Origin of the sequence: Anoxybacillus sp. UARK-01 (assembly GCF_002075365.1) — a bacterium.
Taxonomy (GTDB): Bacteria; Bacillota; Bacilli; order Bacillales; family Anoxybacillaceae; genus Anoxybacteroides; species Anoxybacteroides rupiense.
Genome location: NZ_NASY01000042.1, coordinates 230686 through 288356, shown reverse-complemented (window position 1 = coordinate 288356; position 57671 = coordinate 230686). Strand labels below are relative to the sequence as shown.

Annotated in this window: 49 protein-coding genes and 2 other annotated features (1 of these 51 running past the window's edge); of the genes, 5 read left to right on the top strand and 44 right to left on the bottom strand. The window is 45.3% G+C overall.

Annotated elements, in window-relative coordinates:
- The 18 genes from mreD to B6A27_RS10975 all read right to left on the bottom strand — a co-directional run.
- Positions 1-215, bottom strand: partial view of a rod shape-determining protein MreD gene (gene mreD / locus B6A27_RS11060; RefSeq protein ID WP_044742909.1) — the 5' portion only. The gene continues 304 nt to the left of window position 1, outside the view; only the first 215 of its 519 coding nucleotides appear in the window; its start codon is at positions 213-215; its stop codon lies beyond the left edge, outside the window.
- Positions 212-1078 carry a rod shape-determining protein MreC gene (gene mreC, locus B6A27_RS11055; RefSeq protein WP_080862139.1) on the bottom strand — a complete coding sequence of 289 codons (867 nt, stop codon included), beginning with the start codon at positions 1076-1078 and terminating at the stop codon, positions 212-214. Before mreC ends, mreD begins: the two co-directional genes overlap by 4 nt.
- A gap of 18 nt (positions 1079-1096) precedes the next feature.
- Positions 1097-2119, bottom strand: a complete 1023-nt coding sequence (locus B6A27_RS11050) for a rod shape-determining protein (RefSeq protein ID WP_044742911.1) — start codon at positions 2117-2119, stop codon at positions 1097-1099.
- 142 nt (positions 2120-2261) lie between these two features.
- On the bottom strand, positions 2262-2942 hold the full coding sequence (radC, locus tag B6A27_RS11045) for a RadC family protein (RefSeq protein WP_066146189.1): 681 nt from the start codon (positions 2940-2942) through the stop codon (positions 2262-2264).
- A gap of 6 nt (positions 2943-2948) precedes the next feature.
- Positions 2949-3530: a Maf family protein gene (locus B6A27_RS11040; RefSeq protein WP_080862138.1), complete on the bottom strand. Its 582-nt coding sequence runs from the start codon at positions 3528-3530 to the stop codon at positions 2949-2951.
- 312 nt (positions 3531-3842) lie between these two features.
- Positions 3843-4733 carry a hypothetical protein gene (locus B6A27_RS11035; RefSeq protein ID WP_080862137.1) on the bottom strand — a complete coding sequence of 297 codons (891 nt, stop codon included), beginning with the start codon at positions 4731-4733 and terminating at the stop codon, positions 3843-3845.
- A 110-nt stretch (positions 4734-4843) separates the two neighbouring features.
- Positions 4844-5329: a type II secretion system protein gene (locus B6A27_RS11030; protein WP_236631834.1), complete on the bottom strand. Its 486-nt coding sequence runs from the start codon at positions 5327-5329 to the stop codon at positions 4844-4846.
- Positions 5316-6083 (bottom strand): type II secretion system protein GspM, encoded by a 768-nt coding sequence (gene gspM, locus B6A27_RS11025; RefSeq protein ID WP_080862136.1) that lies wholly within the window; start codon positions 6081-6083, stop codon positions 5316-5318. The genes B6A27_RS11030 and gspM overlap by 14 nt, the downstream gene beginning before the upstream one ends.
- A complete protein-coding gene (locus tag B6A27_RS11020; RefSeq protein WP_080862135.1) occupies positions 6080-6703 on the bottom strand; it encodes a PilN domain-containing protein in 624 nt (207 codons plus the stop codon). The genes gspM and B6A27_RS11020 overlap by 4 nt, the downstream gene beginning before the upstream one ends.
- Positions 6687-7655: a type IV pilus biogenesis protein PilM gene (gene pilM, locus B6A27_RS11015; RefSeq protein ID WP_080862134.1), complete on the bottom strand. Its 969-nt coding sequence runs from the start codon at positions 7653-7655 to the stop codon at positions 6687-6689. The genes B6A27_RS11020 and pilM overlap by 17 nt, the downstream gene beginning before the upstream one ends.
- 17 nt (positions 7656-7672) lie before the next feature.
- Positions 7673-8422, bottom strand: a complete 750-nt coding sequence (locus B6A27_RS11010) for a prepilin peptidase (protein ID WP_369824167.1) — start codon at positions 8420-8422, stop codon at positions 7673-7675.
- A gap of 36 nt (positions 8423-8458) precedes the next feature.
- Complete coding sequence (locus B6A27_RS11005) at positions 8459-8980, bottom strand: prepilin-type N-terminal cleavage/methylation domain-containing protein (RefSeq protein WP_080862133.1); 522 nt, start codon at positions 8978-8980, stop codon at positions 8459-8461.
- 88 nt (positions 8981-9068) lie between these two features.
- Entirely contained in the window at positions 9069-10280 is a 1212-nt protein-coding gene (locus B6A27_RS11000) for a type II secretion system F family protein (protein ID WP_080862132.1), read from the bottom strand.
- A 1-nt stretch (position 10281) separates the two neighbouring features.
- On the bottom strand, positions 10282-11325 hold the full coding sequence (locus tag B6A27_RS10995; protein WP_044742922.1) for a type IV pilus twitching motility protein PilT: 1044 nt from the start codon (positions 11323-11325) through the stop codon (positions 10282-10284).
- An 11-nt stretch (positions 11326-11336) separates the two neighbouring features.
- The gene (locus tag B6A27_RS10990) at positions 11337-13001 is read right to left on the bottom strand and encodes a GspE/PulE family protein (RefSeq protein WP_080862131.1); all 1665 of its coding nucleotides are present in this window, start codon (positions 12999-13001) and stop codon (positions 11337-11339) included.
- An 11-nt stretch (positions 13002-13012) separates the two neighbouring features.
- The gene (locus B6A27_RS10985) at positions 13013-14332 is read right to left on the bottom strand and encodes a VanW family protein (protein WP_080862130.1); all 1320 of its coding nucleotides are present in this window, start codon (positions 14330-14332) and stop codon (positions 13013-13015) included.
- A 19-nt stretch (positions 14333-14351) separates the two neighbouring features.
- Positions 14352-15119, bottom strand: coding sequence for a PRC-barrel domain-containing protein (locus B6A27_RS10980; protein WP_080862129.1), 768 nt, complete (start codon positions 15117-15119; stop codon positions 14352-14354).
- A gap of 22 nt (positions 15120-15141) precedes the next feature.
- On the bottom strand, positions 15142-16734 hold the full coding sequence (locus B6A27_RS10975) for a hypothetical protein (RefSeq protein WP_080862128.1): 1593 nt from the start codon (positions 16732-16734) through the stop codon (positions 15142-15144).
- Between the two features lie 114 nt (positions 16735-16848).
- On the opposite strand from B6A27_RS10975, the gene B6A27_RS10970 reads away from it, so the two are divergent.
- Genes B6A27_RS10970 through B6A27_RS10960 form a run of 3 tightly spaced genes read left to right on the top strand, consistent with a single transcriptional unit; the run spans position 16849 to position 19663 of the window.
- Entirely contained in the window at positions 16849-17457 is a 609-nt protein-coding gene (locus B6A27_RS10970; RefSeq protein WP_080862127.1) for a type IV pilus modification PilV family protein, read from the top strand.
- The gene (locus B6A27_RS10965) at positions 17441-18016 is read left to right on the top strand and encodes a PulJ/GspJ family protein (protein ID WP_044742928.1); all 576 of its coding nucleotides are present in this window, start codon (positions 17441-17443) and stop codon (positions 18014-18016) included. The genes B6A27_RS10970 and B6A27_RS10965 overlap by 17 nt, the downstream gene beginning before the upstream one ends.
- 15 nt (positions 18017-18031) lie before the next feature.
- Complete coding sequence (locus B6A27_RS10960) at positions 18032-19663, top strand: hypothetical protein (protein ID WP_080862126.1); 1632 nt, start codon at positions 18032-18034, stop codon at positions 19661-19663.
- A gap of 11 nt (positions 19664-19674) precedes the next feature.
- Here the strand turns inward: B6A27_RS10960 and B6A27_RS10955 are convergent, their stop codons facing one another.
- The 4 genes from B6A27_RS10955 to B6A27_RS10940 form a co-directional block, all read right to left on the bottom strand.
- Entirely contained in the window at positions 19675-20523 is an 849-nt protein-coding gene (locus B6A27_RS10955; protein WP_080862125.1) for an ankyrin repeat domain-containing protein, read from the bottom strand.
- Between the two features lie 18 nt (positions 20524-20541).
- Positions 20542-23958: an Ig-like domain-containing protein gene (locus tag B6A27_RS10950; RefSeq protein WP_080862124.1), complete on the bottom strand. Its 3417-nt coding sequence runs from the start codon at positions 23956-23958 to the stop codon at positions 20542-20544.
- A 63-nt stretch (positions 23959-24021) separates the two neighbouring features.
- Positions 24022-25317, bottom strand: a complete 1296-nt coding sequence (locus B6A27_RS10945) for a bifunctional folylpolyglutamate synthase/dihydrofolate synthase (protein ID WP_080862123.1) — start codon at positions 25315-25317, stop codon at positions 24022-24024.
- 213 nt (positions 25318-25530) lie between these two features.
- Positions 25531-28173, bottom strand: a complete 2643-nt coding sequence (locus B6A27_RS10940; RefSeq protein WP_080862122.1) for a valine--tRNA ligase — start codon at positions 28171-28173, stop codon at positions 25531-25533.
- A gap of 52 nt (positions 28174-28225) precedes the next feature.
- Positions 28226-28464: a binding site (T-box leader), on the bottom strand.
- Between the two features lie 154 nt (positions 28465-28618).
- Here B6A27_RS10940 and B6A27_RS10935 point away from each other — a divergent pair.
- Positions 28619-28807: a hypothetical protein gene (locus B6A27_RS10935; RefSeq protein WP_044742934.1), complete on the top strand. Its 189-nt coding sequence runs from the start codon at positions 28619-28621 to the stop codon at positions 28805-28807.
- On the opposite strand, the gene ysxE is transcribed toward B6A27_RS10935, so the two are convergent.
- The 8 genes from ysxE to hemA all read right to left on the bottom strand — a co-directional run bounded on the left by ysxE (position 28754) and on the right by hemA (position 37278).
- Positions 28754-29809: a spore coat protein YsxE gene (gene ysxE, locus B6A27_RS10930; protein ID WP_201722559.1), complete on the bottom strand. Its 1056-nt coding sequence runs from the start codon at positions 29807-29809 to the stop codon at positions 28754-28756. The genes B6A27_RS10935 and ysxE overlap by 54 nt on opposite strands.
- A gap of 83 nt (positions 29810-29892) precedes the next feature.
- Positions 29893-30936 carry a stage VI sporulation protein D gene (gene spoVID, locus B6A27_RS10925; RefSeq protein ID WP_080862121.1) on the bottom strand — a complete coding sequence of 348 codons (1044 nt, stop codon included), beginning with the start codon at positions 30934-30936 and terminating at the stop codon, positions 29893-29895.
- 132 nt (positions 30937-31068) lie between these two features.
- The gene (gene hemL, locus B6A27_RS10920; protein ID WP_080862120.1) at positions 31069-32364 is read right to left on the bottom strand and encodes a glutamate-1-semialdehyde 2,1-aminomutase; all 1296 of its coding nucleotides are present in this window, start codon (positions 32362-32364) and stop codon (positions 31069-31071) included.
- Between the two features lie 13 nt (positions 32365-32377).
- Positions 32378-33355, bottom strand: a complete 978-nt coding sequence (gene hemB / locus B6A27_RS10915; RefSeq protein WP_080862119.1) for a porphobilinogen synthase — start codon at positions 33353-33355, stop codon at positions 32378-32380.
- A gap of 18 nt (positions 33356-33373) precedes the next feature.
- Complete coding sequence (locus B6A27_RS10910; RefSeq protein WP_080862118.1) at positions 33374-34141, bottom strand: uroporphyrinogen-III synthase; 768 nt, start codon at positions 34139-34141, stop codon at positions 33374-33376.
- Entirely contained in the window at positions 34138-35073 is a 936-nt protein-coding gene (hemC, locus tag B6A27_RS10905) for a hydroxymethylbilane synthase (RefSeq protein ID WP_044742940.1), read from the bottom strand. The genes B6A27_RS10910 and hemC overlap by 4 nt, the downstream gene beginning before the upstream one ends.
- A 14-nt stretch (positions 35074-35087) precedes the next feature.
- Positions 35088-35921, bottom strand: coding sequence for a cytochrome C assembly family protein (locus B6A27_RS10900; protein ID WP_080862117.1), 834 nt, complete (start codon positions 35919-35921; stop codon positions 35088-35090).
- A gap of 16 nt (positions 35922-35937) precedes the next feature.
- Complete coding sequence (hemA, locus tag B6A27_RS10895; RefSeq protein ID WP_044742942.1) at positions 35938-37278, bottom strand: glutamyl-tRNA reductase; 1341 nt, start codon at positions 37276-37278, stop codon at positions 35938-35940.
- A gap of 679 nt (positions 37279-37957) precedes the next feature.
- Here hemA and B6A27_RS10890 point away from each other — a divergent pair.
- Positions 37958-38443, top strand: a complete 486-nt coding sequence (locus tag B6A27_RS10890; protein ID WP_080862116.1) for a LiaI-LiaF-like domain-containing protein — start codon at positions 37958-37960, stop codon at positions 38441-38443.
- Positions 38444-38577: 134 nt separating this feature from the next.
- Here the strand turns inward: B6A27_RS10890 and yihA are convergent, their stop codons facing one another.
- From yihA to ilvE, 14 genes are all read right to left on the bottom strand, one after another.
- Positions 38578-39159: a ribosome biogenesis GTP-binding protein YihA/YsxC gene (gene yihA / locus B6A27_RS10885; RefSeq protein ID WP_080862115.1), complete on the bottom strand. Its 582-nt coding sequence runs from the start codon at positions 39157-39159 to the stop codon at positions 38578-38580.
- Complete coding sequence (gene lon / locus B6A27_RS10880) at positions 39156-41480, bottom strand: endopeptidase La (protein WP_066146263.1); 2325 nt, start codon at positions 41478-41480, stop codon at positions 39156-39158. Before lon ends, yihA begins: the two co-directional genes overlap by 4 nt.
- Positions 41481-42106: 626 nt before the next feature.
- The gene (lonB, locus tag B6A27_RS10875; RefSeq protein WP_044742947.1) at positions 42107-43768 is read right to left on the bottom strand and encodes an ATP-dependent protease LonB; all 1662 of its coding nucleotides are present in this window, start codon (positions 43766-43768) and stop codon (positions 42107-42109) included.
- Positions 43769-44170: 402 nt separating this feature from the next.
- On the bottom strand, positions 44171-45436 hold the full coding sequence (gene clpX, locus B6A27_RS10870; protein ID WP_080862114.1) for an ATP-dependent protease ATP-binding subunit ClpX: 1266 nt from the start codon (positions 45434-45436) through the stop codon (positions 44171-44173).
- A gap of 267 nt (positions 45437-45703) precedes the next feature.
- On the bottom strand, positions 45704-46990 hold the full coding sequence (tig, locus tag B6A27_RS10865) for a trigger factor (protein ID WP_080862113.1): 1287 nt from the start codon (positions 46988-46990) through the stop codon (positions 45704-45706).
- Positions 46991-47127: 137 nt separating this feature from the next.
- Positions 47128-48099, bottom strand: coding sequence for a tetratricopeptide repeat protein (locus tag B6A27_RS10860; protein WP_044742950.1), 972 nt, complete (start codon positions 48097-48099; stop codon positions 47128-47130).
- An 89-nt stretch (positions 48100-48188) separates the two neighbouring features.
- Positions 48189-48779 carry a 3-isopropylmalate dehydratase small subunit gene (gene leuD, locus B6A27_RS10855; protein ID WP_080862112.1) on the bottom strand — a complete coding sequence of 197 codons (591 nt, stop codon included), beginning with the start codon at positions 48777-48779 and terminating at the stop codon, positions 48189-48191.
- 9 nt (positions 48780-48788) lie between these two features.
- Positions 48789-50213 carry a 3-isopropylmalate dehydratase large subunit gene (gene leuC, locus B6A27_RS10850; RefSeq protein ID WP_080862111.1) on the bottom strand — a complete coding sequence of 475 codons (1425 nt, stop codon included), beginning with the start codon at positions 50211-50213 and terminating at the stop codon, positions 48789-48791.
- Positions 50214-50380: 167 nt separating this feature from the next.
- Positions 50381-51496 carry a 3-isopropylmalate dehydrogenase gene (gene leuB, locus B6A27_RS10845; protein ID WP_066146278.1) on the bottom strand — a complete coding sequence of 372 codons (1116 nt, stop codon included), beginning with the start codon at positions 51494-51496 and terminating at the stop codon, positions 50381-50383.
- Between the two features lie 24 nt (positions 51497-51520).
- On the bottom strand, positions 51521-53071 hold the full coding sequence (locus B6A27_RS10840; protein ID WP_080862110.1) for a 2-isopropylmalate synthase: 1551 nt from the start codon (positions 53069-53071) through the stop codon (positions 51521-51523).
- Complete coding sequence (ilvC, locus tag B6A27_RS10835) at positions 53058-54083, bottom strand: ketol-acid reductoisomerase (RefSeq protein WP_080862109.1); 1026 nt, start codon at positions 54081-54083, stop codon at positions 53058-53060. The genes B6A27_RS10840 and ilvC overlap by 14 nt, the downstream gene beginning before the upstream one ends.
- 19 nt (positions 54084-54102) lie before the next feature.
- Entirely contained in the window at positions 54103-54621 is a 519-nt protein-coding gene (gene ilvN / locus B6A27_RS10830; protein ID WP_066146285.1) for an acetolactate synthase small subunit, read from the bottom strand.
- The gene (gene ilvB, locus B6A27_RS10825) at positions 54600-56333 is read right to left on the bottom strand and encodes an acetolactate synthase large subunit (RefSeq protein ID WP_080862108.1); all 1734 of its coding nucleotides are present in this window, start codon (positions 56331-56333) and stop codon (positions 54600-54602) included. Before ilvB ends, ilvN begins: the two co-directional genes overlap by 22 nt.
- Before the next feature lie 78 nt (positions 56334-56411).
- Positions 56412-56677 (bottom strand) — a binding site (T-box leader).
- A 29-nt stretch (positions 56678-56706) separates the two neighbouring features.
- Positions 56707-57606 (bottom strand): branched-chain-amino-acid transaminase, encoded by a 900-nt coding sequence (gene ilvE, locus B6A27_RS10820; protein WP_044742958.1) that lies wholly within the window; start codon positions 57604-57606, stop codon positions 56707-56709.
- Positions 57607-57671: the final 65 nt, after the last annotated feature.

The window sequence follows — 57671 nt, the reverse complement described above, 5'->3', positions numbered from 1 at the left end:
GTATAAACAACATCATACAGCAGTCCGAAGATAAAACCATAAATCATTCCATAAGTTCGCGTGACATACACGGTAATCAATAAAATAAAAACAAACAGAAAACGGGGAGCAAATAAATAATCTTGATACCATTCATTTTTCGGCCATAAATCGACTAAAATGCTTTCGCTCATAAAAATCACAATGGCGAGAAAAGGAAGAAACAGCTTTTTCACTTTGCTTCCTCCTCTTCTTGCGCAGCGTCTATTTTTCGTTTGACGACAATGACATCGTCAATATCATAAAAGTTTGCAGCCGGTTTGACATACACCATTTTGGTTAAACCGTATTGGTCCGGCACGACCTCTTCCACTTCGCCGATCGGGAGACCTTCTGGAAAAATGCCGCCAAGCCCTGATGTCATGACCAATTGCTTTTTCTCAATTTTCGCATCAAATGGCACTTGTTTTAAAAGCAAGGACTTGCGTTTTTCATCATAGCCTTCAATCAAGCCGAACACACTTTCATTCTTCGTTTGGACGTAAGCGGAAATAAAGTTTTTCCGATCAATAGAGCTTAAAAGTTGAACGGTAGCTGTAAATTGTGCAGCATGCTGGACTTTTCCGATCAATCCTCCAGGCGTAATGACAGCCATATCCTTTTTCACGCCTTGCTGCTCGCCCTTATTGATAATAATTGTTTCCTGCCAGCGCTCAGGATTCCGCCCGATAACGGTCGCGTGAATGGCAACAAAATCACGCAAGCTTTCTTTTTTCTTTAAGATCGCACGAAGCTCCTCGTTTTCCTTCTTTAAAGTTTGAACTTCTGCTTCCAGCATCACATATTCTTCAAGCCGCTCTTTGAGTATCTTGTTTTCCTTGTATGTATTCTTGATGTCTTGAACATTCTCAAAGAAGCCCGCAACGAGCTGTGCGGGCTTATGGAACAAAAGCTGGACAAAACCGGTTGTATCTTTTACGAATTGCTCAGACCATGTCAACTCTTTCCGGTCTTTCAAGGAAAAACCAATCAATGCCACGAGAAAAATAATGCTGACAAGCAATAAAATCAGTCGTTTGTTTAAAAAGAATTGTGGCATGATTTACACCTCTTGCAATTAGCGATGGCTTTTCGCTTTGTTTTTAAATAGATGAATATGGTCTAACGCTTTTCCTGTTCCGATCGCAACACAATCAAGCGGATTTTCCGCTACAATCACAGGCATCTCCGTTTCCTTGCTGATGACTTTATCAAGATTGCGCAGCAAGGCTCCGCCCCCTGTCAGCACAATTCCGCGGTCCATAATATCAGCAGCCAGCTCCGGCGGCGTTTTCTCCAATGTATTTTTCACCGAATCCACAATGGCATAGACCGTGTCGCGTAGCGCTTCCGCAATTTCTTCCGCGCTGATTTCAATCGTTTTTGGCAATCCTGTTAGCAAATCACGCCCACGGATTTCCATCGTGCCAATTCCTTCTGGGGTTCCGGCGGACCCTATTTCGACTTTAATCGCTTCCGCCGTCCGCTCCCCGATCATGAGATTGTATGTTTTGCGGATATATTGGATAATCGACTCATCCATCTCGTCTCCAGCAATTCGGATCGATTGGCTCGTAACGATCCCGCCGAGAGAAATGACCGCAACCTCTGTTGTACCGCCGCCAATGTCGACGACCATGCTTCCAGTCGGCTCCCATACCGGCAAGTTGGCGCCGATCGCTGCGGCAAATGGCTCTTCAATAGTATACGCATCACGTGCCCCAGCTTGACGCGTGGCATCAATCACCGCCCGCTCCTCAACAGCTGTGATGCCGTAGGGCACACATACCATCACATAAGGTTTTCCAGCCAAAAATCCTTTATTTTTGGTTGCTTGGTTAATGTAGTATTTCATCATAATCGCGGTCGTTTCATAATCAGCGATGACTCCGTCCTTCATTGGACGCAAAGCGACAACGTTGCCCGGAGTCCGGCCGATCATGTTTTTCGCTTCATTTCCGACTGCCACAATTTGTTTTGTGTCCTTTTGCAATGCAACGACTGACGGTTCTCTGACAACAATGCCTTTTCCTTTCACATATACAAGAGTATTGGCTGTTCCTAAGTCGATTCCAAGATCTCTTGTTCCTAATCCAAACATAATTTGTATCTTCCTTTCTGAAACGAAATGCTAATTTTTATACTCATTTTTCGATTTTATTCGTCATTCCAAATTTGTACAGCATGGCGAGGAAAAACTCATAACTGTTATTATAACTCATTCGACAAAAAAAGAGAACTACTTACATATATCCTTTTTCTTTCAAACTGATGAACTTTTGATCGCCAATGATTAAGTGGTCTAAAAGTTCGATTCCCATGATTCGGCCGCATTCGACAAGGCGTTTTGTCACTTCCACATCTTCGCGGCTCGGAGTTGGGTCTCCTGAAGGATGATTATGGGCGCAAATAATAGAAGCGGCAGATCGTTTGATCGCTTCTTTAAACACTTCGCGGGGATGGACAATAGAGGCATTCAAACTGCCGATAAACACGGTTTTTCGATGGATCACTTGGTTTTTGGTATTTAAGTAAATGGCGACAAAATGCTCTTGTGATAAAAAGCGCAGATCATCCATGAGGTATTTTGCCCCATCTTCCGGCGAACGAATCACATATCGTTCATCGTAGCTGAGCCGTCCTATCCGGCGGCCCAATTCAATGGCGGCTAAAATTTGCACCGCCTTTGCTTTGCCGATTCCTTTAATGTTGGTGATTTCTTCAATTGTTGCCTCTTTCAGCAGACGCAGCCCTTCAAAACGATGGAGCAGCCGTTGGGCAAGCTCAAGCACCGATTCAGACTTTGTTCCGGTACGCAATAAGAGCGCCAGCAGCTCCTGATTAGACAGGCTTTCCGGGCCGTTAAATAGAAGGCGTTCGCGCGGACGCGCCTCCTTTGGAACGTCACGAATCATCAGCGTCATTGCTTTTTACTCACCATTCCTTTCTTCTTGTTTCCAGTCAAGCTTTTTCAGCTCACGAATCGTTCGGGAAAGCGGAAGTCCCACAACAGAAAAATAATCTCCTACGATCTGTTTCACAAACAAAGCTCCCTTCCCTTGAATGCCGTATGCACCTGCTTTATCCATCGGCTCTCCTGTTTCGATGTACTCCCAAATTTCTTCTTTTGTCATATCCCAAAACGTGACGGCTGTGCGCTCAGCAAAAACCGTTTCTTTTTCTGGTGAAAGAATCGCTACTCCTGTAAACACTTCATGAGTTTGCCCAGATAGCCTATTCAGCATCTCAAATGCTTCTTGCTTTGTTTTTGGCTTGCCCAGCGCCTGTCCTTCATGTACGACAATCGTATCTGCACCGATGACATAGGCATCTGGATGCTTTCGCTGCACTTCTTTCGCTTTTTGATAAGCAAGCGATTGAACCATTTCTTCTGGTGTTTGGTTGGCTTGGATGTGCTCATCGATTTCGCTAGCGAGGATATCAAAATGGAGGCCCGCCATATTCAGCAGTTGTTTGCGCCGAGGAGAACTTGAGGCAAGTATCAGCTTCATCTACCATCCCATCCTTTTTCTTCGTTTCAAATCGGAAGATACACCTGTATCGTACCAAAATTCACAATTCGACACAATTTTTTTATTTAAAAAGATGGGGGAGCTTCCATCGATCATTAACGCAGCCTAAAAGACGCCTGGAAAATCGGCGGCCAAAGCGGTCTGGCGACATTTGTCGCCTATTCGTATGAAAAGTCGGAAGCCAGGCAAGTCTTTGTTTTATTTTATTCGCTCATAGAACAGTGACTGCCAATCATGGCAGAACTATTTTCAAGCAAAAAAAGCGGAGAGGCTGACCCGTCCGCTTTTCTGTCATTTTAATAGATCCAGCAATTGCTGCTGCGTCTTCCATAACAAAGCATCATCCTTTTTCTCGCGATAGGCGATTAACGACAAATACGCATTCTCGATCGACTTCCATACTTGATCACTGGAGGCATCTGAAGCTTGCAGCTGTTTATATTTTTTTTGCAATGATTCCCACTGTCCATCACTCGCTTCTTTTTTCTCTAGCAATTGCACAGATAACGTCGCCAGCTCTTGATAAAATGATTGCCATGAGGAGTGTTTCACTTGCTGAACAGACATCGACTTGATATACGTATCGGCTCCCTTTTGCTTGTACAGGTCATTCAGAAGGCTAAGTGACGGCTTGTCTTTTCCCACACCAATGAATACGGATGTCGGATTTTTTCCAATTAAAACAGCTGGGAGATTAGAAGATTGCAGCTTTTGAGCATAGGCCTTTGCCACTTTTTCGTCACTAAACACCCCTGCCTGAATGACGCTCACGGTCAATGAGGCTGACGATGTTGACGTCGGTTCCGTTGAAGAAGGGGCTGTCTTTTCTTGAGGTTGTGTTTGCTCTAGCGAAATAGCCGAGCCATTATCGTCCACCGAAGCGGTTTCTTTTGGTTTAGGAATGGCATAAAGAACGACCAAGCCAAAGCTTGTCCCGACGATGACAGCTAATAAAATCGCCAAAATGGCTGATTTGGCGCGCCCATGAGTGAAGCGTCCCCATGCCGCCCGTTTCGGTTTGCTGTTTTCGCCGGCGAAAGAGATAATCGGAGAAATGGAGAATTCCTCCTTCGTTGCACTGACCTCCGCTTCCGGCAATGGGAGGCTTGTCGATTTTTCCATCATAAATGACTGCTCTTTTCCATTGATCTTGACTTTTATTTCTTTGTCGTGCTTGTCCATGATTCTATCATCCCCGTTTCTTCCATTCTTTGCCCATCTTATCATACTGGAAACAAAAAAGAACAAGACATTTGTCGTCTTGTTCTCGAAGGTTTTCGCCAAATTTCGTTCTATCGAATATCGGTAATGAGCGAGACAGACAGCTCCTTCACCGGTATTTCCTCTTGCGTATCGCTGTAAGAGCAAAGCTGCTTTGTTTCCCCCTTTAAACAAACCGCGTACTGAAGATGGCCATCCGCGCTTTTTCGGACGAGCACATAGGAAGGATTATCGTCTGTTGACAGCACGCGGCCGGTAAACGGATCGCGAACCGGCTCAAGCACACCGTCTGCGACAAGTTGCTTATACGTCAGCATTTCAGAAGTTTCAGGCGCTAAAAATTCGACATTTCCTGCGCTGACACGAAGACGGGCGGCTTCATAAAGAGCAAACGCGTTCGAAACGAACGCCTGCTGCCGCGATTTCTCAATGATATGAAACATGACAATGACGGCAATGGACGCAATGATTCCTAAAATCACGATCACTGCCAGCAATTCTATTAACGTCATTCCCCGATTTGCCCGCAGCAGGCGCAAATGCTTATCGTTCCTCATCGCCATCATCCGGCAGCAGTTCAGTCAATGGATTCCGCTTTCCGCTTGGGGAAGGAACGTCAAGCGGCGGTGTTTGTTTTTGCAGTTTCGCTAATCCAGGATGGTAAAAAGCGCTGATCGTCAATGAGTAGGTTAACGGCTCGGTCTGTGTGTCAATCGATGTCAGCTCTGGATTTCCCGAAAAAGATAGCGTTTCAACAGAAACGATGCGGTCAAGCTTCTCAAGCGTTTGTAAAAACCTTTCCAAATGATAGTAAGACGGGGATTGCACCGTAAGCTGAGCCGTTACTTTTTTTAATCCTTGCGGCAAAGAAGGGGCAGCAGAATCCGTTTTCTGAGCTGCCGATTGCTCCTTTGTACGGGCCTGTGTTCCATTTTCTTGCCCCTGTGCGCTATCGGCTGGTGGCTGCCCATTGACATCCGCTTCTTCATTAAAAGACATGCCGGAAATCAAACTGTCCGAGAGAACCTCCGCTTTTTCTAAATCAAGGATCAGCTGCTCCACGAGCGGTTTGACGGGCACTTTTTTTTGCAGTTCAACCACGCTGGCTGTCCGGTCCGTCTGTTGCTGCTCCGCTTGCGTCTGCATCGTAGCGAGCAGCTTCTTTTCATTTTCAACCGTCGTTCTTAACTCCTCGAGGCGGCTGTAAAGCGGCTTCAGCGTGTAAAAATAAAGCAGGACGACAGATGTGCCGACAAGCACCAGTGCCAAAAGCGAAACTAGCAGCTGGCGCTTCGAAAAACGGACGATCATGGTTGATTCTCCTTTTCGTCTTTTAGAGCCTCTTTATTGATTCGCAGCTCATATTGCGCAAGATAGCGAGGCGCGATTTTCTTTCCTTCGGCTGCATCCGCAGCCTCCTCTGGACTGCTGTCTGCCGATCCATTGTCTCCTTGATTGGCGGCCGCAACGCTTTTGAGTTGCACGTTTGCGACAAACGGCGCATCCGACAAACGCTTTAAATAATAAGCCGCATCTTCACTCGTATCGAACTGCACAGTGATCGATACGGTTGTGTCCTCCGCATAGGAGAAATTCATGAGAAACCCGCGCTCCGGCAAAAGCTTGGCCATATTTTGCAAAAGAAGGACCGTTTTCAATGGATATTGCTTTGCCCACTCCACCGTCTTTTGCAATTCTTCCACCTCTTGCACCGGTTCTGCATCAGCAAGCTTTTGCTGCTCGGCCGCTTCAAGAGCGCGCGTTTGCTTTAATTCCTGCGTAAGCTGATTCATTTCCGACTCCGCTTTTTGCACGGACCAATAAAAAAACGCGCCTGCCGCCGCGAGCACCGCAAGCAGCAATATAGCCACAATCAGAAATACGGCATTTTTCGGTTCTTTCTTTGGCAATAAATTAACGTCGATGAGCATAGTTCGTTCCCTCTTTTAATCCAAGTCCCCACGCCAAATGATAGCGCGAGTCAACGGCTGCCGCGAGCGATGGCGACAGCTGCTCGACAGGAACATCAAAACGTTCCTGCATCGACTGATAAATTTGCGGTAAATAACGATGATCCCCTGTCAATAGCAGCCGGTTAATTTGTTCCTTTCCTTGCTGAATCGAAAAGTGATAAAAGCTCATAACACGTTCAATTTCTTTATATACGTCCTCAAACGGCTGAAACATTTCCTCTATATGCACTGGAGAAGCGGACGCAGCTTCCTCAAGCGGCTCAAATAGCAGCTGGCGCATAAAAATCGGAATATGGCGGTGAAAGGCGCTAACATTCACGGCGGTTTCATCCATTTGCACGATGAGCAAATGATCGTTCTCCTCCACCTGATCCGCCGCATAAAACAAGCGGTAAACACACAGCGGCGAAACATCCGCCGCAATCGGCCGAAGCTTGACCTTTTCTAAAAGCCGGGCATAATGGGCCACAAGCTCCTCAGGGGCGGCAAACAATAAAATGGTCCACTTTTCATCCGTATGCTCTAAAATCGTGAAGTCAAACACCGGATCCTCAAACGGCAAATGAATCGTCGTTCCAAGCTCCATAAATAAATAGCCACGAATTTCATCCTCCTGCAAATCATGCGGCAGAAAAATGCGCCGAATGACGGCAACGGCATCGGGGACAACAAAGCGGATGCGGCGGTTTTTCAGCTTCCATTCCTGCACGCATTCTTCCAAAATCATTTCAAGTGTTTCCTCATCTTGTATTTTTCCGTCCTGAATCAGCCCGCTTGGAAGCTCGCGTTCGCCCCATTTATGAATGGAAAACGGATCGGAAGGCTTGGCTTCCACGTAGCGGATCACATGATCCTTGATGATCATATTCGCGATTTTATGGCGCCATTTTAAAAGCTTTAACATATCCATGCTGTTCCCCTCATCACTTAAAAGAAAATCAATTGCTTATACCATTCCACGATTTCGTGTCCAAAAAAATAAACCGTCAACGTTCCGAGCGCAATATAAGGGCCAAATGGCATCGGCTGGCCGCGGCGGACTTTGCCGAGCGCCATTCCAATCAAACCGAATACCGTCCCATAAAGCGTTGAGATGAAAAACGCCAAAAGCACCATTTTCCATCCGACAACAAAGCCGATCAAAGCAAATAGCTTAATATCGCCGCCGCCCATCCCGCCACGGCTGGCAACGGCTACAAACAGCAGAACAACAAAGCCGGTGAACGCGCCAACCAGCGAATCCCACCACGGCGAAAGCGGGAGCAGGGCGCGCTCGATAAGAAAAAGAACGGCAAACACCAGTAAAATGCGATCAGGAATCATCATATAGCGAAGATCGGAAACGACGATAATCATAAACAGAGAAATGAGCGTCCAGCTCACCAATAATTCGGCCGACCATCCTAAAACAAGCGGTGAAAGCGTAAAAAGACAAGCGGTCAGCCATTCCATCAGCGGATAAAGCGGCGAAATGCGCGCGCCGCAGCCGCGGCATCTTCCCGCCTGCACAAGATAAGAAACGACCGGAATCAGCTCCCAAGCCGTCAGCGTGCGCTGGCAGCTCGGACAATGCGAACGGGGCTTCACAATCGATTCCCCCACCGGCACGCGAAGACCGACGACGTTAAAGAAAGAGCCGAGGAGTAAGGAAATGAAAACTAAAAACAATAACATCATTTTTACATCACACTAAATTTTTTATTGATTTTGCTGTTATTGTGTTGTGTTTCTTACTTCGCTACGTTTTAAGTTGTCCTCAGCAACAGCTTCTCCATCAGGTGTTTGTACTCCACGTTTACTATTAACTAATTTTACAGAATAACTTAATTTGTTATTGGAATTATGAATAAGTACATACGAATATGAAGACTTTGGATCATTCGATTGATTCTTTTGTATTTGAACTGCACCAGTACCAGTTGGTCCTTTTATATAGTCACTGCCACTATCAGGGCTTTTAACAGTTTCTAAATATCCTTCATCTTCTAAATATTTTAGAGTAGCGAGTGAATATTTTCCGTCCTCAGGAATCAAATCTTTATCCGATGTTACCGCAATTTTTGCCGCATTAATCATTTGCTGGGCATTGGATACATGGGCATCTTTTTTCGAGTTATCAATGAGGCCTCCAATCGCCGGAATCGCAATCGCTGCGATAATTCCTAAAATGACGATGACCGCCAGCAATTCGATAAGCGTTAACCCGCGCTCGTTTTTTAACCACCGCTTTAACATATTTACCTCTCCCTTTCTTTCAATGTATAAGTCTTTCTATCTACTATTTTACAGGATTTATAAGTTCAATGGAAACAAATTCTTATGTTTATTGCTGGATATGATTAAAAATATCATACATTGGGACGATAATGGAGGTGACAATCGTTCCAACGATACCCGCCAAAAGAACGATCATCAGCGGCTCAATCAGCGATTTGAGACGGTCGGTCCCGACATCGACCTCTGCTTCGTAAAAATCAGCGACTTTGCTGAGCATGGCATCAAGAGCCCCTGTTTGTTCGCCGATCGCAATCATTTGAGTAACCAGCGGCGGAAACGCCCAATGATTTTTCATCGGTTCCGTCAGCGATTGCCCGCGCTCCAACGCATCGCGCGCTTCTTTGACCACCTTCGCAATGACCTCGTTTTCAATCACCTTTTCCACGATCGACAGCGCCTGCAAAATGGGCACAGAGCTTGAAAACAGCGAGCTGAGCGTGCGCGTCATCCGCGCCAGCGCCGCCTTTTGCATGAGCTTCCCGAAAATCGGCAGCCGAAGCAGCGTATAATCGATATAATATTTGCTTGTTTTTCGCTTGTTTAGCGCGGAAAAAAGCACATATACTCCGACAAGCGCAAGCGCGACAAGCCACCAATACACTTGCATAACCTCGCTCGCTTTGAGCACAAATTTGGTGATCGCCGGCAGCTCGGCATGAAAATCGGCAAACATTTGCACAAATGTCGGCACAACGCCGATCAGCAAAAAAATGACAACCGCTAGGGCGATGATGGCGACCGCAATCGGATAGGCTAAAGCCGATATCATTTTTTGCCGCGTCCGATGCATTTTTTCGAAATGATCGGCAAGCCGTTCCAGGGTCTCGTCCATATTTCCGCCCGCTTCGCCCGCTCTCATCATATTGACAAACATCGGCGGAAACACGCGCGGATACTTGGCCGTTGCCGCTGATAACGGGTTGCCGGCGCGCAGCTCTTCCTCCACATCAAGGAGCGCTTTTTTTAATAATTTGCTGTCTGTTTGGTTCGCCAAAATGTTCGTGGAATCGACGACCGACACCCCTGCTTTGAGCAGGGTGGCAAATTGCCGCAAGTAAAGGGAAAAATCCTGCAGCTTCACTTTTTGGCCAAAGGTGATTTCCTTTGTCCAAAGCGTCGCCGGCACCTCTTGAATTTCAACGACCTTCACGCCCTTTTGCCGAAGCTTCATCACAGCCTCTCGCTTCGACGGGCTCGCAATGGTTCCACTTTGCCGCTTCCCTTTGATATCGCGGCCTTGATATTGAAATTGCGGCATGTTATTCGCCCCGCTCCTCTCTCAAATACGGCTCGGCGGCCTCCTTCGCAATCATTCCCGCCTGCAGCCGCTCTCTAATGCTCGCTGCGAGCGTATGCATTCCTAATGCCCGGCTTGTCTGCATCACATTGACGATTTGGTGGACCTTCTCATTGCGAATTAAATTCGCCACCGCCGCGCTGTTCAGCAGCACTTCTGTCACAGCCACCCGCCCCGTTTTTTGCACATTCGGAAACAGACGCTGTGAAATTACTGCCACTAGAACGGACGCAAGCTGAATGCGGATTTGCGCCTGCTGCGCAGGCGGAAAGACATCGATGATGCGGTCAATCGTCGCCGGAGCATTCGACGTATGAAGCGTGCCGAGAACAAGATGGCCCGTTTCCGCTGCGGTAATCGCCGTGTGTATCGTTTCGAGATCGCGCATTTCGCCGACTAAAATCACATCCGGATCTTGGCGCAGCGCTGCGCGCAATCCGTTGGCAAAACTGTTCGTATCAAATCCGACCTCGCGCTGGTCAATAATGCAGCCGCCATGCTTATGCAAATATTCAATCGGATCTTCAAGCGTAATAATGTGCTTCCTCATCGTTTTGTTCATGTAGTCAATCATCGCCGCTAGCGTTGTCGATTTTCCGCTGCCGGTCGGTCCCGTGACCAGGACGAGCCCTTGAGGCTTGGCGGCAACCTGCTTGAGCACCTCGGGAAGCTTTAATTCATCAATCGTTGGAATTCTTGTTGGAATGATGCGAATCGCCAGCGAAATACAGGAGCGCTGTTTAAATACATTCACGCGAAAGCGGGAAACCCCGGGAATTCCATAAGAAAAATCCAACTCCCCTTGTTCTTCAAACCGCGGCCATAATGTTTCGGAAATGATCGCTTTCGCTATTCCTTCCGTATCCTCGGGACGCAGCGCTTCCTGTCCGTATCGCTTTAACTCTCCATTTATGCGTATAATGGGCGGAACGCCCACCGTTAAATGAACATCGGAGGCCTTCGCTTCAAAAGCCGTCCGCAATAAACGGTCTAATCGTTGCTTCATCCTTCTCACCTTTAACTTAAAATCGCCACTTTCAGAACTTCTTCCAGTGTCGTCCATCCTTGCTTCACTTTGAATAAACCGTCGTCAATCAAAAAAATCATCTTATTTTTGACCGCCAGCTCACGCAGCTTGGATAACGGTTCATGATTTAAAATGACCCGCCGCATGTCATCGGTCATGACCAATAATTCATGAATGGCCATTCTTCCTTTATAGCCTGTCATATTGCACGTTGGACAGCCGCGGCCGCGAACTAATTTTTCGATTTTCATACCGCGCCGCGCAAAAATCTCGACTTCCCGCTTCGTCGGCTCCTGTTCCTCTTGGCAGTCGCGGCAAACGCGGCGGACAAGCCGCTGCGAAACCACGCCCGCAAGCGATGTCGCAACAAGAAACGGTTCAATTCCCATATCGATAAGCCGAGTGATGGTGCTTAGCGCGTCATTTGTATGCAAGGTGCTTAATACGAGATGTCCTGTTAATGAAGCACGAATCGCCACTTCGGCCGTTTCGCGGTCGCGAATTTCGCCCACCATAATGATGTTTGGGTCTTGGCGCAAAATGGAGCGCAGTCCGTTGGCAAAGGTGAGCCCGACATTCGGGTTCACTTGGATTTGATTGATCCCTTCAAGCTGATATTCAACCGGGTCCTCAATCGTGATAATATTGACCTCCTCATTGTTTAAGCGATTTAACGCCGCATACAAAGTCGAAGATTTTCCTGATCCTGTCGGCCCTGTAATTAACACGATGCCTGTCGGCCGTTCAATCAGTTCAATAAAGCGCTGCAAATTCAGCCGATTAAATCCAAGCTTATGAATATCGTTTAACGCTGCACCTAAATCAAGAACGCGCATGACAATTTTTTCACCATAGACGGTCGGCAGCGTTGAAACACGCAAATCAACGGGGTGAAAATCTATATTCATTTTAATCCGTCCGTCCTGTGGAACGCGATGCTCGGTTATATCCATATTTGCCAATATTTTTATTCTCGCTGTTAAGACGCTCTGCATATGCTTAGGAAGCGCGCGGTCGGTGCGCAGCACTCCATCAATCCGATAGCGGATTAGCACTTTCGTTTCTTGAGGATCGATATGAATATCGCTCGCCCGCTGCTCAACGGCCAGCTGCAATATTTGATTCACAAGCCGGACAATCGGCGAATCTTCTTCAGCCGCTCGCTCCTCTTCCATTGCATCTTGAGTGGAGGCCAGCTGCAAAAAATCTTCAATCGATTCATCCATATCATAATATTTATTGACAGCTCGCAAAATATCGTCCTTGGAGGCAATGGCGGTTTCAATATGAAATCCTGTTGAGAGCCGCAAATCATCAATCACAAAAAAATCCATCGGATCAGCCATTGCCACAAGCAGACGATCCCCATCAATCTTAAGAGGCATGACCATATGGCGCTTCGCAAACTCCTTCGCCACGAGATTCGTCAGCTTCGGATCAATCGGATAGCGATATAAACTGACATGCGGAATGCCAAGCTGGAATTCCAACACTTCGATGAGCTGCTGTTCGGTAATATAGCCGCGCTGCAGCAGCGCATCTCCCAGCTTCTGGCCAGGCGCCTTCTCCTTCAACGCTTCCTCCAGCTGCGCTTGGGTAATTAGCCCGGCTTCTACTAATAAATCTCCTAGCCGCTTCCGTTCTTGCTTTTTCATGCTCATCATCCCTACTTTTCATACGGCGTGTTCTCATTTTGCTCATCGGCCGTTTTTGGAGTTTGTTCACTTGGATTTTGACTGTTTTCCGTTTGTTCTTGTTCCTTTTCGTTTGCTGGCTGCTGTTGCTGTCCGCTTTGGAGAGCGCCATTTGCCCCTTGATCGGCTGCATCTTGCGGTAAATCATCTCCAAGCTCCAACCCGCGGACTTCAATGGCATAAACCGGCGGATAAAAATCTTCGGAAACCTCTTTTGCTTCGATCAATTGATTGGTTTCGTCATATACTTCCTTTTTCACTTTAACAAGCATTCCTTGCTGGCCTTGCTGTTTCATTTGACGTTCATTTGGTTTGAAACGCGAGCTATATTGCACAATGGTTTTCGGTGCAAAATATTCGATGTCCCCCACTTTTATCACATATTTATAAGCAAATGGAAGCCCCATCAGCGTCACGCGAAAGCCGCTGCCCGTTTGCTGAAATTTCAAAGTATACGAATTGATATTCGGATTATAAAAGGAGAAGTCACGGTTCTCTTTATCTACTTTTGCTTCATAGCCAATCGGAATGCCGTTTGGCAAGCTGCGGCTCGTATGGCGCTCGACAATGGTAAAGTTCGTCGGCAAAACCGCCTGATAAATAGCGGAAGCAAGAAGACTCATTCCATCTGGAGATAGGCTTCCTTGTAAATAAGCCGTGAGTGAAAAAACACTTTTCCCTTTCACTTCGATGGTTGGATGGTCGGCAATCCATGCGGTTATTTCCGCGCGTTGCTTGCCTAAGTCGCTTATCACCGCTTCGCTCACCTGCATAGTTTCCGCCGTTTTCTGAGAATCTACATAGCGGGCCAGATCGATCGCCGGAGGATTGGCCGGCAGTTGGGAGGCCACAGCAGCGATATCTTTCTCCAATTGTTTGCGATTGAGCGAAGACAATAAGGCCGGGGCTACAAGTTTCTCAATAAAGGGTGAAAGCGACTCGCCGTTCATTTGTACAATAAGTGGTGACGCTTGTCCGTCCACAGCTTGATCGACGCTTTTTTCAACTTGGAATGAAAATAATGACAAAGGAATCGTTTCTGTCTTTTCTTGATACGCGATTTTTATATTGACAGAATCTCTCCACTGATTCACTTTCTCCGCGATTCGCTGAACCGCCTCTTCTTTGGATAAATTGGCAAGTAGCACTGGTCCAACCATCGTATTCGCAGCAAACGTTTCTTTGACAAAATAGGATGAATAGACAAACGGAGCCGCTTGTGCAAAACTAATGAAATAGACGGTGCAAGCGCCGATGACTAAAAACAGCTTAACCCCAGCTAATGGCCGCACAATCGAAAGCCTCCTTTTCTTATGCATCCACATTCATTGATAAATCGATCATCACACTTGGCCCTTCCGTTTGTGCCTTGACAATATGCTCAGCGGTTAAAATCGTTCCGGCTTTGATTAAAATGTGGCCATTAAGATCCAAAATATCCTTTTTCACACGCTTGCCCTGCAATAGCTCCATTTGTTTTTCCCGCAGCGCTTTTAGCGCATTGTGTTCCTTTATTTCTTCTATTGCGGCTGTTTCCGCCTCGGCCTCGTTTGCCTCATGGATCGGCGCTTCTATTTTTTCAGCCAGCATGCCCGCATCATCAAGCAAAGAATCCGGAGCAGTTTCGCTGACAATTAAAATATCCTTTCCATACGTGAGTACCCATTCAGAAGACAGAATCGCCTGACGCCCCTCTGTTTGCAAGTGGATGCCCATAATTTCTCCCGTTTCGTCATTGATGAAAAATTCCGTTACCTCGCCAAGCAATTCTCCTTTTCTGGTCATGGCCTTTGTATTTTTAATTCGGATTTGTTTGTTGACGAGCTGGTTGGCAATCGGGATTTCCGCCAGATCAATCACCGCGCGATCATCCTCTACTGTTACCGCAAATTCGCCGATGCCGACGATTTTTTTAAACGGAATCGCCTTTAAGCCAAACGCCACATCCTCTTGTTCAATCGTTAAAAAGTCGACAGATCCTTTTTCAGGATTGATGATGAGCAATTTGACCGTTCCGATTTGTCCTCCATCTGCAATGCTTATAATCGGCAGTCCTATGATTTGAGCACTAGTTTTCATCTCTTCTCTTCACCACACCTGTTCATTTATAATCGTTCATTTTCTGAGCAAAAAAGCGAATTTCCTCCAGTAAAATCGGGTAAGAGGAAAATCTCTCCCGCAAATGGTCAAGCCACGAGGCTAGTTTCTCGTATTCTTTTTCTTGAAAATAATGCTCCACGAGCAGACGCGCCAATAAATAATACTCTTGATTCGCGAGCGGCCGCTGCAGGCATTGCAAAATTTGCTGTTCATACTCATTCTTGTTCAACTGATGGCGAATGAGCAGCCATTCGTCCGCCAACGTCTGGATGATGCGGCTGCTTACCTTTCGTGCATTCGATGCCTCTAAGGATGCAGGATCAAGCGGCTCTGTATGCGGATGGGCTTCTCCCCATTCTTCTTGGATCATTGGGAAATCTTCAGCGACTGCGCTCTCTCCTTTGTCTTGTGAAGACCGCTCCGCTTCCTCTTGCAAGTCTTGCTGTTCATAAACAGAAGACCAGCCGCCTGCAAAATCTGAACTTTTTTCTCGTAAAAACGACTCATCGTCAAGCGGCTCTTTTTCCGCCGCCACTCTCTCCGTTTCATTGTTCATGATCGCTTCCGGCTGATCTTGGGACATGTGTAGCCACGCATCGCCTGTGCTTGGATGTTTTCCCAGTTGCCCCCCATCCTCGATCATGTCTTCTACTGTTGTGAGATCAGCAACGAGCCATTCATCCTCCCACGTTGTATCCAGCGGGTTTAGCCAATCTGTTGCTCTCTCTTTGTCCGCTTCCTCACCGAAAAATATTTCCTCTTCCAGTTTCCCGCCTTCTCCAAACGCTCGCTCTTCTTCTACCTCATCGGGAAACAGCCCTCCGTCCCGATCATCTAGCTCCACATTCTCCGCTGTTTCCTTTGATGGCTGTTCAGCTGCCCCCATCCATTCTTCCAGCTCTCCGTCTTTCCAAACAGGCCGAGCGTCCTGTTCGTGTGTGCTTGCCTCCTGATCAGCCAAAGCCCATGAATCTAGCGGCTCTGATTCCATAGGCAGCCGAGTCTCGACTTGGTCATTTCCCAATGGCCACTCTGGTAATTCACTTGCTGTTTCCCTCGATTTCTCTTTTTTATTTGCCTCCCCCTCAAGTCCCTCTTTTGGTTCCTCATCGTCAAACAGCCAATGATCCAGCTCCGCCTCTGTGCTGCTTGCAGTCTCTTTGCCCGTTATCAGCCCCTCTTCTATTTCTCTATCAGCAGGCGGCCAAACGGGAAATTCTTGTTCACGATCTGTTGACATCAAGAGTTCTTTCTCCCCATTCTCTCTCTCATCGACAGCTGGTGCTTTGGCCATCCTTTCTCTTTCCGTCTCGAATGCAAATAACTCGTCTTCATCCTCTTCCTTCGCAACGGCGTAAAGAAGGTGGCCAAAGCGCCGGTCAAGTAGATAGGTCGCTGCTAAAGCAAGCAGCAACAGCAGCAGGCACAGCTGCCAGAACGGAAACATAGGTGCAGCAGCGGCGGCCAAAAGCGCGAGCGACAAAGAAACGACAAGCGCTGCTGTTTTGCCGCTCCTGCTTAAACCAACGGGGAGCATCAATAACAAGGGAACAGCCACGACAAACGCAATCAATATAAAGAAAATCGACTTCAATGTTTCACCCCGTTTCTCGGTACAAGCTACGACAAATTTCCTAAAAATAAAACAATATTTTACTCTAACATATTGTATAATAAAGTTATATATTTTAAAAGAAGGGTGTGCCAAATGGGAAAAAAGAAATTCATTCCACCCTGTCACTCGGAAGGATTCACCTTAATTGAGGTGTTGGCATCCATTGTCATTTTGTCCGCAGCCGCCACAGGTATTTTTTTATTTTTTACCCATGCGATGAAATATACCGCATACAACCAAGATAAAACGGTAGCCATTAACGTCGCCCGCGGCGTGCTAGTATATATGGAGCACCTTGATTTTTCTTCGCTTAAACAATATGTGCAAGAAGAACAAAATAGTACAAATGAACCATATGCGACCATTGATGGATCAAAATGCCAACTATCGCTCTTTGAAGATCAACAAGTTTGTCGCGCGTTGCTGCAGCCGATGATTAATAATGTTCAATATAATGAACAACGCATCCGTGTATTTCTTATGCCTTATAATGACAGCAGCCAATGGGAGGCCTTAAAAAAAGCGCCGCCACCTGAGTTCCCCCCCTCATTGCGGCAAAAGCTTCAAGAGGAAACCATTGAAAATAACGATTCCAATCTCCAAAACTATTTATTAAAAATCGTTGTCATTGTCCGCTGGGGAGACAGCTGGGAGCAGTCGGAGTGGCTTGAAGGGGTGGTGGCAAATGAAACCATTCGTTAAAAACAGCAGGGGATTATCGTTAGTCGAAGTGCTAGCTGCAGTGGCGATCTCTTCTTTTATCCTCGCTTCGATTTATGGTGTGCTACTAAGCGGAATCAACGCCTATAAGCGGATCGGCATCGAAAACGAGCTGCGCAGCGAAGCCGACTATGTCGTGGCCATGATGATGAATCAGCTCTACCAATTTTCTCCTGATGGCATTGATACGATTGAGAGCAGCACCGTAAACGGCCAGCTTGTATTTGTCAATAATAAACAAAAAAATATTAATTCAGAGGTTGGTTGGGTCGAGGATCACACAACAGACCAAGGGGCCTTATTGAATATTGAGTTGAAAAATGATGCGCTGTTTATAAACGGCACGAAAATCAGCTCCGACCAGCTTCGCATTATTACAAACCAATCCCGCGTTTCATACAGCTGTGTGAAAGAAGAGGGAAGCATTTGCCGAAGCGGTGTTGTCACATTGATGCTTGCCGTTCAGGATCATGACCACGCCGATCCTAGCGATAGGCTTTACATCAAGCCCTTTACCTTGAAAACGGAATTTGGATTTTGATAAGGAAGTGAAACCATGAACGAGAAAGGCTATAGCTTAGTGCTCACGATGCTCGTTGTCACGATTTTTTTTATGCTTGGCTTGACGATTCTATCTGTCAGCTTGTATCAAGCGAACTTTACGAAAATTCGTGTGGAGGATGTCGAATCGCTTCATGAGGCGACCAAGTCCATTCAAGAAGCGATCGCCGAAATAAAAGTAAAGGTGGAAAATCTTCAACTGTCTACCCCTGCACAGCTTGACATGGATTTAGGCAATGCCCAAGCTGGATTTATTCACCAGGTAAGCGGACGGTATAAAGTATCCATTCAAGATCTGACAGAAATGAAAGAAATTGATCGCAGCAAGCTATTTACGCGAGTATACGTCATTTCCAAAACAGCAGGGAAGCGGACGGTATCGCGCCAGGTCATTATCACCAATACGCCTAGTTTTTTAAAATATGCGATCGGTTCGCGGCAGGATGTGACATTAAATGGCGGAGCCTATATTGACGGAAACATTTATGCCGGACGCGATTTTTATATGGCGAATGTCGCCAATTATATTTACAACTCGCAAATGTACAGCCAGCTTACTTCGTTTCCAACGACGAGCCCAACAAGCATTTTATTTGCCAACGGAAACCGCTATGTGTGCGAACAGTCAAACAGTGCGCCAGCCTGCTATCAGCCATCCTCAACAGGATTTACGAAAAGCGAGCTTTTTGCGACTAATCCTTCCCTTCCGTTCCAGTACACAAGCCCATCCGTCCAAACAGAAGATGGGGAGTTTATGGATGTGGACTTCGATTTTACATTAAAAGATAAGCTATTAAGCGCCGCCGGCATTAACGCCTTTGATCCGGATCTAACTGCCCAGGCACAATATCAATCGCTTATCCAGCTTCCGGTTTCACGTCTATTAAGCGAATTAAAAAATCGCTTTACCGTTATTCATGACATCCAACAGCTTCCAGATGCTATCAATAATAGCAATCTATCGATTTTACTCGACGGATATTCTTCTGAATATTTGGATCTTAGTACCCTGGAGTTGAAGGAGAATCAATGGCTGATTATCAATGGGAACGCTTATTTGGAAAACAGCGGAGCCACAGAGCTTACCATAAAAGGAAATCTGATTATTTTAGGAAATTTGGCTGTTCGCGGAGTGGTCGCCTTCGATTCAACGATTTATGTTATGGGAAACACTTCGATTTATAATGCTACCATTTCTGGAATCAATGATAAAGAAGTCGTCTTATTGACCAAAGGCGAGTTGGAAATCGCCCGCATTAACGAGTTTCAAAATGAATTTTCATTGACAAAGCCCAATTTAAAAGGGTACTTCTATACGGACTCCAATGCGATTTTATATGCTGTCGGCTCTTATATTCATATTCAAGGCGGGATCTTTGCGCGGGGAACATCCTCTCTCATTCCTAATACCGATGCGAATGGCCTTGTTATTAACGCCTACCGCGGCTCTACGTCAGACACCGGCCGTAATATCGACTTCACCCAACCTTCGCTGCCAGAGAACCTGCAAGCGGAACAAGCAAGATTTGTTATTCATCACGATATGAATGTCTTTATTCATCGCGGCTTAGGGCTGCCGCTTGTGAAAAAACTAGCCGTTATTCCCGATCAGCTTGAAGTTAAATAAAAGGAGCTCGGTTACTGAGCTCCTTTTCGCTTTAATTGCTGAATAATTTTCTCATGATGCCAATAGGTGGCTAACGATAAAGCAGTGTTTCCGGTTTGATCTTTGACGCGCACATCGGCTCCGTGCTCTAAAAGCAGGGATACAAGCGGTTCATAACCGTACTCCGCTGCGATCATAAGCGCCGTTTTGCCAATTTTCGTCTTGGCATTGACATCGGCCCGTGCCTTTAGCAAATAGCGAACCGTTTCTAAGTAATTTCCGGCCACCGCTTGAAATAAAGCGGTTTCCCCTTCTTTGTCTGCATGGTCAATGTCCGCCCCGTGCTCATGTAAAAATTGAACGATTTCTGTCTGTCCGCTTTGCGCGGCGACCATTAACGGTGTCGTTCCGCTTTGATTGGCGGCATTGACGTCCGCTCCTTGTTGATAAAGAAGCCGAACCCATTCTAATTCGCCGCTGCCAGCGGCATAATGAAGCGGCGTATTGCCATCGCGATCGCGCTCTTTTGCCGTGCGCTGATTGGCCATCTTCTCGACAAGCTCGCCGTTTTGCTCAGCTCCTTGCGAAGAGGTCGCAACAATCACAAAACTAAGCGGAGGAAGCGGCATGTAAGCCGACTTCGCCCCCGCCTGCAAAAGCTCAAGAGCCACCTGTTTCTTGTTTTGCTGCATCGCGATATCGAGAGGGGACCCGTTTTTTGTCTTAAAATTGACATCCTTTTCCTCGGCAATATATTGCCTGACTGCTTGGATATCACCCTTTTGAATCGCTTGAATCAATTGCTGCCGCTTTTCTTCCTTCGATGGAAAGCAGCCGCCTAATAACAATGCTATGAGCATGATGATCCATAGTTTTTTCACGCTGCTTCACATCCTTATCTAATACAGCCAGCCATTTTCGCCGCCATTTGAATGATCCGTGTGCTCGACGATGCGAATCGTGGTCGTCGCCGTCCAAACCTTACTGTTTTCATCCGTCACTTGAACGGTAAGCACCGTCTGTCCTAGTCGTTTGCCAGTAACTTCTCCGCTGTCATCGACGACCGCATAATAACTGTCCTCTACATGATATTCATAGCTTGTAATTGAAGTGGTCGCATTGGCTGGTATTTTCGCCAAATAAGCTCGCACGCTGAACGTTTTTCCTTTTTCGACCGTTATCGTTGACGGAAGCGAAATGCCGGTCAACGGCACTCCCACATGAATGACGGCTGTTCCTTGAACGCCATTGTGGGCGGTCGCCGTAATCACCGCTGTTCCTGTACCGACACCGACCACTTTTCCGTTTTCATCGACTGTGGCAACGGTCGAATCAGATGAGCTCCATTGAATCTGTTTATTTGTTGCGTTTCCCGGCAAAATCGTCGCCTTCAAAGAAAGCTTGTCATGAAGATGGATGGAGGCCGTCGCTGGAAAAACAGTGACGCTCTCGACCGGAACGGCTCGAACTGTGACATTGACCGTCTTCTCCACCAGCTGATCGTCCGCATCAAAGGCTTTCGCGGTCAATGTGGTCACTCCTTCTGTTTTTCCGGTTATCGTCCCATTGATTTGATCGAGATCGGCATATCGATTATCGCCAATGGAATACGCAACGCTTTCCCTCGCATCCGCTGGTGTAACGGTGATCGGAATTGGTATGGTCTCTCCGACCCTAACCGTAAAATCGCTCATCTCAATCGAATCGACCGGAATGCGGACGATCGCTTTTGTTTTTGCCGTTCGTTCATTGCCAAATGCGTCTTTCACTTTCACCGTTACTTCCGCACTTCCTTTATTGATCGCGGTAAGCACTCCCATTTTGTCCACTGATACGATCGAGCCATTGCTAGCTTCGCTCCATTCTATCGATGCGACGGTAGCGTTTTGCGGCGAAATGCTCAAAAGCAGGTTTAAATTTTTCGGTACGCCGCGATTGATAAAGACGGTATCAGGAAGTGAGACACTGGTGATTTCATAATCAGACACAAAGCGCAGCGGATTAAAGGACAAATTCGCTGTCTGGCCATTCAAATCTTGATACGATAAAGTAGCTTGCTGCAGCGAAAACTCCCCTTTTTTCGTCGGCGTCAGCTGAATGGCAAAGGTCTGCTGAGGCGCTGTAAAGAGCGAGCCATTCTGCTGATACGAAATGTTCGGCAATTTTCCTGTAATCGTATACCCCTGATCGATGCTTCCTTGTTTAGTAAAGCCGTTTGGAAGCGAGGTCACCTCCACGCCAGCCGGCAGCTTTTCTTGAAACTGAATATTGGTGACGGTTAACGGCGAGTTAGTCGTTAAGGAAAGCTGTTTTGGGTTCAGCGTATACTCCACTGTCACGCTGCGATCAACAGGAGTCAGCGTCGCTGTAATGGAGCGGCTCACCTCAAGATTGGCGGTCACCCTTTGAATGGTTACTTGAAACTCCTTCGTCACTTTGGCTCCTTTTGCGTCTGTTACTTCAATTTTGATAGTCGCTTTCCCACCGTTCGGCATTTGATGAGGAATCGACTGAATGACTGTCGTTCCGTTTGGCACAAGGCTGTTCGAATATACTTCGTTTCCGTTCAGCCATACTTTCGTGGCCAGCGTGCGGTCCGTTAAATCCAAATCTTCCACCTTATAAGACAGCTCAATCTTTTGATTGCTCGGAATTTCCTCCGTCTCCCGCGGGGTAAACACGGTCAGCTGCGGTGCATGATTGGAACCGAAAAAGGCGCGATACATTGTATTGACGAACAGCTTTTGCTCATCGTCTGGGAAGCCAGCCGATGTGCCGACATGCCCCGTTCCCGAATAGGTCACATTTCCTTTCGAATACGTATAGTAATGGTTCCAGCTGTCATACACATCGCGATTGGACCCGACGATGTTATACCAAGGAATGACCGAGCTGTCTTCGAGATCGAGCGTATAATATTGATTGTGCGTCGTGGCCACTGTAATGTTGTCAGCAAGCTGAAACGGATAGTCGGTGATTAAGCCGCTGTTCACCCTTTTCGTGCTTGTCGACGTATTCGGCGCTCCATTTCCTAAATCTGTTTGCGGCTGAATTTGGCCGACAATGGATCCGAATTCATTCACCCAAACGTTATTTTTTCCAAACATAATATCATGAGTAAACATGACACTTTGTCCTGTCGCAATAAAATTCTTCACAGACTGGACCGCATTCGCGTTTAAGTTGATGGGATTGTTACAGCCGTTATAACAATCGGCAAATCCGAAAATAATCATATCGTACTTGCCATTGATCACTTCATGAGAGTAATTCGGTTCATATTGCCGGCTTTTTTGAAAGTCGCTTAATGTTGTCACATCGATCGAAATTTCATATTCATTCGTCCGCTTTAAATAGGACTGGTTCATGTTTTTGCTGTTTAGAAGCGAGCTGGCATCATTTCCGCTGCGGATTTGCAGCACGTTAATTTTAGGGACGACATCCTGAAATTTGACATATCCTTTTTCATAGTCCTTCAGTGCTGTAGCCTCGTCAACGACTTCCAGCTTCCAGTAGCGCACGCCGGAAAATCCGGCTGGAAACGTGTAAGAAATCGTGCCTGACTGACTCTTGACTTCCTTAGAAGCCACAATTTCTTCATTCGTATATTGATCGTTAAAATCAGAATCAATATACAAATTAACAGTAAGCAGCTTATTTGAAAAGCGTTGGTAATTGACAATCTGGTAAGAAAAGGTGATGCTGTCTCCTTTTTTAAATACTTGCGTGGATGATGGGGCGCTTGTCACCTGGACGCGCGGACGGCCCGCCCGGTTCGCTAAATAATTGGCGAGACCGGTTTGATTTTGGAACACAATCACGTTGCTGGCCGTGTTTGCTCGATATTGCTTAAACTGTTGGTACAATTTACTGTCGGTATATTTGAATACGTCTTGATGCAGAAACACGGGCAACCCTTTATCAATATAAAACTGTTTGATTTGCTGCGCGCGTAAATTGGTTATATCGTTCATCACGTCTCTCGTATCATGGGCACGGGCTCGCTGCGAAGAACTGGAGTCTGGTGATGACTTGACGGAAGCAGGACTATAATCTCCTTTTGAAATCACAATCGCGTCGTATTTGCCATCCAGTTCATCGCGCAGCGCCACAAATCGCTTCATCGTCATCGTCGTGATGTTAATATCTTGGCGACTGCCGATTTCCTGCTGTAAAGGCGATGGAGAAGATAATTGACTTACAATCTCCAACACTTCAAACGAATTGGTGCTTGCGGCAGCATGTTTTACAAAGCTTGCCGGAAAAAACGGAAGCAGCAGCAACACCGACAAAAGTACCAAAAATGACCTTTTCACAGCAATCCCCCCTCCCAAAGTCCCATTTTCTTTATTATAACAGCAATCATAGCTATAAATATATTAATTTTTTAAAAACTTTCGTACTTCTGAAATATAATAAAGCGATCCCGTAATTAAAAAAAGATCTTGTTCTGTATATTTTTCTTGTTTTTCAGTCAGCCATTCTTGCCAATTCTCCGTACATGCTTTATTTGGATGTGAGCATAGCTCCTCGAGCTGTTTAGCCGTCGCTGCCCGCGGAAAATCGAACGATGTGAACGTGATCGAAGCAGCCATATTCGCAAGTGTCTGAATCATTTTGTTAAGCGGTTTATCTGTTAAAGCGGCAAACAAGATATGCACAGCTTTATCCGCATAATGTGTTTTTACCGTTTCAATCAAGCTCTGAATCCCTTCCTCGTTATGAGCTCCATCAATAATCATGAGCGGTTCATTAGAAATCCTTTCAAAGCGTCCCAGCCATTGCGCCTGTTCAATTCCACTGCGAATATGAGATTCTTCAATAATAAAAGAATAATAGGTCCGCAAATAATCAGCGGCCATGACGGCAAGCGCCGCATTTTTCACTTGGTGCGCTCCAAACATCGTCGTTGCTAAACGGGGATATTGGGCAAACGGAGTTTCGACGGAAAATTGCTCTCCTGTCTCCATTGGCTCAAAATCTGCTGCGGCAAAATCACGGTCAAGAATATAGGCCTTCGCTTTTGCCTCAGCTGCTCTCTCTTTTATAACCTGAAGCGCCTCCGGTTGCTCAACAGCCGTGATCACGGGAACTCCCGGCTTGATAATACCCGCTTTTTCAAATGCGATTGCTTCAAGCGTTTCCCCTAATATATGCATATGGTCATATCCGATGTTTGTAATAATCGATAGCAACGGATAAATGATATTCGTGGAATCGCATCGCCCTCCAAGGCCTGTTTCTATCACAACCACATCTTGAATGTTCACTTTGCCGAAGTAATAAAACATCATGGCTGTAATGATTTCAAATTCGGTCGGCTCTCCAAGCTCCGTTTTTCCTAACTCTTCAGCAAGCGGTTCGATGGTTTGCGCAAGCTGAAGCAGCTCCGCATCGGAAATCGGCTGACCGTTCACACTTATCCGTTCGTTGAATTGTTCAACATAAGGAGACGTGAACGTTCCGACTGAATAGCCCGCTTCCTGTAAAATTTGTCGTAAATAGCAAAGCGTCGACCCTTTTCCGTTTGTTCCTGCAATATGAACAGCTTTTACCCGGCGTTCTGGATGGCCAAGCTTGTCCATCATCCATTCCATCCGCTTTAATCCTGGCTTAATTCCCAAGCGTAACCGTTGATGAATCCATTTGAGTGCCTCATCATATGTTTGGATCATGTTCTCTCCTCCTCACGGATTTTTTGCGGCAAGCAAAAGGAAGACGGAATCCTACGCATGGACCCGTCTTCATCATATATGACCGATTCAGCTATTGTCTATCCTCAGGTGTGTTGATGATCCAATAAAAGCCTATTGACATTGCTTAATTCCTAGCTTTTCTGCCATAGTCGACAAGCCATTCGTTGGGCGTGCATCATCAACACTTGTGGTCTATCCTTTTAATTCAGCAATGCGCGCCCGCACAGCATCGCGTTTTTCCATGTAGTCTTGTTCTTTTTTGCGTTCTTCCTCAATGACATGCGCCGGCGCTTTGGTGATGAAGCCTTCGTTGCTTAGTTTCTTCTGAACTCGTTCTACCTCTTTATCGAGCTTTTCAAGTTCTTTTTCTAAACGCTTTAATTCTTCTTCAATATTGATAAGGCCCTCAAGCGGCAAGCTGAGCTCTGCGCCGGTAACGACCGCTGTCATCGCTTTTTCAGCTGCAGCTATATCTGTACCAATCACCAGCTCGCTAGGATTGCAGAAGCGTTCAATGTAAGCGCGGTTTCGCTCAAGCGTTGCTTGAATAGCAGCATCCTTTGCTTTAATATGCAGTTTAATGGGCTTGCTTAACGGAGTATTCACTTCCGCGCGAATATTGCGCACGGCACGGATTATATCAACAAGCAGACGCATTTCTTCGGCCGCTTCACGATCTGTCCATTCAGAACGCACCTTTGGCCAAGATGCGACCGTAATGGATTTGCCTTCATGAGGCAAATGCTGCCAAATTTCCTCGGTAATGAACGGCATAAATGGATGCAGCAGGCGCATCGTTTGATCAAGTACATAGGCAAGCACCGAACGAGTAGTTTTTTTGGCCGCTTCATCAGCGCCATATAGGGGCAGTTTCGCCATTTCAATGTACCAGTCGCATAGATCGTCCCAAATAAAGTTATAAAGAACGCGTCCGACTTCGCCGAACTCATATTTTTCTACAAGCTTTGTAACCGTTTCAATCGTTTCATTTAAACAAGTTAAAATCCATTTATCAGCAACGGATTTTTCACCGTCCAAATCAATCTCTTCATACGTTAAACCATCCATATTCATCAGAGCGAAACGTGAAGCGTTCCATACTTTATTGGCAAAATTCCATGTTGCTTCTACCTTTTCCGTGCTGAAGCGTAGGTCTTGGCCCGGCGAGCTGCCTGTCGCTAAGAAATAACGCAGCGAATCAGCGCCATATTGGTCGATGACGTCCATCGGGTCCACGCCATTGCCGAGCGATTTACTCATTTTTCGTCCTTGAGCATCGCGTACCAAGCCATGGATCAATACATCTTTAAACGGACGAGTGCCGGTAAATTCAAGAGCTTGGAAAATCATGCGCGATACCCAGAAGAAAATGATGTCGTAGCCTGTTACAAGCACATCCGTTGGATAGTAGCGCTGATAATCACTTGACTCTTTATTTGGCCAGCCCATTGTTGAAAATGGCCACAATGCCGAGCTGAACCATGTATCTAATACATCTGGATCTTGTTCCCAGTTTTCAATATCTGCCGGCGGTTCATGATCCACATAGATGTCACCCGTTTCTTTGTGATACCAAGCTGGGATGCGATGTCCCCACCATAATTGCCGTGAAATACACCAATCGCGGATATTTTCCATCCAATGTAAATACGTTTTCTCAAATCGCTCTGGCACAAAGTTGACTTTGTCCTCTCTTTTTTGCCATTCAATCGCAGCTTCAGCAAGCGGCTTCATGTTCACGAACCATTGTGTTGATAAATACGGCTCGACAACAGCTCCGCTGCGCTCGCTATGGCCGACAGAATGCAAATGCTCTTCAATTTTAAATAAGACGCCTTGCTCTTGGAGATCCTTGACAATTTTCTTGCGGCATTCAAAACGGTCCAATCCTTTATACTGCATAGCGTGATCGTTCATTGTTCCGTCTTCGTTCATGACGAGAATGCGCGGCAGATTATGGCGATTGCCGATTTCAAAGTCGTTCGGATCATGTGCAGGAGTAATTTTGACAGCTCCAGAGCCAAACTCCATATCGACGTATTCATCGCCAATAATCGGGATTTCCCGACCGGTAATCGGCAGAATCACCGTTTTGCCAATTAAATGTTGATAGCGTTCATCTTCTGGATGCACGGCCACTGCTGTGTCACCAAGCATGGTTTCTGGACGCGTTGTCGCTACCTCAATATATCCTGAGCCGTCGGCGAGCGGATAGCGCATATGATAGAGCGCACCTTGCACGTCTTTGTAAATCACTTCAATATCTGATAAAGCGGTTTTTGTCACTGGATCCCAGTTGATAATATATTCTCCGCGATAAATCAACCCTTTTCGGTAAAGGGACACAAATACTTCACGCACCGCCTTTGATAACCCTTCATCTAAGGTAAAGCGCTCGCGTGTGTAATCAAGCCCAAGGCCTAATTTTGCCCATTGCGCACGAATATGGCTCGCATATTCCTCTTTCCACTTCCATGTTTCCTCCACAAATTTTTCTCTCCCTAAATCGTAACGAGAAAGTCCCTGATTGCGCAGCTTTTCTTCCACCTTTGCCTGCGTCGCAATACCTGCATGGTCCATTCCCGGAAGCCATAACACATCATAGCCCTGCATTCGCTTGATGCGTGTGATAATGTCTTGCAGCGTCGTATCCCACGCATGTCCTAAATGCAGTTTTCCTGTTACGTTCGGTGGCGGAATGACGATGGTAAACGGCTGCTTGTCTTCTCCGCCAGCCGCTTCAAAAAATTTGCCTTCAAGCCACCATTGATAGCGATTCGTTTCAACCGCTTTATGATCGTACTTCGTCGGCATCGTCAACTCTTTTGTATCCATCTGTTTATCCCTCCTAATGATGTTTCTGCAAAATAAAAAACTCCCTTCATCCGAAAAGGACGAAAGGAGATCTCTTTCGCGGTACCACCTTTTTTCCTAAGCAAACCAAAAAACGCTTAGGCACCTCAGGCATTAACGGCTGCAACCGGCTTCTTTTACTAAGCTAAGCACTGTTCAAAGAAGCAGCTCAAGGGCGACCTTCCAACGATAACGTCCTAGGAAATCTCGCAGCTATTGATTTCCCTCTCTGAAAGGGTTATTCGTTGTACTCTTCCCTGTCTTCGCTTTTCATCTGTTCACTATACATACTACCGAAAAACTAATTTCATCGTCAATCATCTTTTCCATCTTTTTATCGGTTTATTCTTATCTTTAATTTCCGGTGACAAAAAACGTTTGGTTTCATACTGTAATAGTAATGGCTGATAGAAAGGAGGGAACATCCATGAAAAGGTTTAATCCATATTCTTGGCCGCCATGGCTTCGGCAAATTCGCATCGTTTGTGTGCAAATCATTATTCCGATTACGATTTTTCAGGCGGTTCGAACGATTTTCTTGCCAACGACCTTCGATGTCATCTTATTGGCGATCTTCATCTTGCTGGCGATCGCTTTCCGGCTCGAGTGGATTTAGGGTTTGCTCTTCCCCCTTTTTTTCATTGATCTGGACAAGCCGCATCATGATATATTCTATTTGCTTCATTCTCCAATATTCCCGATGCAGCTGCACAACGCTATCGTATTCGCTCTTTTCCTGCTTTTGTTCTCCATATCGGGAAATCAATCGATAGAAATGAGACGGAGGAGCGGCGTGGCTCATAAAAAAAGCCCTCTCTTCCTCCTGAATCATCAATTGCCCTTCATATTCGCTGAATCCCTGAATCCAGCTCTCATCCATTGGCGGCGCGATCCGCACGTAATCTTGTAAAGATAGCCATACATCGGCAAGCGGCGAAGCCCAGCGCGCCCGTTCCCAGCTTAAAAAACACCGTTTTCCCTGATGATGGTTAGGAATATAATGAGATAACGCCGGCTTTCCATGGATGAAAGAAATCCGCCACTTTTTTTGTTCTTTTATTCTTTCATACCAAGTTTCGAGCTGCGTCTCCGCAAACCAGTATGCCTGCATCGTTTCATGAAAATACGTACAAAAGTGCAGCTGAAAGGGGGACATATACCACTCTTTCTCGCATTGCTCCGCATAAGCTTGCAAAAATGAGCGCTGCTTTTCCCATTCCTGCTTCTGTGCCTCGTAATATTTTTTCACTTCTTCTTGATTGATTGGAACCTCTTGCAGCGTCTGGCGATGCAGCCACGCAAGATCGCGAAAAAACGAAAGAAAGCGGTTCTCCTCACGCTTTTCCTCGCCAGATATCCACGGCATTAAATAATAATAGCGGCCGGCTTCTGCGACAAATGGCGCCCCATTTCTCGCGGCGTAAATGGGCACGATATGCGGTCCGTAAAACCGATACGCTTGCTTCACTGCCTGAAGGCTTTTTTGGCTTTTGATTTCCTTGAGCACAAAAACCCCTTCATTTGTATATATTTTTTTCACCTTTCCATCATTCACAATATGGGAAGGCTGCAAATGGTATTGTCTTAAAATGACATGGTCATCCAATCGCGTATTCAAAAAAATCCCCCTTTCCTTGCATTCGAAAAGAAATCTCCCACTTTTTCGCTGTGATAAGACGTGAAAGTGGGAGATTTTTAGGCTTACGGGCGGCTATTGGCCGGCACGGGGATATATAATAGCTGTCCTTCACGAAGCTCAGCTTCATAGTCAAGCTGGTTGGCCCTTAATATTTGTTGGATGCTTAAATCGTAACGCTGTGCAATCTTGTCCATCGAATCGCCTTGCTGAACAATGCAAATTTTTAGTCTTGAAAAATCTTCTGCTTGATCCTTTGAAAACAACTGTGTTAAATAGAGAGCATTTTCTTTTCTCTGTTTTTTTGTTTCTTCGCCCTCGACAGCTTGATGGTTTTCCTGATCCTTATGCTTGGATGCTCCAATTGATACTTTTGTTTCATGCTCTGGCGCTTCATTGTTTTCGTTGTTGGCGATCAACGGACCGTGATTTTCAAACTCCGGCTCTGTCTCTTCATTTTCTTCAGCTTGGTCGAAAATAGGATTCCAATGCTCGTTGTCTTGTTCAGCATTTTCATTACTCCATCCATGGTTTTCGAGATTCTCTTCGTTTTCCGCATGGATGCTGGATTCAAAGCGGCCATATTCATCTTCATATTCTTCATCATAAAGTTCCTTGCGCGCCACTGTTTCAAACGGCTCGAACCATGGTTCCCCATCTTCATCCTCGGCTTCATCATCCGTGTCTTCACTGATTCCGCTTATCGAAATATCCGCCATTAACGAGAGACGGCCATCTTGCCCTAAATCATAATCAAATGATTCAATCGTGACATAAACATCTTCCAAATTCACAATCCGGTTCTTCGGAATGGTAATATCGACAGGAAATCGATGAAACAGCTCCGTGATCCCATCTTCACGTGTTTCAATGTACTGAATAAACCGATGCGTACCAAAGTCGTATAATTCTACATCTTCTCCCTCTTCATCATCTGCCATACGATATTCTCCGCTAAGTTCAAGCGCTCCGCGAATGGTAATATAATGCTCGTATTCATCAACGGAAATGACCGGATCTAAAGACACTGAGAGAAACTCTTGGACTTCCTGTCCCTTTTTAAACCAGATCGCTTCCTCAAGCGAAAAGCGCAAATATGATTGATCCAAACGTACTCCTCCTTCCGTTTCTTTCGTCCAAACTTTTTTATAATGACATTATCAATTTATGAGCGTGAAAAAAAGAATATGAATAAAAAAATGGACTGTGCCTAACGAAAGTACACAGTCCATTTGTCTCCATTATCGTTTTTCCTTCAGCTTAGCAAACGCTTTTTCCGCTGCTTCAATCGTTTTTTCAATATCTTCATCCGTATGCGCAGTCGATAAGAACATGCCCTCAAATTGAGACGGTGGCAGGAATACGCCTTGCTCAGCCATTTCGCGGTAATAAGCAGCAAACATCTCAAGGTCGGAGGTTTTCGCTTTTTCATAATTCACGACTTTTTCATTTGTAAAGAAGAAGCCGATCATGGAACCAGCGCGATTGATCGCATGAGGAATATCATACGCTTCTGCCGCTTTTCGCAATCCTTCCTCTAAACGATCCGCTTTTTTCTTAAATTGTTCATATGTTTCTGGAGTGAGCTGAATTAATGTTTCATATCCAGCTGTCATCGCAAGCGGATTGCCCGATAACGTACCAGCCTGATAGATCGGACCGCTCGGAGCAATACGTTCCATGATCTCCGCTTTGCCGCCATATGCGCCAACCGGAAGACCGCCGCCGATGACTTTACCAAGACAGGTTAGATCCGGAATAATGCCAAAATAGCCTTGGGCACAGTGATAGTCAACACGAAAACCTGTCATTACCTCATCAAAAATAAGCAATGCCCCGTATTCATTCGTAATGTCCCGCAATCCTTGTAAAAACCCAGGCAGCGGCGGAACGACTCCCATATTTCCGGCAACCGGTTCAACAATGATCGCAGCAATGTCTTCACCAAATTGCTCGAAAGCATATTGGACACTTTCTAAATCATTATAAGGCACCGTGATGGTATTTTGCGCGACGGATTTCGGCACGCCCGGGCTGTCAGGTAAACCAAGTGTCGCTACTCCTGATCCGGCTTTGATTAATAACGAGTCGCCATGTCCATGATAACAGCCTTCAAATTTAAGAATTTTGTTTCGTCCTGTGTAACCACGAGCTAGACGCAACGCGCTCATCGTCGCTTCTGTTCCGGAATTGACCATGCGCACAATGTCTATCGATGGCACACGCTCGATCACAAGCTTTGCTAGCTCGTTTTCCATTAATGTTGGCGCGCCAAAACTTGTACCGTTTTCCGCTACTTTTTTCAGCGCTTCGACCACCCGTTCATTTGCATGTCCGAGAATAAGCGGTCCCCATGACAAAACATAGTCAATATATTCGTTTCCGTCGATATCATAAATCTTGGAGCCTTTTCCGTGCGCCATGAAAATCGGGTCCATGTTTACGGATCGAAAGGCGCGAACGGGGCTGTTCACCCCTCCGGGCAGCAGCTGCACCGCTTCTTGATAGGCTCGTTTTGAACGTTCGTAGCTTCTCATCTTTCCTCGCCCCCTATTCTTTGAGCCAGCGGGCTACATCTTTTGCGAAGTAAGTTAAAATTAAGTCAGCGCCGGCCCGCTTCATGCCAAGCAGCATTTCCAGCACAATTTGTTTTTCGTTCACCCAACCGTTTTGCGCCGCAGCTTTGATCATCGCGTACTCCCCGCTCACATTGTATGCCACAATCGGAAGGTGAAAACGGTTTTTCATATCGCGGATAATATCTAAATAGGCAAGAGCCGGTTTTACCATAATAAAATCGGCGCCTTCAGCCACATCGGACTCAGCTTCGCGAAACGCTTCAAGCCTGTTAGCTGGATCCATTTGATAGGTCTTGCGGTCTCCAAATTGCGGTGTGCTATTAGCGGCATCACGAAACGGTCCATAAAAAGCAGAGGCATATTTCACAGCATAAGACATAATCGGCACGTGAGCAAAGCCCGCTTCATCCAGCCCACGGCGAATGGCCGCCACAAAGCCGTCCATCATATTGGATGGCGCGATAATATCTGCCCCGGCACTTGCTTGGCTCACCGCTGTTTTTACAAGCAGTTCAAGCGATGGGTCGTTCAATACTTCCTCCTGTTCGACAACGCCGCAATGTCCGTGGCTTGTATATTCGCACAAACATGTGTCGGCAATTACCACAAGATCAGGAAAGGATTGTTTTACTTGGCGAATGGCCTTCTGCACAATGCCATGCTCACAATATGCTTGAGATCCTACTTCATCTTTTTCGTTCGGAATGCCGAAGATAATGACAGATTTAATTCCGAGCTCTACCGCTTCCGCAATTTCGTCGTTTAAGCGATCCAATGAAAATTGGTACACTCCAGGCATTGATGGAACTTCTTGTTTTACATTTTCTCCTTCGATCGCAAAAACCGGATAAATGAAATCTTCTACATGAATATGTGTTTCCCGCACCATCGCCCGTAAATTCTCCGTTTGCCGCAAACGGCGGTGGCGGTGAAATTGTAATGCGTCCATCGTTTTCCCTCCAATAAATCAACGGTTTATAAAAAATTTTTCCATCGCTTCTATCATATCATCAATTGTATATTGATCAGGACAAATATGTACCGTCAAACCGAATTGTTCGGCCGTATGCTTAGTAATCGGCCCGATGCAGGCAATAACGCAAGATTCGATTAATTCCTGCCAGTTCTCCCCTTCAACCATTTGCATGAAACTTTGGACCGTTGACGAGCTTGTAAAGGTCATAATATCTATCGCTCGCTTGCTCAATAAATGAAACAGTTCTTCCTTGCCGCTTTCATTAAGGTGTGTTTCATAAACAACGAGATCGGTAACCTCCGCTCCAAGCTCGGCCAGCTCTTCCTTCAGATTCTGTCGCGCCAGGTTTCCTCTGACAAGCAAGATTCGGTCGCCGGGCTCAATCGCTGCTTTCATCGCCTCTGCCAGTCCCTCGGCAACAAACCGATCTGGTATGATATCGGGATGAATGCCCCTTTTTTCTAAAGCGTGAGCCGTTTTTGTGCCAACGACCGCTACATGAGGAAGCGTCGTCTTATCGGTTATAAATGAAAAGAAAAAGCGGACACCGTTTGCGCTTGTAAACACAAGCCAACGATAGCTTGATAAACGGCTAAGACATTTCTCTACATGCTCCCGTTCCGTTACAGCTGAAATAGAAATTAACGGAATTTCTATCGGACAAGCTCCCGCTTTTCTCAGCTTGGCTGAAAATTCATTTGCCTGCTCCTTCCCTCTTGTGACAAGGATGCTTTTCCCTTGCAAAGGAAGTGTTTTCATGATTGATCTAACTCCTCTTTCAGCCGATCAATCAATGCTTTGGCTCCAAATTCCGCAAGCACCTCGGCTGTTTTTCTTCCTACTTCCTCCGGGTCGGTTCCGACAGCCATATCTTTATAGACTTCTTTTCCATCAGGAGAAGCAACAAGACCTGTAAACACGACTTCATCTCGCTTGTTCACATAACCGTATCCGGCAATTGGAACTTGGCAGCCTCCCTCCATTTCCCGCAAAAAGGCGCGTTCTGCAAGAACAGCGCGTTCCGTTTCACGATCATTTAATTTTTGCAGCCATTCTAGCAGCTCTTCATCGTCTTCACGGCATTCAATCCCTAGCGCTCCTTGGCCGACAGCCGGAAGGCAAATATCCGTCGATAAATATTCCGTCACAACCTCCTCAGCCCATCCCATCCGCAAAAGGCCTGCCGCAGCCAAAATGATGGCATCATATTCATCTGTTTGTAATTTGGCTAGCCTTGTATCAATATTGCCGCGAATCCATTTTATTTGAATGTCAGGGCGTCTTGCCAACAGTTGAGCAGAACGGCGCAGACTGCTCGTTCCAACCACCGCTCCGCTTGGAAGCTCTGCAAATGAAAGCCGCTGTTTGCTAATCATGACATCGCGAGGATTTTCCCGCTTCGGAACGCAGCCAATGGTTAGTCCATGCGGCAAGATAGCCGGCATATCTTTCATGCTATGAACGGCCATATCAATCTCCTTATTCAGCATGGCTTGTTCAATTTCTTTCACAAATAGTCCTTTTCCACCAACCTTGGACAACGTCACATGTAAAATTTGATCGCCCTTTGTTACCATTTCCCTAACTTCAAATTCGAACGGCGCACCAAGCTCCTTCAGCTGTGAGATGACCCAGTTTGTTTGCGTTAAAGCAAGCTTGCTGCGGCGCGAACCGACAATAATTTTCCGCATATGTTCTTCCTCCATTATGAATACCAAAGATGGAACTTCGATAAGCTACCAAATAAGAAAAAGTTGATCAGTAAAAAGAAAAATGATCCGATATTCCACAATGCGATCGTTTTGCCGCGAATTCCTTGAACAATTCTCTTGTAAAAATAAAAGCTGTACACTGCAAGCACCAAAAACGAACCAAGCACTTTTGCATCATACCAGTGAAAATGTTCAATTTTAATATAAGCCCAAATGAGCCCTAAAATAAGTCCAAGAAGCAACATGGGCAATCCGATTAAATTTAAAATATGGGACATTTCCTCCAATTTGGTTAAGTCCGTCATTCTCAACAAGCGTTTCCCCCATTTTTTCTGCTTTAATAAATGATACTGAATCATGTATAAAACAGAAAAAACAAACGATAGAGAAAACGCCACATAAGCGAGAATGGCCATCGTAATATGAATAATCAGCAATTCAGAAATAAGCTTTTCCGCCGTCGCTTCCGATTGATAATGAGCAGGCGCAAACGTATGCAGCGCCAACATAAAAAAGGCGAGTACGTTTGTAAAAAACACGATAAAATCCACACGCAGCAAACGGTTGATAACAAGCGACAGCGTGATCAACACCCACGCATAAAAATAAAGACCTTCCGACATCGTCAAAATCGGAAAGCGCTTCGTTTCGACGATGCGCAGCAAGAAAAAGGCGGTTTGAAAAACCCAGACAATAGAAAGTAACCAGAAGGCCGTGCGGTTTGCCTTCCGGTTATGATGCAAAAAATCTATAAAATATAAAGACACAGATAATGCGTACAAAAGTACGGATATTTCGTACAACCTTGTCACATTCATCTCTAGCATTCGCAAAATTCCTCTCTTATGGCTGTAGAGATGGTACAACCGAGCGTTCAGCATCTACGCGAGGATCGCGAGATGGTTTGGGCACTTGCAAGGCATCTTCAATATTAAAAATTTTCGCAAACAGCTGAAGCGCCTCTTCTGCGTTCGGTTCAGCCGCTAATTCCTTGGCACGCAAAATCGGGTCGCGCAACAATTGATTGATAATGCTTTTCGTATGCTTATTTAACACTTTCCGGTCACGCTCCGACAAATGCGGCAGCTTCCGTTCGATGCTTTGCATCGTTTCCTCTTGAATGGCCAATGCTTTTTCGCGAAGCGCGGCAATCACCGGCACAACGCCCAATGTATGGAGCCAATGCTGAAATTCCACCAATTCAGCTTCAATCATCATTTCAATTTGTTCTGCTGCTTTTTTGCGTTCCGCCAAATTCGCTTGAACAATTCCCTCTAAATCATCAATATCGTACAAGAAAACGCTGTCAAGCTCCGAAAGCGCCGGATCCAAGTCGCGCGGCACAGCGATATCCACCATAAAAAGCGGACGGCCTTTCCGCATTCTCTCTACATGCGTCATTACTTCCTTCGTAATGACATAACCTTTTGCGCCTGTGGAGCTGATTAAAATGTCGGCATCAATCAAGGCGCACTGCAGCTCAGAAAGCGGCTTCGCATTCCCGGAAAATTTCTCAGCTAAATGCTTGGCCTTTTCAAATGTGCGGTTAATAACCGTCACTTGCTGCACGCCGCTTCCATAAAGATTTTGCAGAGCCAGTTCCCCCATTTTTCCGGCTCCAATAATCAGAACGCGCTTAGTCGATAAATCTCCAAAAATCTTTTTCGCTAATTCTACGGCCGCATAGCTTACAGACACGGCATTTGAACCGATTTCTGTCTCAGAATGGGCACGTTTGGCGAGCGTAATGGCTTGCTTAAATAGCTGTTTAAAAATCGTGCCAATCGTGTGTTCCTCTTGAGCAAGCAAAAAGCTAGCACGCACTTGTCCCAGTATTTGCGTCTCGCCTAAAATCATCGAATCTAAGCCGCAGGCGACACGAAATAGATGCTCGATCGCCGCTTCATGCTCCAAAATCGTCAAATATGGCGTCAATATTTCTTTTTCAAGCTGAAACCAGTTTGCTAAAAACGTTTTTATATAATAGCGCCCAGTATGCACTTGGTCGACAACAGCATAAATTTCTGTACGATTGCACGTCGAAATGATGACGTTTTCTAAAATGCCCTTTTGCTGCTGCAAAAGCTTCATCGCTTCGACCAATTCCGATTCGCTAAATGCAAGCTTTTCACGAATTTCTACAGGGGCCGTTTTATAATTTATGCCAACGACAAGAATATGCACTTTTCCTATACCCCCTCAACGAAAGTACATGACATCTCCATATATTATAGCATGTCTATGGACAGGATACCGAAAAAAAATTTGAACACAATTTGAAAGTCTATGATAAACTTTTATACAGAATCACACCAGATGTTTGACTGATCCGAGATCATGTTTCTCCCATATGTACCTTAACAAAAAAAGCGGCATTCATCAAGCTACGTTTATTGTATAAGTGCCGCTAGCAAATAAAATAGCGGCTTCGCAACCCAAAGCGTACGCGCGCCGAAAAACAGCATAAGCGCCAGTAAGGGGCTCATTGCACCGGTCGGACGACCGAACAGTATCGTTTCTAAGCAAATTCATTGGTCGTAGAAGCGGATATTGTTTGGCTCTTGTTCACCGCCTACCGTCGAGGAAATGGGGCTCTGCTTTGGAATGAACGATATGTTCCAGATTTTAAGGCTATACAACTTCAGGATGGAACGAACGCGATCTATAAAAGGTCACAGGCTTGCTTTTTATCACGCATCTTTGTGACGAAGACGGGAGCCATACCGCTTTCAACTTCCATTCATCCTTCTGTGAAACGGCGTAGCTCAACCACCCGACTGTAGAAAACGGCCTAAACTCCCTATCGCTGCAAATAGGAACATCATCAAGTTGCATCATCATATATAGAAATGAGGAGAGACAGATGAAAAAACATGGAATTTTTTCCGGGATTGTGCTGGTTGGCTTAGGAATCTATTTTTTAGGAGGACAGTTGCAGCTTGCGTTTTTAAAAGTGTTTCAAGGCTGGCCGGCTTTGCTTGTTATTTTTGGAATGGCTTTGCTTGGACAAGCATACTATGCCCGTGAATATCAGCACATCTTTCCCGGTACGGTGCTATTAGGCTTTGGTCTTCATTTTCTTCTTTCTCAGCTGTTGCCAATCTGGCCGAAGCATATCGGCGTCTTGTTTTTGATTATTTCACTGGCTTTTTTCCTCAGTGCTCGAAAAACGAAAACCGGATTTGTCCAAAGCTTGCTTTTTTTTATTTTAGCTTGTTTTATGCTGTTTTCTGATCGGTTTAGCGATTTTTTTCTCCTTTTTCAAACAAGCATTTCTTCGATTTGGAGATTTTGGCCGTTGTTGCTGATTCTTTTTGGTTTATACATATTATTTGTTAAAAAGAAATAATTCATGCGGTACCCGGCATAAGAAGCTGTCTTCGCCCTTATTCGAACCGAAAAAACCGGAAGAATGGATGATGCCTAAAAAAGAAGGTAGACGAAATAAAAGGATTTCGTCTACCTTCTTGTGTTTGGACTTCATTACATTTTGCGCAATAAAGCGGACCACGCTTCTTCTTTTCCTTGCCCGGTTTCTGCTGAGAAAAGAATCACTTCATCCTCTTTCGCCATTTTTAATGTTTCCCGAACGACTTTTTGGTGCTTCGGCCATTTTCCTTTTGGCACTTTATCGGCCTTCGTCGCAACCACAATGGTTGGGAGCTGATGATATTTTAAAAATTCGTACATCATCACATCATCCTTCGTTGGTGGATGACGCAAATCGATCACTAATATCACGGCTTTGAGCTGCTCTCTTGTTGTAAAGTACGTTTCCATCATTTTTCCCCAAGCTTGCCTTTCCTGCTTTGAGACTTTAGCAAATCCATAGCCTGGAACATCGACAAAATAAAACGCTTCATTAATAAGATAGAAATTCAGCGTCTGCGTCTTTCCGGGTTTCGAAGAAGTACGCGCCAAATTTTTACGGTTAATCATTTTATTGATAAAGGACGATTTTCCAACATTCGAACGCCCTGCCAATGCAAACTCTGGAAGCATGCCAGCCGGATATTGCTCCGGCTTGACTGCGCTTATCGTAATTTCAGCTGCTGTTACCTTCATAGCTTATCCCCTACTAATGCATGTTGTAATACTTCGTCTAAGTGAGAGACAAGGATAAATTCCAAATCTTTTTTCACGATATTTGGAATATCCTCTAAGTCTTTTTCATTCTCTTTTGGCAAAATAATGGTTTTCAATCCCGCGCGGTGGGCGCTTAATGTTTTCTCTTTTAATCCGCCGATCGGCAACACACGGCCACGCAAAGTAATTTCACCCGTCATCCCGACAAAACGGCTGACGGGCCGTCCTGTCAAAGCAGAAATCAAAGCCGTGGCAATGGTAATTCCCGCTGAAGGCCCGTCTTTTGGAATCGCTCCTTCGGGAACATGAATATGAATATCATTTTTCTCATGAAAATCCGGACTGACTCCAAGCTCTTCAGCACGAGAACGGATATAGCTGAAGGCGGCCTGCGCCGATTCTTTCATGACGTCGCCCAGTTTTCCTGTCAGCACTAATTTTCCTTTTCCAGGAGTGACGGAAACTTCAATGGATAACGTATCTCCGCCAAATGGCGTATAGGCAAGCCCTGTTGCTACTCCAATTTGATCTTGCAGCTCCGCCTGGCCGTAACGATACTTCCGCTTTCCTAAAAACTCTTCAAGGTTCTTTTCCGTCAATACTACTCGTTTCTTTTCTTCAGATACAATGAAGCGGGCCGCTTTTCGGCAAATGGCGGCTAGCTGACGTTCTAGCTCGCGCACGCCGGCTTCGCGCGTATAATAGCGAATGATGTGTAAAATGGCTTCATCGCGCATTTGCAAGCTCGCTTTTTTCAAGCCATGTTCCTTCAGTTGCTTTGGAAGCAAATGCTGCCGCGCGATATGAAGCTTCTCAACCTCTGTATAACCAGGTATCGTAATAATTTCCATACGATCCAATAGCGGTTGCGGAATGGTAGCAAGATTGTTAGCTGTTGCAATAAACATGACCTTTGATAAATCATACGGCTCTTCAATATAGTGGTCGCTGAATGTATGGTTTTGTTCTGGGTCAAGGACCTCCAGAAGCGCTGCTGATGGATCGCCGCGGAAGTCACTCGACATTTTATCAATTTCATCAAGCAGAAAAACGGGATTAATGGTGCCCGCTTTTTTCATTCCTTGAATAATTCGTCCCGGCATCGCTCCCACGTATGTGCGGCGATGTCCGCGAATTTCCGATTCATCGCGCACTCCTCCTAACGAGATGCGAACAAAATGACGGTTCAGCGATTTAGCGATAGAACGAGCAAGCGATGTTTTTCCGACTCCCGGCGGACCAGCTAAACAAAGAATCGGACCTTTTAGTGATTGGGTCAATTGCTGTACAGATAAATATTCGAGCACCCGTTCTTTCACCTTGTCCAACCCGTAATGCTCTTCATGCAGAATCGCTTCCGCTCGCTTAATGTTATGAATATCCTCCGTTTGTTTTTTCCACGGAAGGGCAAGGAGCCAATCAAGATAGTTGCGGATTACCGAGCTTTCCGCTGAAGTAGACGGGACCTTCTCATAACGGTCCAGCTCTTTTAAGGCTGTTTCCTTTACATGATCCGGCATTCCAGCCGCTTCGATTTTTTCTTTAAGTGTTTCAACCTCTCCTGTTTTTCCTTCCTTTTCGCCAAGCTCTTTTTGAATGGCCTTCATTTGCTCACGCAAATAGTATTCCTTTTGGGTCCGTTCCATCGACTGCTTCACACGCATACTAATTTTTTTCTCCAGCTGCAGCACTTCTTTTTCGTTGTGAAGCACTTGAATAATTTTATGAACTCGTTCCTTAATATCTACTGTTTCTAAGATTTCTTGTTTTCCTTCAAGCTTCAGCGGCAAATGTGAAGCAATAATATCAGCCATCCGCCCTGGTTCATCAATGTCAGCTACAGAAGCAAAAATATCAGCAGAGAGTTTTTTCGATAAATTTATGTATTGCTCAAAATATTCAAGCATGGTCCGTTTAAGAGCTTCGTCTTCTAAATCTTTCACTTCGGGATCAACAAATTTTTCGGCCTTGACGATAAAGCAAGGCTCTTCATGAACCGTTGCTATGATTTTCGCCCGGCAAATCCCTTCCACTAATACTCTGAACGTTCCGTTCGGAAGCTTTAACAGCTGCTTCACACGCGCCAGCGTTCCCATCTCATATAGCTCGTCCACACTCGGTTCATCAATCGAAACATCCTTTTGTGATGTAAGCAAAACGATATGATCCTCGACCATTGCCTTTTCCAACGCTTGAACCGACTTTTCTCGGCCGACATCAAGATGCAACACCATCGTCGGGAATACGAGTAATCCCCGCAATGGAAGGAGGGGAACGATGGTCTCTTTCTTTTTCGCCACGGCAAACACCTCCACACTTCACTTTCTATTCGTCTATTGTATAGCACCATCATATGTTTGTAAAATCAGAAGTACATGGATTCATCTATAAAATTCATGCTCCCTATTTCTCCTATCTACAAGCGCACCCCAAAGATGGAACAACTTGATTTTATGGAAAAAGGAAAACAAATTCTTCCGACCGTCGCAGATAAACCGCACAAGCGCGTAACCAAGCTTCGAGCCATACCTCTTTCAGACTAAACAATTCATTGTTTTAAGCGTCCGATCGGTGCATAGTCCAGAGCTACATGTGCAAGGCTCCGCTTTCCCTATAATAGACTAATGCTATTCTTTCTCGATATAGAACCGAGTGGATCTTGCGCTTGTTTATTTAAGCAACGTAACGATAGAACTCTCATTGGATGCGCCAACATTCCTCCGTATATGACGGTCCGACCGCCGAAAGCAGCAAATTTTGCGTTTGAATGAGCATCGATTTTTGTTGGGAGACCATTCGCTCATGGATCGAATGCCGAATCATGAACCGTGATAAGATCGATCAGATTTTCGCGGCGAATTTCTTTCAACAAAGAAAAGCCGACTTTGACGCAGCGAACATACAGCGCGCCAAAGCCGTCATTTCACTACACGAACTTCGTCTCAGATTGATCGGCAGCAGCTGGAATCGAGCCATCTCTTTCCTGTCCGAATAGAACAGAGAGGACGTTTTCTAAACGGCGGACAGGGATGATTTCAATACCGTTGATTTCATTGAGCATGGATTGCATGTTTTCAAATGGAATGATCACTTTTTTCGCTCCCGCTTGTTTGGCTGCCTTTACTTTCGGAAAAATTCCCCCCACGGGCTTAACATGGCCATGAATGCTAATTTCTCCCGTCATGGCGATCGTCGGGTCTACCGGCAGACGATAAATGGCGGAATAAATGCCTACTGCCATTGCAATTCCTGCGGATGGACCATCAACCGGAATACCGCCTGGGAAATTTACGTGGATATCATAGCGATCGGCTGGGACCCCCATTGCCCTTAATGCCGTAATCACGTTTTCAATCGAGCCGCGTGCCATACTTTTTCGACGAATCGATTTTTCTCCGCTGCCGATGCTTTCTTCTTCCACAATCCCTGTAATATTGAGTGTTCCCTTTTCTTTTGTCGGCAGGGCGGTCACTTCAATCTCCAACAACGCCCCGGTATTCGGCCCGTACACGGCTAGACCATTGACGAAGCCGACCGTTGAGGTTTCGTGAATTTTCTTTTCATACCTTGGCGAAAGCTGGCTCGAATGAATGACCCATTCGATATCTTTATCGAGAATCGTATCGCGTTTTTCAGAAATAGCAATCCCTGCGGCAATTTGCATTAAATTAACCGCTTCGCGACCATTTCGCGCATGCGTTGCCAAAAGGCGAATGCCGTTTTCTGAAACATTCAAGTGAATCTTCTCCGCCGCCTTCCGAGCAATGAGCGCCACTTCCTCTTGATCAAGCTCACGGAAAAATACTTCAAGGCAACGAGAACGAATGGCCGGAGGAATTTCATTTGGCGTCCTCGTCGTTGCCCCGACAAGACGAAAATCGGCAGGAAGACCATTTTGGAAAATGTCGTGAATATGAGTCGGGATTTGCGGATTTTCTTCACTATAATAGGCGCTTTCGAAAAACACTTTTCGATCCTCAAGCACTTTAAGCAGTTTATTCATCTGAATAGGATGCAGCTCACCAATTTCATCAATAAAAAGAATTCCTCCATGCGCGTGTGTAACAGCTCCCTGCTTTGGCTGCGGAATGCCAGCTTGTCCCATCGCCCCCGCCCCTTGATAAATCGGATCGTGGACAGAGCCGATAAGCGGATCGGCAATGCCTCGTTCATCAAATCGAGCGGTGGTCGCATCTAGTTCCACAAATACCGCATTTTTTTTAAACGGCGAAACCGGATTTTTTTTCGCTTCTTCTAATACAAGGCGAGCAGCCGCTGTTTTTCCAACTCCCGGAGGCCCGTAAATGATGACATGCTGGGGATTGGGCCCGCACAATGCCGCTTTCAATGCCTTAATGCCATCCTCTTGTCCGACAATATCGCTGAAATGCTTTGGTCTCACCTTTTCAGCAAGCGGTTCTGTTAAAGAAATTGAACGGAGCTTTCGAAGCTGCTCCATTTCTTTTCGCGATTCTTTATCAATCGAAACCTTCTGGGTACGTTGATTTTTGAGCAAATTCCAAAAGTAGAGACCGATAATGACCCCAAAAAATAGTTGCACAAATAAAGCGATGTTTGTCCAGTTCATTAGCTTAAATCCTCCTGCTCCAATAAGTATGTAGTACGTATAGTATCTCCTCCTGGAAGCAGGAATAAACAAACAAAAAAGAAGCTGCCTTCTCTCAAGACAGCTTCAGACTGTTCACAAACGCTTCGATCCTGCGTCACCGTCCTCGCTCATCTGCGCTGATGAACATCTTGGTTCAATCTGCGTTTTCGCTCGGCTCGATTCATCTGCCACAAGCATTTTCGACTGCCTGAGGCAAGAAAACGCGAAATAAACGGTTGCATGAACCTCTCCTCTCTTCCACTTCGCTTAGAGAGGGGGGACTTCTCGGTGGATGGTATTCAAGCGCTTGTAGCCAAAGTCCTTTTGACTTTGGCTACAAGCTTGGAAGCTGTTTTCTCTCAAGAACCGCTTCATATGCCGTTAAGCAGACGTTTTGCGCTCCTGCTCCACAACCGTACCGTCGTGACGGATTAATTTCGGCGCTTTCGCATCACGCACGGTCTCTGCTGTAATCACACATTTTTGCACATCTTCGCGGGAAGGAAGCTCAAACATCACATCAAGCATGATTCCTTCAATGATGGAGCGAAGACCACGAGCACCCGTTTTTCGCTCGATCGCTTTTTTCGCAATCTCAGAAAGTGCTTCTTTTTCAAATTCAAGTTCCACATTATCAAGTTCAAGCATTTTTTGGTATTGCTTGACAATCGCATTTTTCGGCTTCGTCAAGATTTCGATTAACGCCGCCTCATCAAGCGGTTCTAAGCTTGTAATAACAGGCAAGCGTCCCACAAACTCCGGAATTAATCCAAATTTCAGCAAGTCCTCCGGCAATACTTTTGCTAGCAAATTCTTTTCATCTACATCGTTTTGCTGCGTTTCTGCGCCAAATCCGATTACTTTTTTGCCAAGACGACGTTTAATAATCGGCTCAATTCCGTCAAACGCACCGCCGCAAATGAATAAAATGTTCGTTGTATCAATTTGAATAAACTCTTGATGCGGATGCTTCCGGCCGCCTTGTGGCGGAACGCTGGCAATCGTGCCTTCTAAAATTTTTAAAAGCGCTTGCTGCACTCCTTCTCCGGATACATCACGCGTAATGGATGGATTCTCCGATTTGCGGGCAATTTTGTCAATTTCATCAATGTAAATGATCCCTTTTTCCGCCTTTTCCACATCATAGTCAGCAGCTTGAATCAATTTTAGAAGAATGTTTTCGACATCTTCACCGACATAACCGGCCTCTGTTAACGAGGTGGCATCAGCAATAGCAAACGGCACATTTAAGATGCGCGCTAACGTCTGAGCAAGCAATGTTTTCCCGCTTCCAGTCGGACCAATCATCAAAATATTGCTTTTTGATAGCTCAACATCGTCGACCTTGCTGTTGGAGTTGATCCGTTTATAATGATTATAAACAGCAACTGCCAGCGATTTTTTCGCTCGATCCTGGCCGATGACGTACTCGTCTAAAATCTCTTGAATTTCTTTTGGCTTCGGAACATCTTTAAATTCAAATTCCTCTTCATTGCCAAGCTCTTCCTCGACAATTTCAGTGCAAAGCTCAATACACTCATCACATATGTATACTCCAGGACCTGCTACTAGCTTGCGGACTTGATCCTGTGTCTTTCCGCAGAAAGAACATTTCAATTGCCCTTTCTCATCATTAAATTTAAACATGCTTTCACCCCTTGCTCTAGAATTCACATCGCTGGTATGTACTACATTTGTTTAACTTTCCACAATTTATTCTGTATTATCAGCTTATGTATTCGTCATTTTATCATAAATCATTATACAAACGCTAATAAAAAATCATTACATATTTGAAAAATTAGAAAATTCTCAACTATGATGTATCGTATTCATTTATGAAAGAACAAGGCACGAACTGCATCGCGCCTTGTTCTTATGAATGCGCAGAGAGCAATAGGCTTCTTCGCTTTTTTATTGAGCAGCTGTGCTGTGTTCCACAAGCAAATCGACCACTTTGCGGAATTTCACATCTTCCTTGACAACTTCAAGATTTCCTAGCAGCTCTTTAATTTTGTCAACCGTCAAATTATAAGCTTCAGCCATTTTTTCAAGCTCTGCATTTACTTCTTCTTCCGTCGCTTCAATGTTTTCAGCTTTCGCAATCGCTTCTAACGTTAAAGAAATGCGTACGCGCTTTTCTGCGTCCTCTTTCATTTGTTCGCGAAGCGCTGCTTCATCTTGTCCAGCGAATTGATAGTAAAGGTTGAGATTTAATCCTTGCATTTGCAGGCGTTGATCAAATTCGCGTAACATGCGATCTGTTTCTGTTTTAATCATCGCTTCAGGGATGTCGATTTCTGCATTTTCTGCTGCCTTTTCGACCACTGCGTCACGAAGCGCTGCTTCTGCTTCGTTCTTTTTTGTTTCCTCTAATCTGTTGCGTGTTTTCTCTTTCAATTGCTCTAGCGTTTCTACTTCCTCATCGACATCTTTAGCAAATTCATCATCTAACGCTGGCAATTGCTTCGTTTTCACTTCATGCACCTTGATTTTGAAGACTGCTGGTTTTCCAGCCAGTTCTTCGGCATGATACTCTTCAGGGAACGTCACTTCGATTTCTTTTTCCGCTCCTGCTTCCAATCCGATTAACTGGTCTTCAAAACCAGGAATGAATGTGCCAGAACCGATGACAAGTGAATAGTTTTCAGCCTTTCCACCTTCAAACGGCTCTCCATTTACAAATCCTTCAAAATCAATGACCACTGTATCGCCGTCTTCTACTTTTCCTTCTTCTTTTACCACAAGCTCAGCATAGTTTTCTTGAAGACGTTTTAATTCATTTTCAACATCTTCCTCTGTCACTGTATCATCTTGCTTTTCTACTTGAAGCCCTTTATATTCTCCTAACTTCACTTCCGGCTTTACTGTTACTTTTGCTTTAAAAATTAAGCTTTTTCCTTTTTCAATTTGTTCAACATCAATATGCGGATAGTCAACAGGCTCAATTCCTGTTTCTTCTACTGCGTTCGCATAAGCCTCAGGCAATAAAATATCAAGAGCATCTTGATATAACGCTTCAACACCAAAACGCTTCTCAAATAGAGAACGCGGAACTTTGCCTTTGCGGAATCCTGGAATGCTCACATTTTTCACTACTTTTTTAAATGCAGCATCTAATCCTTCGTTTACTTTTTCTGCATCTACTTCAATAGTAAGAACGCCTTCGTTCCCCTCTAATTTTTCCCATTTTGCTACCATACTTTTCCCTCCAACACAAAATCATCTAAGTCAGCACCATCAAATAAGCATGTATGTAAGCAACAGATGTAAAGATATACGTAATACAACCATTATATTATAACATACAATCATAAGGTTTCAATATAAACGATAGATTAAATGAAAGAAATTTCTTCTATTTCATAAAGTTTTTCACATAGTTGTGTCACTTCTTGTTCACAAACATGATAACGTTCTGCGATTTCGGTTATTGTCATTTCGATTCCTTGAAGCCGACAGGCTGACAAATGCAAAGCCGCAATCCACGTCTCCTCAGAAACCGGCAAAGGGGCAAAAGGATACAGCGTGTAAATATAGCGCATCCAAACATGCGAAGCCGTCTCATATAAGCTCGGACTATCGCTTCCTAATGTTCGTTCTAGCTTTTGCAATATATCGGTTGCAAATTGTGTTTCTATCGCCTCGTTTAGCTGTTCGGGAATGATCGTCATGATTTTTCCGAATTTATGAATGACTAGTTCCTCGCTCACCTTTTTGGCCGTAAGCAAGCGCAGCAACATCGTTTTGGCCATCGGATGATTGTCTTCATTTGCTAAATATTGCTTTAACATCGGGAGCAACGGAACGATATGTTCGTTTTCTAGCCGTTGGATCGCTTTGAGCTGATCTTCGATACGCTTGGATTGAAGCAGCTGCTCAATCTCTTCATTAGAACTGGCGGAAAAAGATGATCTCATTTTTCGGCTAAAGCGCAATAATTGAAGCAGCTGCTCTCGTTCATGTGGATGGAGCTTTTTATCTTGCAGAGCTGTCTCAAGCATTTCATCAGCCTCTGCATATTGCTCTAAATGAATTAAAATGGATAAATAAAGCTGAAGAAGCTCTATATCCGTCACCTCTTGCTTCTTCCAAAGCAAATGCTGGCATCTTTGCTTGGCTTCCTCCCATTCTCCCATTTCAAACAGGCAGAGAATGATGCTCAGCTCTACTTCAGACTCCTTCGTTCCTAATTTTTGAGCCTCAGTAAGAAAATAAAGCGCATCCTGATATTTTTCTTCTTTCAATGCTTCTAGACCCTTCTCTAGCAGCCTTTTTCTTAAATTTGGAAATGGAATAATATTCCCCATCTTCACTCACCGTTTTTTAATTTGGTTATCAGTATACCAATATTCCACAAAAAAGCCAACTCTGTAACAGAGTCGGCTTCTCTACTCATTCAAATGACCAGCGTTTTTTTTTCATATTCTTCGATATACGATTCATACATAAACGTCAAATCAATTTCATCCCATCCCTTTAATAATAGCTGCTTTCGATATGAATCAATTTCAAACGTACGGTTAAATCCGCTTTCGTCATATATGCGTTGTTCCTCTAAGGAAATGGTTAATTCATAATCGGCGCGCTTGCTTTTATGCAAAAGATATTCGACGTCATGTTTGGCAAGACGAATCGGCAGCAATCCATTTTTCAGGCAGTTATTATAAAAAATATCGGCAAACGAAGGAGCCACCACCGCTTGAAATCCATAATCCTGTAACGCCCATGGAGCATGCTCGCGGGAGGAGCCGCAGCCGAAGTTTTCATTTGCCACAAGAATGGTGGCTCCTTCGTTTTCAGGCCGGTTTAATTCAAAATGAGGATTGAGAATCTGGCCATCGAGATAGCGCCAATCATAAAATAAAAATTTCCCAAACCCTGTTCTTTCAATTCGTTTTAAAAATTGTTTTGGAATAATTTGATCGGTATCAATGTTCGCGCGATCTATTCCGACAACCTTTCCTTTATGGACAGTAAATGGCTGCATGCTTTTCTTTCATCTCCTTTCCCCAATCGATTCAGCTTGCAGCTTTCTAATATCGACAAATCGGCCGTAAATCGCCGCTGCGGCTGCCATTTTTGGGCTGACTAAATGAGTCCTTGCTCCTTTTCCTTGCCGTCCTTCAAAATTTCGATTGGATGTTGAAGCACAATGCTCTCCTTCCGGAACAATGTCCGGATTCATCCCTAAGCACATGCTGCAGCCAGAATCGCGCCATTCAAATCCAGCCTCGATAAAAATTTGCGCTAATCCCTCTTCTTCCGCTCTCCGCTTCACTTCTTGTGAACCGGGAACCACAAGCGCTCTGACGCCTGGTGCTACTCTCTTTCCTTTGACAATTTCCGCCGCTGCCCGCAAATCGCTTATTCGTGAATTCGTACAGGAGCCAATAAATACGTGCTGGATTTTCATTTCACTGATTGGCGTTCCCGGCTCCAATCCCATATATTGCAAGGCAAGCTGAACCGCTTTTTGCTCTGTTTCATCTGCAAAATCCTCTGGGTACGGAACCTTTCCATCGATCGGTGCGCTCATGCCCGGTGTCGTTCCCCATGTTACCATGGGGGCAATCGAAGCAGCGTCTATTTCTAACGTGCGATCATAGGTTGCTCCCTCATCCGTCGCAAGCATTTGCCATTGCTCAACAGCTTTTTCAAAATCCTCTCCTTTTGGAGCATATTTTCGGCCCCGCAAATACTCAAAGGTCGTGTCATCTGGACTAATTAATCCCGCTCTTGCCCCTGCTTCGATGGACATATTACAAATGGTCATTCTTTCTTCCATCGACATCTGGCGAATGACATCTCCTGTGAATTCAATAATGTACCCTGTTCCTACGTCGACCCCATATTGATGAATAATCGCTAAAATCACATCTTTGGCTGTCACCCCATCGGACAAGCGACCGTTAATGCGTATTTCAAGCGTTTTCGGCCGTTGCTGCCATAGGGTTTGTGTCGCGAGAACATGCTCTACTTCACTTGTTCCAATTCCAAATGCAAGCGCTCCAAATGCCCCGTGTGTCGACGTATGGCTATCGCCGCATACAATCGTTTTTCCCGGCTGGGTCAACCCTAGCTCCGGACCGATGACATGAACGATTCCTTGCTCAGAACTATGCAAATCAGCCAGTGGAATCGAAAATTCACGGCAATTTTTTTCCAAGGCGGCAATTTGATTTCTCGCAATCTCATCTTCAATGACAAAGCGGTTAACAGTGGGAACGTTATGATCCATCGTCGCAAAAGTCAAATCAGGGCGGCGTACTTTTCTCCCTTTCTGTCTCAATCCTTCAAATGCTTGGGGTGAGGTAACTTCATGCACTAAATGTAAATCAATATATAATAAATCCGGCTTCCCCGCTTCCCGATAAACCACATGATGTTCCCATACTTTTTCAATAATTGTTTTTGGTTTCATACGATCCCCCTCTCTAAGGAATAAAACTGTTCTTAGCCAACTCCGTTTATCGCTATCTATGAAAATGCTGAACGCCTGACGGACAAAAAGATATGTCCGTTGGCGTTCTTGTTGATCCCCTATTCTCTTTCGATTCTATCGGGCCCATTCATCTTTAGCGCCGTTCATTAGGCATATACCGCCATAATATTAAAAATGGCTTCATCATCTAAAATGGTCGCTCGAATTTCATCCACCATGTCTTTGGTAGAAACGACATGCTGTCCTTTTTTCGCTACATCTACTGTTCGATAGCCTGACGTTAATACTTGCTGAACCGCCTTTTCGATAGCGTCAGCTTCTTTGTTGAGACCAAATGATAAACGAAGCATCATCGCCGCCGATAAAATAGTAGCAATCGGATTCGCTTTGTTTTGTCCAGCAAGATCAGGCGCTGACCCGTGAATCGGCTCATATAAGCTAGGACCTGTTGTTGACAAGCTAGCGGATGGGAGCATCCCTAACGATCCGGTTAGCATGGAAGCTTCATCGCTTAAAATGTCACCAAACATATTTTCCGTCACTAATACATCAAATTGCTTTGGATTTCGAATCAACTGCATCGCCGCATTGTCCACGAGCATGTGCTCTAACTCTACATCAGGATAATCGCAAGCGACCTCTTCGGCAATCTCACGCCACATTCTGCTTGATTCGAGCACATTTGCTTTATCGACAGATGTGACTTTTTTTCTTCTTTTTCTTGCTAATTCAAACGCTGTTTTTAAAATTCGTTTAATCTCTTCTCGCTTATAAAGAAGGGTATCAATGGCTGCCTCTTCTCCATTCTCTACACGTCGGCCGCTTGGCTTGCCAAAATATAGACCACCTGTTAGCTCTCTTACAATAAGCAAATCCGCTTCGCGAATGATATGCGCTTTTAACGGGGATGAGTCGGCTAAGCTTGGATACACCTTTACCGGGCGCAAATTAGCAAATAAGTTCATTTCTTTGCGAATGGCCAGCAACCCTTTTTCCGGGCGCAAATGTGGAGGGTTTTTATCCCACTTTGGACCGCCAACCGCCCCAAGAAGAACGGCATCGCTTTGACGGCACATATGAAGCGTTTCATCTGGAAGCGGCGTTCCTTTCCGATCAATCGCTTCTCCACCGATAAGTCCGTATTTAAAGATGAATTGATGGTGAAACCGAGAAGCGATTGCCTGTAATACTTCTACAGCTCCTGACGTGACTTCTTTTCCCACTCCGTCTCCTGGCAATACAGCAATCCGATATGTTCCCATAGTGAACCCCTCCATATTATTTGATTAATTTTTAATGACTACTTTTTGATTTTCTTCCCTCATTTTTTCAATCATAAACACCCTGTTCACCGCGTTAATATAAGCTTTCGCGGATGCTTCGAGCACGTCTTGGGCAGTCCCGCGCCCGCTTGTTTCCATTTCGTTGACGCGCACTTTTACGAATACCTGAGCAAGAGCATCTCTTCCGCCGCTGACGGATTCAATCCGATAATCCAACAACTTGACCTCTGTTTTGAAGCAACGCTCTAATGTGTTGTACAACGATTCTACACTCCCGGCTCCTGTTGCTGCCTCTTGAATTTCATTGCCTTGCCCATCCATCAATACGACGACAGCTGTCGGAATTTGATTTGTTCCATATTGGACTTGAATGGAGGACAACTGATAAAACTCTTTAAAAAGATCAAATTTTTCTTCAAAGATTAAAGCAACTAAATCATCATCGGTAATATCTTTTTTCTTGTCGGCCAACTCTTTAAAGCGGACAAACAGCTTATTAATTTCCGCTTCTGACAGCGTGTAGCCGAGCTCCACGACACGATTACGCAACGCATGGCGGCCCGAATGCTTTCCTAACACCATCGAGTTCGATTGAACCCCAACAAGCTCTGGAGAAATAATTTCATACGTCGTCTTTTCTTTTAGCACCCCATCTTGGTGAATGCCAGATTCATGCGCAAAAGCATTTTTTCCGACAATCGCTTTATTCGCTGGAAGCGTCATTCCTGTCAGTTTGCTCACTAAATTGCTTGTTCGCTTAATTTCTTGAAGATTGAGGCCGGTTTCTGCCTTGTAATAATCTTTGCGGATATAAAGGGCAACCGCGATTTCCTCTAATGCCGCATTCCCCGCCCGTTCACCGATGCCATTAATGGTTCCTTCGATCTGCGTGGCGCCGTGCTCAATCGCAGCAAGTGAGTTCGCTACAGCCATCCCTAAATCATCGTGGCAATGAGCTGACAACGATATTTTTTCAATATTCGGAACATTTTTTCTTAAAAAATCGAAGATCTCCCCATATTCTTTTGGCGTGATGTATCCTACCGTATCAGGAATGTTGATCACACTCGCTCCCGCTTCAATGACTTTGGCCACAATTTCCGCTAGGAAAGGAAGCTCGCTTCGACAAGCATCTTCTGCAGACCATTGCACAATCGGAAAGTAACGTTTAGCATACTTGACAGAGGAAACCGCTGCTTCAATGACTTGTTCCGGCGTCATTCTCAGTTTATGAGTCATATGAATCGGTGAAGTGGCAATAAACAAGTGCAAACGCGGCTCTGCCCCTCCTTTTAATGCCTCCCATGCTGTGTCAATATCGCTCTGGACCGAGCGAGAAAGCCCGGTCACAGAACTATGTTTAATCGTTTCCGCAATTTGTTTAACCGATTGAAAATCCCCTTTGGAGGCGGCAGGAAAACCTGCTTCAATAATATCCACCTTAAGCCTTTCCAATTGTCGAGCGATTTCTAGCTTTTCCTGTAAATTTAAATTTACGCCGGCTGACTGCTCCCCATCACGCAAGGTTGTGTCAAAAATATTAATTTTTCGCACTGGTGACCACCACTTCTTTCTGTTTCGCTTTCACAAACGGCATCATGCTTCTCAACTCGCGCCCGACTGTTTCGATTAGATGCTCATTTTCCCTTCTATTGATCGCATTGAATTCTGGGCGATTCGCTTGATTTTCCAAAATCCAGCCTTTAGCAAATTTCCCTGTTTGAATATCTTCAAGCACCTTTTTCATTTCGGCTTTCACTGAATCATTAATGATGCGCGGCCCAGAAATAAAATCTCCCCATTGCGCGGTGTCGGAAATGGAGTGGCGCATCCATGCAAGTCCTCCCTCATACATAAGGTCAACGATCAGCTTCATCTCGTGAAGACATTCAAAGTAGGCCACTTCTGGCTGATATCCTGCTTCGACAAGCGTTTCAAATCCAGCCTTCACAAGCGATGTCAATCCGCCGCATAATACCGCTTGTTCGCCGAACAGATCTGTTTCCGTCTCTTCTTTGAAAGTCGTCTCCAACACTCCTGCTCGTGCCGCTCCGATCGCTTTCGCATAGGCGAGCGCTGTTTCCTTCGCTTCCCCTGTGACATCCTGATACACAGCAATCAACGCTGGCACTCCAGCTCCTTCTGTATATGTGCGGCGCACTAAATGTCCAGGACCTTTTGGAGCCACTAAGAAAACATCCACATCCTGCGGCGGAACAATTTGATTGAAATGAATGTTAAACCCATGAGCAAATACGAGAGCATTGCCTGGCTGCAATTCTGGCTCAATTTCTTCTTTATATACAGACGGCTGTTTCTCATCTGGAAGCAAAATCATAATCGCATCGGCTTCTCGTGTTGCTTCCCGCACCGTGCGGACTTGAAAACCATCCTGCTCCGCTTGATTCCATGATCTTCCCGGACGAAGACCGACAACAACTTCTATCCCGCTGTCGCGAAGATTTTGTGCATGTGCATGCCCTTGAGAACCATATCCAATAATCGCTACTTTTTTCGATTGTAAATATTGTTCGTTTGCATCCTCATTATAGTAAACTTTTTCCATTTTAAATCCCTCTCCTTTTTCAAATGATAAATGCAGTTTTATAGGAAGCGGCTGCTTTTTGCGAGCCGCGTGTAAATGCGGTTGTACCAGTTCTGGCGACTTCTTTAATTCCGTAAGACTTTAATAAATCAATAAGCGCCTCTACTTTCTCTGGCTCCCCCGTTACTTGAATGACGAGGCTCTCCTTGCCCACATCGACAATCGCAGCGCGGAACGGCTCGATAAGGGTATAAATTTCCTGACGCGCGGCTGGATTGACCGCTACTTTAATAAGCGCCAGCTCTCTTGCTACGATCGCTTGATCCGTAATATCATGGACCTTCAACACATCGATTTGCTTGTTTAATTGTTTCGTAATTTGTTCCGCTGTACGTTCGTCCTCCACATTGACAACAAATGTCATGCGGGAGATTCCTTCTGTTTCTGTGTGTCCGACTGTAATGCTTTCGATATTGTAATGGCGTTTTGTAAATAAACCCGTAATCCGGTTGAGCACGCCTGGACGATTATGAACCGTCATTGTAATGATTCTTCGCACAATTTCACCCCCACCATTTCATGCAGGCCCTTTCCTGGCGCCACCATTGGATATACATTTTCATCAGCCGCTACGTGAATATCGAGCAATACTGGTTCGTGAAGGGAAAAAGCTTGCTGTAATACGCGGACAGCTTCCGCTTCTGTTTTCGCCCGCAATCCCTTTATATTGTAAGCCTCGGCCAGTTTGACAAAATCCGGCTGGTTCGGAATGAGCGAGTGCGAGTATCGCTTTTCGTAAAAGAGCTGCTGCCACTGCCGCACCATGCCGAGCGATTGATTGTTCACAATCACCACTTTAATCGGCAGCTTCAATTCTTGAATAACCGATAGCTCTTGCAACGTCATTTGAAATCCGCCATCGCCGACAATCGAAACAACAGTCGCTTGCCGATCGGCTAACTGTGCCCCAATCGCCGCCGGAAGCCCAAACCCCATCGTGCCGAGCCCTCCTGAAGTAACCCAACGGTTTGGCTGTTTGAACTTGTAATACTGCGCAGTCCACATTTGATGCTGCCCTACATCCGTGGTAACAATGGCTTCTCCATCTGTGAGCTCATAAATCATCTCAATTAACTTCTGCGGCTTCATCGTTCCAGGCTCATTTTTATAAACGAGCGGAAATCCTTTTTTCCATTCTGCTAACTGTGCAAGCCATTCATCTGTATCAGCCGGCCTTCCTTCTTGAAGAATCAGCTCTTTTAGTGCTTCTTTCGCGTCGCTCACAATCGGGATTTTCGTTGGCACATTTTTGCCGATTTCCGCTGGATCGATATCAATGTGCGCCACCGTTGCTTTCGGAGCAAAACAGTTTAAATTTCCAGTCACACGATCATCAAAACGGGCGCCAATATTGATTAATAAATCGCATTCGTATAAGGCCATATTCGCTGTATACGTTCCGTGCATCCCCGCCATGCCCAGAAAAAGTGGATGGTCTGCCGGAAAGCCTCCGAGTCCCAACAACGTATGGATGACGGGGATTTTTTGCTGCTCCGCATATTGCTGCAGCTCTTGAGATGCAATGGCATGCAATACGCCCGCTCCCGCTAAAATGACTGGGCGTTTGGCTTGGCTCACTGCTTCAACCAGCTTGCGAATTTGCAAATGGTTAGGATAAACGGTTGGCTGATATCCAGGAAGACGAACAGGCTGTTCATAATCAAATTCTCCTTCTTGGGTCGTCATATCCTTTGGAATATCAATCAGTACTGGTCCTGGCCGCCCTGTTGTCGCAATATGAAATGCTTCTTTAATAATCTTCGGAAGCTCCTGGACATGGCGAACTTGATAGCTGTGCTTCGTGATCGGCATGGTAATTCCAACGACATCCGCTTCTTGAAAGGCATCAGAACCGATGACTCCTGACGCTACTTGGCCAGTAAAAACAACCAACGGCAACGAATCCATCATCGCATCTGTTAAGCCTGTCACAATGTTTGTTGCTCCAGGACCGGACGTCGCAATGACAACCCCTGGTTTTCCAGAAATGCGGGCATAGCCTTCTGCTGCATGAATGGCTCCTTGTTCGTGGCGCGTTAAAACATGGAAAATGCCTGAATCATACAATTTGTCGTAAATCGGCAATACCGCTCCTCCTGGATATCCAAAGATCACTTCTACTTTCTCTGCTTTTAATGCCTCTATCAGCATGAATGCTCCGCTTATTCTCATTTTTTGCTTCCTTTTCTCCTCGACTTTCATGTTTGCCATGCTTCATCCTTCCTCCTCAATTTTTATAAAAGCAATGAAAAAGCCTCTTCACCCCATCATGACCTACTTGTTCTAGGTCAAAGGGGCGAAAAGGCTTTCTTTCCGCGGTACCACCCTTTTTCATGGTCAACTGACCACCTCATGAGCATCTGAAATGTTCAGACGCTCTTTTTAATAACGAGTGGAGCGCTTTTGATTCCACCCGTCCAACTCTACTAGCCAAAGCGTTCAAGCTGGCGCTCAGAGGTGAGTTCATCAAGCGGCAGCATCACCGGTTTTCAGCTCCCCCGGCTCTCTGTAGATGCTTTTTTCCGTTGACTACTTATCCTCTTCAACGCTTTCATGTCGTTTAATTGTCATGGTTCATTTACAATTAACCCGCATTCACATTTGTGTGATATACTTTGACACCTTCAGCTACTACCTTTTGTCTAAAGGCTTCAAGCAGCCTTTTCGTATGAACTCCCGGAACCCCTTCACCGATGGTCCGGCCATCCACTTTTACAACGGCAATCACTTCCGCCGCCGTTCCTGTTAAAAATACTTCATCAGCAGTATAAACATCATGGCGAGTGAACGGTTCTTCTTTAACGACATAGCCAAGCTCTCTAGCCATATCGATAATCGCCTCTCTTGTAATTCCTTCAAGAGCGCCTACATATCCCGGCGGTGTATACAAAACACCATTTTTCACAATAAACACATTATCCGCTGATCCTTCAGCTACATAGCCTTGATCGTTTAACATTAACGCTTCGCTGACATTGGCTAAATGAGCTTCAATTCGAACGAGAACGTTATTTAAATAGTTCAATGATTTTACTTTTGGACTTAGCACATCTGGGCGATTTCTTCTTGTCGCCACTGTCACCACTTCGATTCCCGTTTCATATAAATGTTTTGGAAAGATAGCCAACGGCTCCACGATAATGACGACTTGCGGATTTTGACATTTATACGGATCAAGACCTAAATCTCCGACCCCCCGCGAAACAACCACTCGAATATATGCATCTTGAAATTGGTTTTTTTGAACCGATTGAACAATTAAATCCGTTAGTTCTTCTTTTGTGTAAGGAATAGTTAATAAAATGGATTTGGCCGAGTTATACAAACGATCAATATGTTCTTGGAGGCGAAAGACGTTTCCGCTATAGACGCGTATTCCCTCAAACACGCCATCCCCGTACAGAAAACCATGGTCGTATACGGAAACCTTTGCATTTTCTTTCGTAACAAACTCGCCGTTTAAAAAAATCCATTGTTCACTCAATGTTTTTCCCCTCTTCCCTTGGTAAGTGCGCCATCTTGTAAGCGTCTTATTTTTTTATTCGATTA

Bases quoted from the DNA above. Each gene is read 5' to 3' on its own strand.
- mreC (WP_080862139.1), bottom strand. From the start codon at position 1,078: ATGCCACAATTCTTTTTAAACAAACGACTGATTTTATTGCTTGTCAGC.
- B6A27_RS11050 (WP_044742911.1), bottom strand. From the start codon at position 2,119: ATGTTTGGATTAGGAACAAGAGATCTTGGAATCGACTTAGGAACAGCC.
- radC (WP_066146189.1), bottom strand. From the start codon at position 2,942: ATGACGCTGATGATTCGTGACGTTCCAAAGGAGGCGCGTCCGCGCGAA.
- B6A27_RS11040 (WP_080862138.1), bottom strand. From the start codon at position 3,530: ATGAAGCTGATACTTGCCTCAAGTTCTCCTCGGCGCAAACAACTGCTG.
- B6A27_RS11035 (WP_080862137.1), bottom strand. From the start codon at position 4,733: ATGGACAAGCACGACAAAGAAATAAAAGTCAAGATCAATGGAAAAGAG.
- B6A27_RS11030 (WP_236631834.1), bottom strand. From the start codon at position 5,329: ATGAGGAACGATAAGCATTTGCGCCTGCTGCGGGCAAATCGGGGAATG.
- gspM (WP_080862136.1), bottom strand. From the start codon at position 6,083: ATGATCGTCCGTTTTTCGAAGCGCCAGCTGCTAGTTTCGCTTTTGGCA.
- B6A27_RS11020 (WP_080862135.1), bottom strand. From the start codon at position 6,703: ATGCTCATCGACGTTAATTTATTGCCAAAGAAAGAACCGAAAAATGCC.
- pilM (WP_080862134.1), bottom strand. From the start codon at position 7,655: ATGGATATGTTAAAGCTTTTAAAATGGCGCCATAAAATCGCGAATATG.
- B6A27_RS11010 (WP_369824167.1), bottom strand. From the start codon at position 8,422: ATGATGTTATTGTTTTTAGTTTTCATTTCCTTACTCCTCGGCTCTTTC.
- B6A27_RS11005 (WP_080862133.1), bottom strand. From the start codon at position 8,980: ATGTTAAAGCGGTGGTTAAAAAACGAGCGCGGGTTAACGCTTATCGAA.
- B6A27_RS11000 (WP_080862132.1), bottom strand. From the start codon at position 10,280: ATGCCGCAATTTCAATATCAAGGCCGCGATATCAAAGGGAAGCGGCAA.
- B6A27_RS10995 (WP_044742922.1), bottom strand. From the start codon at position 11,325: ATGAAGCAACGATTAGACCGTTTATTGCGGACGGCTTTTGAAGCGAAG.
- B6A27_RS10990 (WP_080862131.1), bottom strand. From the start codon at position 13,001: ATGAAAAAGCAAGAACGGAAGCGGCTAGGAGATTTATTAGTAGAAGCC.
- B6A27_RS10980 (WP_080862129.1), bottom strand. From the start codon at position 15,119: ATGAAAACTAGTGCTCAAATCATAGGACTGCCGATTATAAGCATTGCA.
- B6A27_RS10970 (WP_080862127.1), top strand. From the start codon at position 16,849: ATGGGAAAAAAGAAATTCATTCCACCCTGTCACTCGGAAGGATTCACC.
- B6A27_RS10965 (WP_044742928.1), top strand. From the start codon at position 17,441: ATGAAACCATTCGTTAAAAACAGCAGGGGATTATCGTTAGTCGAAGTG.
- B6A27_RS10960 (WP_080862126.1), top strand. From the start codon at position 18,032: ATGAACGAGAAAGGCTATAGCTTAGTGCTCACGATGCTCGTTGTCACG.
- B6A27_RS10945 (WP_080862123.1), bottom strand. From the start codon at position 25,317: ATGATCCAAACATATGATGAGGCACTCAAATGGATTCATCAACGGTTA.
- B6A27_RS10940 (WP_080862122.1), bottom strand. From the start codon at position 28,173: ATGGATACAAAAGAGTTGACGATGCCGACGAAGTACGATCATAAAGCG.
- B6A27_RS10935 (WP_044742934.1), top strand. From the start codon at position 28,619: ATGAAAAGGTTTAATCCATATTCTTGGCCGCCATGGCTTCGGCAAATT.
- hemL (WP_080862120.1), bottom strand. From the start codon at position 32,364: ATGAGAAGCTACGAACGTTCAAAACGAGCCTATCAAGAAGCGGTGCAG.
- hemB (WP_080862119.1), bottom strand. From the start codon at position 33,355: ATGGACGCATTACAATTTCACCGCCACCGCCGTTTGCGGCAAACGGAG.
- B6A27_RS10910 (WP_080862118.1), bottom strand. From the start codon at position 34,141: ATGAAAACACTTCCTTTGCAAGGGAAAAGCATCCTTGTCACAAGAGGG.
- hemC (WP_044742940.1), bottom strand. From the start codon at position 35,073: ATGCGGAAAATTATTGTCGGTTCGCGCCGCAGCAAGCTTGCTTTAACG.
- B6A27_RS10900 (WP_080862117.1), bottom strand. From the start codon at position 35,921: ATGCTAGAGATGAATGTGACAAGGTTGTACGAAATATCCGTACTTTTG.
- B6A27_RS10890 (WP_080862116.1), top strand. From the start codon at position 37,958: ATGAAAAAACATGGAATTTTTTCCGGGATTGTGCTGGTTGGCTTAGGA.
- yihA (WP_080862115.1), bottom strand. From the start codon at position 39,159: ATGAAGGTAACAGCAGCTGAAATTACGATAAGCGCAGTCAAGCCGGAG.
- lonB (WP_044742947.1), bottom strand. From the start codon at position 43,768: ATGAACTGGACAAACATCGCTTTATTTGTGCAACTATTTTTTGGGGTC.
- clpX (WP_080862114.1), bottom strand. From the start codon at position 45,436: ATGTTTAAATTTAATGATGAGAAAGGGCAATTGAAATGTTCTTTCTGC.
- tig (WP_080862113.1), bottom strand. From the start codon at position 46,990: ATGGTAGCAAAATGGGAAAAATTAGAGGGGAACGAAGGCGTTCTTACT.
- B6A27_RS10860 (WP_044742950.1), bottom strand. From the start codon at position 48,099: ATGGGGAATATTATTCCATTTCCAAATTTAAGAAAAAGGCTGCTAGAG.
- leuD (WP_080862112.1), bottom strand. From the start codon at position 48,779: ATGCAGCCATTTACTGTCCATAAAGGAAAGGTTGTCGGAATAGATCGC.
- leuC (WP_080862111.1), bottom strand. From the start codon at position 50,213: ATGAAACCAAAAACAATTATTGAAAAAGTATGGGAACATCATGTGGTT.
- leuB (WP_066146278.1), bottom strand. From the start codon at position 51,496: ATGGGAACATATCGGATTGCTGTATTGCCAGGAGACGGAGTGGGAAAA.
- ilvC (WP_080862109.1), bottom strand. From the start codon at position 54,083: ATGGAAAAAGTTTACTATAATGAGGATGCAAACGAACAATATTTACAA.
- ilvB (WP_080862108.1), bottom strand. From the start codon at position 56,333: ATGGCAAACATGAAAGTCGAGGAGAAAAGGAAGCAAAAAATGAGAATA.